This is a genomic window from Paradesulfitobacterium aromaticivorans (genome assembly GCF_054657415.1).
In genome coordinates this window covers 1-52,718 of record NZ_BAAHYT010000001.1, presented here as the reverse complement: position 1 = coordinate 52,718, position 52,718 = coordinate 1, and the positions used below count along the sequence as shown (strand labels likewise).

Sequence of the window (52,718 nt, the reverse complement as noted above, 5' to 3'; positions counted from 1 at the left end):
ATCGGCCTCATCCTGGCAATACCAAATTACGAACAGCGCAAACAGACGCTCAGCGAGTATTACGAGCGGCTGAGGCGCAAGCGGATAGCTTAGAGGGAAAGGAGGCGAGAAAGCATGAAAACAGGGCAACTTATACCGCGCAAATATCTAAGCCAGTACAGCACAGAGCAAGGGCGATTTACTTCCAGGTGGTGGATGTGGTTAGGAAGAGTGTTCTTCCACAGGATCCAAAAATCCTTATAATAGAACACCCTTCCAGCGAGACTAGCCTATTTTTCTAAAGTTTGTCCCATTGCATCTTGGGCATGGCGGTAGGGTATCAGTGTTGTCATCCAGTCTTATAATTTGGCCGCATTTAGTGCACTGATAACTTCCTTTACCTGGTTTTTCGCCAGTACTTGGCATAAGAGGCACCTCCCTTCGTCAAAAGATGATAGTCTGGACAACTACCATTTCGACGCGAAAGAGGAAAACCCTGTCAAAAAGTGAGGTGATATCGGTGGCAGAACAAACCCCTAAATCCCCGCTAGAATCCTGGCTCGAAAAGTGGGGTATCAACCTGGACTGGGAAGCAAAGGCAGCCCTTCGTGAAGCTGTGCATGCCATGGTTACGGCGGAACCGGAACGCAAGACCCTTGAGGTGTGCTCGAACTGCATGATCGAAGTTGAAATTCCGGCTTACCGCGCGTCACTCTGCCCGGAGTGCGGAGAGCGCATCCTGCCATGCAACGAGTGCCAGGCAGCATGCGACTGGATGGAGGAGAGTGGCTGCTCGAGATTCCCCAGGTAGGAGAGAAAGGAGAATAAAGATATGAACATCAAGAACCTCCTTCGCACCGCGCTCCGCGCGCTGATCGGCGACCAGCGCATCCAGGAGAGCGTCCGCCGGATCCGCGAGGAGCGGTATGGCCGGCACTGGAACGCGACGTATTTTGCCGCCGGGCGGACGATACGCCGGGAGCCGAAGCGGTGGCCGGTGTAGGTGGACAAGCATCTAAGGGAGGTAGAAGCCAGTATGACAAACTATGAGCTGATTAAGAGCATGTCTATTGAGGAGATGGCAGTTACTATTATGTGCCCCAATGAAATGGGCTTAGCAGATATCGAGTGCACAAAATCCGATACTGCTAATTGCTACGAATGCTGCCTTAATTGGCTGAAACAAGAAGAGGTTAAATGATGACAAACTATGCCGAAATCGCCGATTATTTTGAACGGTCGCTTGGCGATGCGAAGATACCTCCGCCTTTTGCCGGGGCTATCAAGGCCATGAAGATAAGGCCCGATCTATGCGCTAGGATACCAGGGTTTGACGATACGGTTTTCAGTATCATTGAAGATTTCTTAAATGCTGGTGGGGCGCCTGTAGATTTAGACTATTTTATACATGCGGTTGCTCTTTTAGAAAATCGGAGGTGATAAGCCAAAATGCATAAATGGTGCAACTACTACGGCTGCTGGTGCTCAGATGCTAAGGACATAACGGATGGTCTTGGTGACTGTGATTACAATTGCCAGGATTGTGATTATTGCGAAGAAATAAAGCCGGGAATGAGGTGAAAGCTTAATGCAAAGAGAAACACCGCCAGCAAACCTTAAAGCGCTTGAGATGTACTTAGCAGAACTCGAAAAGCTCCAAGGCAAAGCAATAGCCAAGCGGGCCAAGGAGATTGCCAAAATCGAAAAAAGAACAGCCGTCCTGAGTGACTACGAAACCGAGGACGAAATCCAGGAAGCTTACGGCTGGGAAGCTATCACAGCCAAGGAACGAGATCAATTGATGGATGACCTCAAGGCTGCAAAGGCCGCAGGACAAAGTGCATTAGATGAACCTACAATGCTAACTGAGTATTTACGGATGCTCCGGAATGACATCAGGCAAATGGTGACTGAGATTGCTGAGTTGAAGGAGGAAGAAACGAGTTGACCAGGTTCGAACGAATCAAGGCTATGTCAATCGCGGAAGTAGCAGAACAGATTATTAGCCGAGATATTACAGACAAATATTGCAAGAGCGACTGTAGCGTAGCTGACAACTTTGTATGCGAGGGAAATAAAGAGTTGCAATGCTGTATCAGATGGCTTAAGGAGGATGAACTCAATGCTCCGCAAACTCCTTGAATCCTGACTTAGCAAGCTCACGGACCGCGAATTCCGCGAGATCATGGAGCTCACGACTTTAGACATCATGGTCAATCGCGTGGGCTATAAGCAGAGGACAAGCCCCGGCGAAGCGGTCGAGATCGCGGTGAGATGTTGGATTGTGATGCAGAGAGTGGCGTAGGGAGGGGAGGTGAGTTGTAATGGTAAGCAAAGTCATTCGATATGCCAGCGATAAGCAAGCTGCAAAAGGTGGGCGTGAAACATACGTTTTTTATTTCCACCCGTTGAAGTTAAAAATAAACTTGCCGCGCTTCATTGGTAGAGTATTTTGGAGTAAAGCCTAACACTGATACGATGCAAAGGAGAATAAGGAGGCAACAACCATGCAACATCGCACATGCCCACACTGCGGGCAAACATTCCATTCCTCTGCTCAAGAATTGGACTGGACCTGCCCGAACTGCGGCTACACAATTCCCGTAAAACAAAACGGTCCGCTGACTCTGCAAAGCCAAACGGACCTAGAAAAAATTACTCTTGACAATAGTATAGCATACTCGACCGAAAATATACCATATCATAACCAGATCGTCCTAGACAGCTTCAGTGGGACGGTCCGGGATTTCCGGATTTACCTCAAAGCCATACGCCGGTTCCTATGGGCCGGAGTTATTGCCCCTTAAAGAGAGGAGACGAAAACAGATGAAAGCTACAGGCATAATTCGTCGCATTGACGATCTTGGAAGAATTGTTATCGCTAAAGAGCTTCGGCGCACCCTGGGGATTGAAGAAGGCGATCCACTTGAGGCCTTTACTCAGGACGATCAAATCATCCTCAAGAAATATCAGCCCGGTTGTGTGCTTTGTGGTAATGTCGAGCATCTTGTAGAGATCAGAGGGAAGCAGGTTTGCCGAGAGTGCATTGATTCATTGGCAGCCAGGAGGGATCGGTGACGATGACCAAAAGTGAACGCCAGAAGCGCCAACAATGCCGGGATAGCGGCTGCCGGTATTATGCCCAAGCATGCGAAGTTTTCCACGGCGCTGAGTGCAAGCAGCTGGGCGGGAACAAGATTCCGCGGATGAGGTACTACGAAAAAGGGCGGCCTGACTTTGTGCCCGAGAGGCCGTTGGGGAGTTTGATGAAGCCACATTTTCTGCAGGCGTGAAGGATGAGGATGCTGAGCGCGTTCCTCCTGGCTCTGGCCTTGTTGGCCTCAAGCCTGGTTCCAGTCCATGGACAAGCCTTTGCTCCGGAGTCTAAGGAGAAACCGATAGCGGCTCCAGTAGTACGGGATAGCCCGCACCAGATCAGCCGGGGCGCGCCGCAGATCGAGCGCCGGGTGATGGAATGCACTGGTTACACAGACGGCAAAGAGTCAACAGGCAAAACACCTGCAGATCCAGCTTATGGGCAAACAGCAAGTCAAACCAAAACCGAAGAGTGGTACACGGTGGCTGCCGGTCCTGAGCTTCCATTTGGAACTAAAGTTTATATTCCTTACTTCAAGGACAAGCCTAACCGCGGAATCTTTGTTGTTGAAGATAGGGGAGTCGGGAGCGGGCACATGGATATTTACCTTGGCGATCCGTCGGTGGATGAGACGGCGGTAATACGAGCGTTGGAGTTTGGCCGGAGGCAACTAGAGGTTTGGATTCTACAATAGGAGGTCGTATGCAAAAGCACTATCGCCAATATGAAGACCGGATATGTGTTAATTGTGGCAAGGCGTTCATTGCCCGAAAAGATCAAAAACAAAAATTCTGCTCACACGGATGTTATTCAATGTCTTTGATAAAGCCAGTTGAGGAAAGATTTATGTCCAATGTACAAAAGACAGATAGTTGCTGGATATGGACAGGCCACAAAGCAAACGGCGGATACGGTATTTTCCATGCTAATCACAAATCTTATATTGCTCACAGATTTTATTATGCGCTGCATCATGGTCCTATTCCCGAACACATCAAAGCCTGTCATAAATGTGATAACCCCGCATGCGTGAATCCGGATCATATCTTTCTTGGAACTCAATCGGAAAATCTTCGTGATGCCGTAATGAAGGGTAGGAGAAACATGTTAGGCGAAGATAATCCATTTTCAAAATTAACCGAGGACAATGTTTTGAGTTTAAGAAGATTATACGCAAATGGAATAACCAAAGCAGAATTGGCAAGAAGATTTCAATTAAGCAAAACTCATGTTGGTAGAATTATCAGCCGAGAAGTTTGGGCACATATTTGACATCTTGGAGAGAGCCGGGAGAATGCGCTGGAATTTGGGGTGCAGGAGATGGAGGTGTGGATTATACGGTGAAAAGGATATTCGTCTCTCACCCTTTTAGGGGTAATGAGACTGAGAACTTCCGCGAGGTTACGGTAATCTGCCGGCGCTTGATGAAAATAGGGATTATGCCTATAAGCCCACTGCATGCTTTCAGTTTTATGCACGAGCATGCGCCAGGGGAAAGAGAAACCGCGCTTAGATTTGGGAGAGAACTTATGGAGCAAAACGCTCATGAACACTGGTTATTCGGCGCGTGGGAGAGGTCAGATGGTTGCGGGGACGAACTAAGATGGGCTCATGAACTGATCATTCCTGTTCGGATTGTAGTTGACTGGGATGGGGATTATCCCATATTCAAAGGCCCAGCACCGGAGTGGCTCAAGAAGCCAGGAGGCCTATCATGAAGGCCCGCTTTATTGAACTCTGGCAGAACGTCAAGCGTGAAGGCGTCCAGGACTTGCTTAACTGGCTGGAGACTACCGATTTTTATACGGCACCCTGCAGCACAAAGTATCACTTATCCCGGGAAGACGGCTTATTGGAGCACTCGCTAAACGTCTTTGATTGTCTGGCAAAAAGGGAAGCAGTAAACATTGAATCCGCCACTATAACAGCCTTATCTCACGACTTCTGCAAGATAAACTTCTATACCCAAGAAATGCGAAATGTCAAAGAGAATGGTGTATGGGTCCAAAAACCTTTCTACACCATCAAAGACCAATTTCCCTATGGACATGGCGAAAAGTCGGCTCTGTTGCTTAATCGTTATGTAAAACTCAAAACCAGTGAATTCATGGCTATTCGGTGGCATATGGGGGGCTTTACTCCGGGTATTCAAGACTATTCCATGATTCAGGCCATGGGAGAGGCATTCAGAAAGTATCCGCTGGCAGTTTTACTCCACATGGCGGACCTGGAAGCAACTTATATCCTTGAGAATCAAGAAAGGATGGGGACATTTTGAGTATTAAAATCAACAAGCTTGAAATTGAAAACGTTAAGCGAGTCAAGGCCGTAAAAATCGAGCCTTCTGCTAATGGCTTAACGATAGTTGGCGGTAAAAACAACCAGGGGAAAACTTCTGTACTTGATTCTATTGCCTGGGCCTTAGGCGGAGAGAAGTATCGCCCTTCTGAGGCGCAACGTGCCGGCTCCGTGATTCCACCGACATTACACATTGTAATGTCAAACGGCCTGGTTGTTGAGCGTAAGGGCAAAAACAGTGATCTCAAAGTTATCGATCCAAATGGCCAGAAGGGCGGTCAGCAGCTCCTTAATGAATTCGTGGAGCAGTTAGCTCTTGATCTTCCCAAGTTTATGCAAGCCAGCCCCAAAGAAAAGGCTAATACTCTTCTGCAGATTATTGGCGTAGGTGACAAGCTTTACGAACTAGATCATAAAGAGCAGGAAGTTTATAACCGCCGTACAACAATTGGCCAAATTGCTGATCAAAAGAAGAAGTTTGCCAAAGAGCAACCGTATTATCCGGATGCGCCGAAAGAACCTGTTTCAGCATCAGAGCTGATTAGGCAACAGCAGGATATCCTTGCGAGGAATGGCGAGAACCAGCGGAAACGGCAGAACTTGCAGTACCTTCAGGGCGAGGCTGATCGTATAAAGAGACAGATAGATGATCTATTAGAAAAGCAGACGCTAATCCTGGCTGATTTAGAAATGGCTCAGAAGTCTGCCCTTGATCTGCACGACGAATCCACAGAAGAACTGGAAAACAATATCAAGAATATTGAAGAGATCAATATTAAGGTTCGAGCCAATCTCGATAAAGACAAAGCCGAGGATGATTCACTCGATTATGCAAACCAGTATGCCAAACTTACTGCTGACATCAATGAGATCAGAAAGCAAAAAACTGACTTATTGAATGGTGCTGATCTGCCTCTACCTGGCTTATCTGTTGTTGATGGTGAGTTAACCTATAACGGATTTAAGTGGGATAACATGTCAGGGTCTGATCAGCTCAAGGTATCCACTGCCATCGTTAGAAAACTGAATCCTAATTGCGGTTTTGTCCTACTTGACAAGCTTGAGCAGATGGACCTGGATACACTCCAAGAGTTCGGTCAGTGGCTGGAGGCCGAGGGGCTTCAGGCTATAGCAACGCGGGTAAGCACGGGGCCTGAATGTTCCATAGTGATTTCTGATGGATATGTAGTAGGTGAAGAGGAACCTGTTCAAAGTACTCCTACCTGGAAAGCTGGCGAGTTTTGATATCATGGGCAAATTTATTGATTTAACCTGGCAGCGCTTTGGCAAGCTTACGGTTATAGAGAGAGCAGGAACCCGAAACCGAGAGGCATTATGGCACTGTAAATGTGACTGTGGGAAAGACACCTTTTCACGTTCGGCCAGTCTTCGTAACGGGATGCTCCTTGGAACTGTCGATGGGTTGATGCAAAGACGCAGGCCAACAATAAAAGAAGCCATAAGGAGGAGGTAGTTTAATGGAAATCACAAGAGGAAAAATCGCCAGTGCTCAAAAGTGCGTAATTTTCGGCCCTGAAGGTATCGGAAAATCTACCTTTGCGGCTCAGTTTCCAAATCCAGTGTTTATTGACACCGAGGGCAGCACTAAGCACATGGATGTAGCAAGGACACCAAGACCCAGTAGCTGGGCGATGCTCCTGGAGCAAGTCAAATACTTCAAAGCCCATCCGCAGAAATGCGATTCCCTGATCATTGATACCGCAGACTGGGCAGAACAACTGTGTATCATTGAAATATGCGCCAAAGCCAATAAAGGAGGGATCGAGGACTTTGGCTACGGCAAAGGCTATGTGTACTTGGCCGAAGAGTTTGGCAAGCTTCTAAACTACCTCGAGGAGCTCATTGAGTTAGGTATCAATGTAGTATTAACTGCTCACGCCCAAATGAGAAAGTTTGAGCAACCTGATGAGATGGGAGCTTATGACCGGTGGGAGATGAAGCTACAGAAAAAAACAGCTCCACTGGTCAAGGAGTGGGCTGACATGGTCCTCTTCGCGAACTATGAAACCTATGTCGTCAAAACAGACGACAAAAAGAACAAGGCCCAGGGTGGCAAACGGGTCATAAATACGGCTCATCATCCTTGCTGGGACGCAAAGAACCGGCACGGACTGGATCTAAAATTACCGCTTGATTATAAAGCAATTGCCCATTGCATTCCTAGTGAACCAGGTCAACAAACTCAACAAACTCAACAAACTCACCAATCTGAAGTTGCTTTCCTGGGAGATGAACAACCAAAATCTCCGGACGTTAAGCGGGAACATCCAAAGCAGCAGGAGCCTAAATCAATTCCACCGACCGGAGGATCTAATGTCAGTCCTGCACCCGCACAAAAGCAAGAAATTACGGTTGAACTTAAGGGAGTACCAAAGCCACTAGCTGACCTCATGCTAGCCAACGATGTAACAGTCGAAGAGATCCAGCAGGCCGTATCAAGTCGGGGATACTATCCGAAAAATACACCGATTGAAAATTATGACCCGAACTTTATCACTGGAGTGCTTGTTGGAGCCTGGGTGCAAGTATTCCAGATGATTAAAGATTTCAGGGATGATGTGCCTTTCTAGGAGGTGTACGAGTTGAAAGTCAGTGAACGCATCGAGTTAATGTATCTGCAAAAGTATGCTCAGAAACCTAGAGTGAGAGTTGAACGCCCAGCCGAAATAGCAGAGATTTGTACATCGTGCAAAGGTCAATGTAAAGCAGCCGTTGGATTAAAAGTTTGTGGATGGCAAACAAAAGAAAAGGATAAACACCTAAATAATAAAAAATCAGGAGGAAAAAGAAATGAATGAAGGACGCGAATTAAATTGGGATGATCAAATTGAGAATGATAGTCCGGAATTTGTGACACTCCCAGAAGGTGATTATAATTTCGAGGTCATTGATTTCGAGAGAGCCCGACATGCTGGTAGTGATAAATTACCGCCATGCAACAAGGCGATAGTTCACATTAAGGTTCAAGGGCCTGAAGGAGTTACGGTTATTAAGCATAACCTATTCCTGCATTCAATAACCGAAGGTATGCTCTGCTCCTTCTTTACAGCAATTGGCCAGCGCAAAAAAGGTGAAAAGGTCAGCATGAACTGGGGGCAAGTGATCGGCTCCGGAGGAAGGGCCAAGATCGGGGTTCGCAAATGGAAAAATGATCAGGGAGAAGAAAAAGTTTTTAATGAAATCAAACGATTCTATGAACCTGAAGAAGGTCCCCAGAACAGTAATAAAGGTTTTGAGCCTGGGAGGTTCTAATGCAATTAAGACCGTACCAGCTTGAAGCGAAAGCAGCCATACAGCAGGAATGGATTAACGGAAAACTTAAAACCCTTCTAGTGCTGCCAACCGGGACTGGGAAAACGATCGTGTTTTCTAAGCTAATTGAGGATTGTGTTCGTGACGGTGAGCGAGTCTTAGTGCTTGCTCACCGGGGCGAGCTCCTTGATCAAGCAGCAGACAAGCTATCAAAATCTACCGGTTTGGGATGTGCTACGGAAAAGGCAGAAGAGACTTGTCTAGGGAGTTGGTACCGGGTAGTTGTTGGATCCGTGCAATCGCTAATGAGAGAGAAAAGGCTTAATCAGTTTTCGGACAACTACTTTGACACAATTATCGTCGATGAAGCCCACCACTGCATAAGTGACGGTTATCAGCGAGTCCTTAGCCATTTTGATCAGGCAAAGGTGCTGGGTGTCACGGCTACTCCAGACCGTGGAGACATGCGGAACCTTGGACAATACTTTGAGAGCCTAGCTTATGAGTATACTTTGCCCAAGGCCATAAAAGAGGGTTTCTTGAGTCCAATCAAAGCACTGACAATACCACTGAAACTTGATCTAACAGGAGTTGGATCCCAGGCTGGGGATTTTAAGTCGAGCGATCTTGGCACAGCCCTAGATCCGTACCTGTACCAAATAGCCGATGAAATGACCAAATACTGTATGGACAGAAAAACGGTTGTCTTCCTTCCCCTCATCAAAACCAGCCAGAAATTCCGGGATATCTTAAACATCAAAGGTTTTTCTGCAGCCGAAGTGAACGGCAGCAGCGATGACCGGGCCCAGGTGTTAGCTGACTTCGAAGGCGGAAAATATAACGTCTTATGCAATTCGATGCTGCTTACTGAGGGCTGGGACTGTCCGGCCGTAGATTGTATCGTTGTCCTTCGGCCGACAAAAATCAGGAGCCTTTACAGCCAAATGGTGGGACGTGGGACCCGACTCCACCCTGGCAAAGATCATTTACTCTTACTTGATTTCCTGTGGCATACCGAACGCCACGAACTTTGTCATCCAGCTCATTTAATCTGCGAGTCTCCGGAAGTTGCCGAGATCATGACCAAGAACATTGAGGAAGCTGGTTGTCCGGTAGATATCCAAGAGGCTGAGGTCAAGGCCACAGAAGACGCAGTGGCAGCTCGTGAAGAAGCCTTGGCCAAACAACTGCAGGAAATGAGAAATCGTAAGCGTAAGCTCGTGGATCCTCTACAGTTTGAGATGAGTATCCAGGCTGAAGATTTGGCGAGTTATGTCCCGGCGTTTGGCTGGGAAATGGGACCGCCCTCAGACAAGCAGGTTAAGACTCTTGAGAAATTAGGGATATTACCTGACCAGATCGAATCGGCCGGCAAGGCTGCAAAGCTACTAGATAGGCTTGACAAACGGCGATATGAAGGGCTAACTACTCCAAAGCAAATCCGCCTCTTGGAAGGTAAGGGATTTCAGCATGTAGGTTCTTGGCAATTCGAAGCAGCTAAGCATCTTATTGACCGGATAGCGGCGAATGGGTGGCGGGTGCCGCACGATATTATGCCAAATGAATACAAGCCTGAAGCCCAAACAACAAATAGCGCATTTGAATGGGGTGCGTAATATGAGTAAATTTGACTACATGAATTTTAGTGATGGTAGCAGAAGTACTGAGTTTGTTACAAACGCAAAGATTTTTACAAAAGAACAGACTATTGAATTATGCGTTTCAGAAAATGACTGGAGATTTGAACCGGAATATTGTGACGGGAATCTCCTGAGAAAACCTAACATTGAAGACGTTGTTCAACGTTATGTTAGATGGTATGTCAAAGTCCCTGAATGGTGTGGTTATGATGATAACAATGGCGGCGGGTGTTATACCTTTTGCAAGGAAGGCGAACGTGGAAGCTTCCCAGTTTGGGTGATTGAATTTGAGGAGTTACGCTCATGAATGATAAGCAGTATGACTTGCTTGAAATATTAAATTATATCGACCCCTCAATCCTCGATTACCAGAACTGGCTAAACGTAGGTATGGCCCTAAAAGAGGCAGGTCATACTGCTGCCGATTGGGATGCTTGGAGCCGTCGTGATGTAGGCCGTTACCATGCCGGTGAGTGCTTCAAGAAATGGGATAGTTTTCGCGGTGCATCTAAGCCGGTTACTGCCGGAACTGTTGTGCAGTTGGCCAAGGACCAGGGATGGAAGCCAGAGCGATCCGATGACAGTTACGAGCTCGAATGGAATGCTATCATCGGTAAAAAAGATGAGCTCGTGGTCGTTAATAAGAACTGGGTAGAAGGCCGAGAAGTCATTGAACCCGATCAATGGAATTCAGCATCTCAGCTGGTTAAATATCTCGAGATTCTATTTGAAGCATCGGAAAACGTTGGATACGTCACAGAGAGCTGGGAAAAAGACGGCAAGTATCTACCGACAAAAGGCTGCTGGGACCGGACGGCTGGAGAGTTAATTCAGCAGCTCAATAAATGTAATGGGGATATTGGCTCAGTCATTGGAGACTGTAAGCCGAATGCGGGTGCATGGATCCGGTTCAATCCACTCGATGGCCAGGGCGTAAAGAATGAGAACGTTTCGGATTTTCGTTATGCTCTCGTCGAGTCTGACAACATGGATATTGACCATCAAAACTCGATCATCCGTGAGTTGGAATTGCCGGTGGCGTGCCTAGTCCATTCCGGAGGGAAAAGCCTTCATGCCATCGTCAGGGTGGAGGCCGATACTTACGAGGAGTACAGAAAACGGGTCGATTATCTTTACACCGTATGTCAAAAAAACGGTCTAAAAATAGACAGCCAAAACCGCAATCCATCGCGCTTAAGCCGGATGCCCGGGATCATGCGTAATGGGCACAAGCAGTTCTTGGTGGATACCAACATTGGTAAGGAATCATGGAAAGCATGGCAGGAATGGATCGAGGGGATCAATGACGATCTCCCAGAACCCGAAAGCCTCACCAACGTGTGGGATAACCTTCCTGAGCTTGCAGATCCCCTAATTGATGGATTACTAAGACAGGGTCACAAAATGCTTATAGCTGGACCATCGAAGGCGGGTAAGTCATATGCGCTCATAGAGCTGTGTTGTGCCATAGCAGAGGGGCGGAAGTGGTTATTAAATTGGGATTGCGCTCAGGGTAGAGTGATGTATGTCAACCTAGAGTTAGACCGCGCAAGTTGCCTCCATCGCTTCAAAGATGTTTATACCGCATTAGGATGGGAGCCCAGGAATCTAGGAAATATTGATATCTGGAACTTGCGTGGAAAGTCTGTCCCCATGGATAAGCTGGCCCCGAAACTCATTCGTAGAGCAACTAAGAAGAACTATACCGCAATTGTCATTGACCCAATCTATAAGGTTATCACAGGCGACGAGAACTCAGCAGACCAGATGGCCCACTTTACGAACCAATTTGACATCATATGTCATGAACTGAATGCGGCCGTGATTTATTGCCACCATCACAGTAAAGGTAGTCAGGGAAGTAAGCGAAGCATGGACCGAGCATCAGGCTCCGGAGTGTTTGCACGCGATCCAGACGCTTTACTCGACCTTATAGAACTGGAATTAACAGAAGATCTACTAAAGCAAGAAGAAAATAAGTCTGTTGCACACGTCTGTAAGGATTGGCTAAACAGACATTTTGATGACTGGGAAGATAAAGTGTCTCAAGATGATTTATGCAGCGAAAAAGCTATGCTGGAAGCTTGCAAGAAGCTTTTAGACTCCGATGCGTATCATTCTATGCAGAAGGATGTCAGCGTGGCTAGGAAGGCTGTACAGCAGCGGTCAGCGTGGAGGATTGACGGGACTTTAAGGGAGTTCCCGAAGTTCAGCCCGGTGAATTTATGGTTTTCTTACCCTATACATTATGTGGATGATATTGGAAGTCTTAGGGATGTCGACGCAGAAGGGTCTGTTCCGTCATGGAAAAGGGCAATTGGGAAACGCAAACCAAAGGAAGTTAAGGAAAAGGAACGCAAGGTCTCAGTCGAAGTTGCTTATGAAAATTGTAATTTTGGAGACAAGGTAACAGTCGAAGAAGTAGCAAGATACATGAGCGTCAGTGAAAAAACTGCAAGAAGAAGGCTAAGTGAACATGGGGAATTTACCATTTTTGAAGGGATTGTCACTAGGACTGGGACAGGGACAAAAACGGAAAAATAACTTTCTGTCCCTGTGGGACATGAGGGACAAAAACGTATTTTGTCCGTGTCCCTAACAATTTTCGATAGGGACAAAATGAGGGACAAAAACGTAAATCACGTATTTGTCCGTAAAAATGTCCCTAGGGACAAAATGAGGGACAAAAACGTAAATTAGCGTTTTTGTCCTTAGGGACAAAGTGAGGGACAAAAACGTATATAAATATACATTTCTGTCTGTCCCTCACGCGCGGGTCACGGATGGGGGAAAGTAGTCGTGCGTTAAGCTGGCGCACGACGACTCCTTCCCCTATCCATCCCGTGACAAGAGCAGCTAATGAGAAATCTAAAAAGGAGTGGATAGAAATGGAATCTCAAAATAATCTGGTTGTTGTTGAAGAGTTTGGCGGTAAACACAAAATAAATGAGGACTACCGGCCAATCGCAAAGGCCTTGGTCGAAAAGTTCTGGGAGCTCCAATATGTGCCGGTTGCCAATATCCTCTTCATCGAGAACATGGAAGACAAACGCAAGAAAAACAATGCCACCGTGTATGCGCAAATAAGCAAGATGCCTGGCAAGTGGGAAGAGATCATCTTCCAGATAACCAAACGACACTTTGAGTACGTGCTGGAGATTTTTAAGGAGAACACATCGCTAATGAGTCGGCAGCAGATCGTGGCGCTAATCTATCACGAGCTCAAACACATCCAGTTGGTTAAAAGCGAACATGGGCCTAAGATTGACATCGTAAGTCACGATGTCGAAGACTGGTTCAATATGGTCGAGAAGCTTGGGGTAAATTGGGCCAGCATGAAAGGTCAGATACCTAATCTCCTGGACGAAAACATTAACTGGGAGAGCATCGAGGGTCCGGCTAATCTGTTTCCTGCTGAAACGTCGCTGAAGCTGGTGAAATAATGCGGATTGCATTTTTCGTCCCGATGATACCGCCGACTAAAACACACCAGGAGAAGAGAGCCAAATGCGTCAATGGCAAGCCCCAGTTCTACGAGCCAACAGAACTTAAGGCTGTTCGTTCAAAACTCCAGGCTTATTTGGCGCCTTATAGGCCAGGGGGAAAGTACACTGGTCCAGTCAGGCTGATGGTGAAGTGGTGTTTTCCGCTGACGGACAAGCATCAGGATGGCGAGTATAAAGCCACTAAGCCAGATACCGATAACCTGCAAAAGATGCTCAAGGATGTTATGACAGACCTAGGATATTGGACCGATGATGCGCTGGTGGCCAGCGAGATTGTCGAGAAGTTCTGGGCGAAGATACCGGGGATCTACGTGGCGATAGAAAGCCTTTGAGAGCTGGTGACAATATGCAAGAAAAGAAACGACATCCCGGGGATCCACGAACAGACCTGGTTGGCGATCATCGACTTTGGAGAGACCTGCTTTGGAATTGCTGGCATTTGAACATGGAGCTGTATGGGCTGATGCACGGAATCCGGTGCGGAGGGGCTGAGCTTACACTGACACAAAACAGTTACCGGCTGATGCCTGGTGAGTGGAACGATGCCGAATGGGAAGACATCAAGCGAAAATATCTTAGTCCGGTACGGGAAAAAGTTGCAAATATGCTTAGGCTAACTCGGTTTGGTAAGGTGACAGAGGGAGATATGTCACCCGGGATATTCGAAGATAAACCTGAGCCGATCCCGGTTGAACAAGAAAGGTTATTTGGATAATATGAGCAAATGCAAATTTTGTGGGAAAAAACTGTTAGGGGTAATTCTTTTCATGCAGAATGCCTTGTCAAAGATGTGCTTATCAGTTATCCGGAGACATCTTTAGCAGGTATGATTCAAAGGATGTATCCAGAAGAAGTTGTACGATTTGAAAAGAAAAATAGAGGTGAAAAGTGATGCAAGCGATTGATATAGCAGCTGCAATGCTAAAAGAATTGGAACGAGCAAATAAAAATTACCCGGGATTTAATTCAGCCCATGAAGGCTACGCTGTGATCCTTGAGGAACTGGATGAACTTTGGGCTGAAGTGAAGAAAAAGCACCCGGATAAAGACAGATTACGAGATGAGGCTATTCAAGTGGGCGCCATGGCGATGAAGTTTGTCGCGTCGATGGAGCATGGCTGGAGATTAGGGCCACTGAAAGAAGAAATTTCTCAAGCGGAGTTTGAAATTAAATGTTCTCAATGCCAGTACAACGTCATGACTGCTCAAGAAATCCAAGAACACGGCAGTGATCCTTGCGAAACGTGCAGTCTTGACCATCGTAACTGGAAACCGAAGGAGGCGAAGAGCTAAATGCCATGCAAAGGCCAAGCTTGTCAGTGCAATGCTTGCCCAGAAAAGGGCAAATTCCTATACGTTTACACAGATGATTGTCGCTGGGAGCGAATCAAAGGAGGTATGCAGCGTGCCACCAAAAGCTAAAGAAAAACCTGCCCCATACGCCAATACAACAGTTCACTTTGCCAAAACCCAGGGCGATATTATAGAACTATTCGATAAATACGGGATTCAGGATGTGCGATTCACCAGCATGGGTAGCCAGGGGCAATTGATTCTTGAGTTCACTAACTACGTTGAGGTGAATAGGCAATCGGTACCGGCCAGCGTCCGGATTGTCATCCCCAACATCACTGAAAAGAACAGAAACCAGTTGCACCGAGCTTTGTTTTATTACCTAAAATCAAAGATGGAAGCACTCAGTTTTGAGTTTGTGGAGTTCGTGAAAGAGTTCTTTCCGTACCTGGTTACCCGGGATGAGTTTGGCCGGCCGACAACGATTTATGATTACCTAGGCCCACAGTATAAGTTAGCGCTGGCCAGCGGGCAGAATCATGTACTGAATTTGTTGCCGGAGGGGATGGAGCAATGAAAAAGCACTTTGCCTTAAAACTCGGATTATTAATTATCCTGATAGTCTTGATTTTCAATTTAGCTGAGTCGGCTTATTTTGGGTGGAATATGACGGCGCAAAGCTTTGCGGAAGCATTCTGGGATAATGTTGCTGCTATTGGGATTGGAATAGGCCTAGCAATAATTTTGGGTTGGGCAATTGGGATTACTGCTAAAATTCGGGTTAATGAACCCGGATGGAAGGAGGACGAGTAGATGTCATACCATCGAGTGTCTTACGGTCAAGTCGCCGTTCGTCAAGCCATAGATGCAAAGGATATGCCGGATGCAGGTCCGGTGAGAACCTACCGTATTGAGGAAGAGGAGTTTGAGACCAAGATAGCCCGAAACCTGCAGACTATTATCCGGATCGGGAAGCCGCAAATGGTGGTTGAGAAAGAAGCGAGGCAGGATGCGATTAGGGAAATCATAAAAGCGTGTCTAAGGGAGCTGGACAAGTATGAAACAACTCAAGTTTGAAGCCGAATTATATAGCGCCTGTGCCCCACGGCATCTAGGAAACGGCATGTACACATGTGATGCGTGGAGGGAGCGAACCGGACGGGTTGTGAAAAGTGCCAGAATCCTGAACGCATTAGGCTGGATGCTGGTGCGCGGAAAAGACAGAAGGCTGAAACCGGCGGGGCCATCAGGCGGGAAAACAGAATCCATTAGTAACGGAGATTAGAGGTGATACCTTGGACGCAGTAACGACCACAAAGAACTTCCTTGATATTCTGAACACCATTGAGAAGGACTGGGGCTCATGGGTTGACGAGCTGAAGCGATGCGAGGAAGAGACGCAGGATCTGCTGCACGAAATAGAGCTTACGAAGTTCGACGCCAGCCGGGGCTATCGGCTGTGCAGAGACCTGCAAGAGGTTAGACAGCGCCGGCGGCAACTAAAGGATGAGATGGATGTTGCACGGGTTTTGAAAGAGTTTTTGGATATTAACAAGCAGCTGAAAATCAATTTGTTCAAAGTGCTGACCAGCATGGAAAGGGTTGAAGAGGGCCAGGGCCGGAGGATGTACACCCCAAGGGTTAGGACGGATTTGACTTTGAATGAGAGAGGTGAAGCAGGTTGAAATTAAATAATGAAATTCTGAAAATAATCGAAACAGCGGTAAATAAAGCAGCCCAAGAGAGTGCAAAAGCAGTGGCACACGAGTCACCTGAGGAACGTAACTACTTCAGGAAAACCGAGATCCTGCTTTACAATTATCCAGCTCTCAAGCTCAAAGTAGAACAGGACGAAGAATTTCTATATGACCCAGATTCTTATACAACTCCTGTGAATAATCGGTCAAAAGACATTGTCAGTTTTTCAACCCGGAATACAGGCAGTCATGGCTTAGATATTGACCGATATACGCAGAGTGTGAAGTCAAGTATGATGCGCACAAGGCAAGAGGTGCTGCGGATTGAAAGAGCGCTTGAGACCATAATGGATGACGGATACTATGAAATTATCCCGATGAAATACTGGGACAGTATGACGATTGAGGATATCGCTGATAGTTTCGGGTGCGATGAAAAAACCATCAGAAGGAACAAGAACCGCTTAGTTAATAAGCTTAAGATTATGCTATTTGGTGCTGAGGCTTTAGGTTAAATGTCCGAAACCATGTCCGGTTGATGCCCGAAAGTGTGCCCTGTTGTATCCCTTTTCTATGTGCTATAATTTCTACAATGCGAAAATTATATCAAGCAAGGTGTCCCAAATGGGGCACCTAATCTATTTTGGCGGAGGCGCACGATATGAATACTCCTCAATGGGTCATTAACAAAGAGGCTTGCAGAGAACTGATCGAGAATAAGTTCAGCGATGAGCAGCAAGCACTTCTGCAAAAGATGACCGAAGAGTTTGAGCAGGAAATCGAGGGAGCGAGTTTATGCGATTAGCAATCTTAGTGGTGCTTATTCTTTTAGTCCTGGGTGCAATGATCCCGGGGCTTTATATTTCTGCTTGGAGAGGGGGCCGGCTAACATGGCGAAGGTGGGAGATATTATCTGGAGGAAGCAGCCGGAGATATATCGACAGCTTATGCTTACGTATACCCAGCGCCGCCGAGAGCCAAGGAGGATGATGTCGGCTTTCGGGAGATTGAGAGCCTCATGCGTGCAGATAGTTATACTCGTGGTCGCGGTGGTGCTGTTAGGCAAGTGAGGCGGGGATGAGGCCACGGTGCAAACATTTTATTGAGATAGAGTTCGGGTGCAAGGAAAATTGTGCTAATTGTAAGCGGTGGACCAGCGAGAGATGCGGGATTGAAGGGTTGTGGAAAGATGCCGAGTAAGCCATTGCGACACTGTTCTAAGCCTGGGTGTCCAAACCTAACAGCAGAGCGTTTCTGTCCTGAGCATGCCAAACAGGAGCGCCAACGTTATGATAGGCAACGTGGCTCAGCTCATGAGCGCGGGTATACTTACCGCTGGTATAAGTATTCGAAGTGGTTCCTAAGCCAGCCTGAAAATGTGTTCTGTAAGTTACAACTGCCGGGATGCACTAACTTGTCTGAGTGTGTGGATCATATTCAAGCGCATAACGGTCCGAATGACCCACTATTCTGGGACTCTAACAACCACCAAGCTGCTTGTATTCACTGCAATTCAGTTAAAGGACACAGGAAGATAGTGGGAAAAGAAAAACCGTTTAGATCAATGGGGTAGGGGGGGGGTAGTGGGTACGACCTAGGAAGTAAATTGCAGGACGAAATAGAAATCCAGTACCCTGATTACTCCTTGTATGGCATTGACTACGCTATGGGATTCACAAGTCGGGGGTGCATCCGCAATTGCGGATTCTGTATCGTGCCACAAAAAGAGGGTCGTTGGCACGCAGTGGCAGATATTGACCAATTCTGGCGCGGCCAAAAACATCTCATGCTGCTGGACGGCAATCTTACGGGGGATCACGAGCATTTCATGCACACCTGTAAGAGGTTGGTTGATAACAAAATCAGGACCTTCTTCAGCCAGGGGTTAGATATTAGGCTCATGGATGATGAAAAGGCCGCAATTCTGGCCCAGGTAAAAGATTGGGACTCAAAAAGAATCCACTTCGCACGGGATAGCCTGGCTGACGAGCAAGATATCCGGCGCGGGATCGAGATTGTCACTAAACATGTTAAACCGCACAGAATCATGTTTTATATCATCATTGGCTGGGATACCACAATGGAGGAGGATCTTTACCGAGTTGAAATGCTCAGAAGTTTTGGGATTGAGCCGTTTGCTATGCCATACGACAAAGCCGATCCATATCAATCAGACTTTACGCGATGGGTAAACGTCAAAAAGGCTTTCAAAAATGTTCCATGGGGCAAATACGAGCGTAGAAGTTAAGGGAGGAGAAACTATGAAATTCTCATGCGACAAAACACTTTTACTCGACGGCATCAACACAGTGCAAAAGGCCGTCGCTACGAAAACACCTACACCTATTTTGCAGGGTATCCTATTGCGAGCCGAATCCGGATACCTACTCTTTGCGGCCACGGACTTGGAAATTGGCATACAAACCAAGCGAACAATCATCGACCAAGAGGAAGAGGGAGGCGCTGTTATCCCAGCCAAAGTTTTTTCGGAGATCGTCAGGAAGCTTCCGGACGGATTGATCCAATGTGAGACGCGGGATAACAAGCTGCTCATAAAATATCGAGGCTCACAGGTTGAGCTTACGATCATGAACCCCGATGAGTTTCCGCTGCTTCCGGACACAGAGACTGATATTGCCACACTGCCGACAGAAATTCTAAAGAACGGCATCAAACGAACAATCACGGCAGTATCCATAGAATTTGCACGGCCGGTATTCACTGGGTTATTATTTTCACTCGCAAACGGGACCTTGGACATGGTAGGAACCGACACTCATAGACTTGCGATATTCTCCCGCCAGACTGAAACCCAAAGCGATTTTACGGCCATTATCCCATCTAAGACTGCATTGGAAATTCTTCGGCTAGTTCCGGAGGGGAACATCAACATCAAGGGCTCAGAAAATCTTGTGAGTTTTGAATGGGGAGAGACGCGAATCATCACCCGGACTATCGAAGGGACTTTCCCGGATTTTAAGAAGGTTATACCAAAAGGATGGACAAGCCGGGTATATCTCAATGTGTCAGAATTCAAGGGAGTAATTGAGAGAGCCAATATCCTTGCAGAAGGTGAAAGTAAAATAATTAAACTATCCGGGGATTCCGGAGAGTTCGATGTTGCTTCGCTAGGAAGTCAATCAGGGCGACTGAATGAGCGCATCGATGCAGAGGTCGAAGGAGAAAAAATAGAGGTATCAGCCAATTCAAAATTCTTTCTGAATGGCTTATCAGCGCTGGAAGGTGAGAATGTGTACGTTGAATTTAACGGATCCAATAATCCAATGGTGCTTAAGGAAGAAGGCTATACTCACATTATTTTGCCGGTGAGAACAGCATGAGGTATGAGGAGTTTTTAGAGAGTAAGCGGATTAAACCGACAAGTGCGGGATTTGATGTACTGATTGAAAGCATTAGTCGGCAACTCTTTCCTTTCCAAAGGGACATTGTTAAGTGGGCCTTAAAACGTGGGAGAGCGGCACTCTTTGAGGACTGCGGTCTCGGCAAAACACCTCAACAGTTGGAATGGGCAAAGCATGTATACGCTCATACCGGGAAAGACGTTTTAATTATGGCGCCGCTGGCAGTCAGCAAACAAACTAAACGGGAAGGGGGCATAAGGTTGGAAGAAAAGAAAAAACGGCCTGCCTGGTACTATGAAACAGTAAAACGCCTTTATCAATATCCCTTAGATAAAAAACGGCTAGCAGTTCTTAATGCAAGACTAGAAACAGAGATGCCAAGTGCCACGGCTCAATACTCCTTAGCTCCCGCATATACCGGTCCAGGAGATCAAACCGGGAACATCGTTTCTAAACGCTGGGAAACATCAGAGGAAATAAACGAACTCCGGATAAAAATACGAGAAATAGAAATAGCAAGTAATGGGTTTGGGGTTGATGAGAAAAGAATCATCGACCTTCGTTATTTTCAGAGGCACAATAAAGACTGGTGGGTAGCAAGACAAGTTGATATCCCGCTAAGAACCTATTACCGAATCAGGGATGAACTCGTGGCCGAAATAGCCGTTTCACTTGGGATAATTAAGCGTGACCAAATAAGCTTCGAGGAAATGGGTTGGTTGGTCTAGGAGTTTGGCACTTTTTTGGCATCTTTTTGGCACTTTATTTGGGTTTGGACGTGGTAAGATAGTAGTGTGCAAGGTGGCGGAATAGGTAGACGCTATGGTGACGGGTAGAACCACACGCATTATCCTGTTGACGGCTAGGCCATTAAGTGACCACGGATTGACAGGCCAGAGAAATCTGCGAACGGCGTTAGATGGCAATTGGTTTATGTAAGGCGCAAATCCTTACCCTTGCAAAGTTAATCTGAAGGGCCAAGTAACTTTATCATACAGTGCCCACAACTTAATATTTTCCCGTCAAGAGAGGCTAGCTAGAGGCCTCTCTTTTCGCTAATTAAGGCGAAAGCCTTGACTTATATTTGACGTTTGAGTTTCTCCTCATCTCTTTTACCCTCACTTAGAGGCCTGGATAAAACCGGGCCTCAATTCTTTTAAGGGTGTGATTCCGGATGTTGACGATAGGTGAATATGTAGAATATACGCAGCCGGAAGTGTTTATGCGGTTATCGAAATTTGTTAAGCCGGTGAAGAAAGAACGGAAAGTCTGGATTACGGTAAAGGAAGCAGAGGAATTAATGCGCCACGACACTTACAGGAGAATTGGTGGAGCAATAAGACAAGTAGGGAAAAGGATATGAACGAAAAGGCAATCGAAGCAATCAAACAGTTGCTTAGAATAATTAAACAGGCGGTTAAGGAAGGATACGATATACCGTATGAACAAGTGGAAGTGCTACGGAGTATAAACTCCCTTGTAGGTATTGCAAATGCGGCAGATACGACTAAGTTTTAGATTGTTTCCTAAATCGATAGCAAAGTAGGCAAAAGGTAAGTGCTCTGTACACGGGTGCAAATCCCGTCAGGTCCACTATTAACTCCTGGAGGTGGTGACAATGTAATGCCAAGGCAACGAAGTGACAAGCGAGATAAAGCCTTCGAAATCTGGCGGCAAAGCGGTGGCAAAACAAAACTTAAAGACATCGCAGCTACGCTGGAAGTTCAAGATACACAAATTCGGAAGTGGAAAAATCAGGACAAATGGGATGAACGAATAAATAGTAACGTTACTAAACCAAACAGTAACGTTACTAAAAAACGTGGGGCACCGAAGGGTAGTAAAAACGCAAAAGGGAACAAGGGAAACCGTGAAGCCGCTGCACCTGAGAGGAACAAAAACGCCGAACGGCACGGCTTCTTTTCGCGTATTATGCCTGACGATCCAGAGACCATGGCCATTGTAAAATCCATCGAAATAAAGAGTCCATTAGATATCCTTTGGGAAAACATCGTCATCCAGTACACGGCGATTGCCCGCGCTCAGAAGTTAATGTTTGTGAGAGACCAAAATGACACAACGGAACACTTGAAACGCGAGAAAGAATCGAGCGGTCCCCAAAGCGATAGTTGGGAGAAGGAGTATGAACTCCAATTTGCTTGGGATAAACACGCGAACTTTCTCCAAGCCCAGGCCAGAGCGATGCAGTCGCTGGAGAAATTGATTGCCCGTTATGATGAGATGTTACCTGGAGCCTTAAAATACGAAGAGCAACGACAGAGGGTTGAAAAAATAAAAGCAGAGATCGGCAAAATCAAACAGCCGGAAAATCCAGAAACTGATGATGGATTTATTGATGCCCTAAAATCTGATGCGTCTAATACGTGGTCAGGTGAGCACGATGACAGAGATAATTAAAAGAGTCGTTAAAGCTGCCCTGTATTTCGTTTCTTTTTCTCTCAAACAAAAAAAGATTCTCCAATGGTGGTGCGATGGAAGCCCATATAAAAACTACAACGGTATCATCGCAGATGGGGCGATTAGAGCAGGAAAGACGGTGCCAATGGCATTGTCTTTTATATTTTGGGCCATGGACACCTTCGATGAACAGAACTTTGCCATGTGTGGAAAATCCATAGGTTCATTTCATCGTAACGTGTGGAAATGGCTAAAACCGACGTTGACCATCCGGGGCTATAGGGTCCAAGAAGTTCGAACCGTTAACTTTATCACGATAACCTTCCGGGGGAAAACGAACTACTTTTATATTTTCGGGGGCAAGGATGAAAGCAGTCAGGATCTGATCCAAGGTATCACATTGGCTGGAATCCTCTTTGATGAAGTTGCATTAATGCCGGAGTCATTTGTCAACCAAGGTACAGGTCGTTGTAGTGTTAAGGGCGCTAAATGGTGGTTTAACTGTAACCCAGATGCCCCGTTGCATTGGTTCAAAATTCAATGGTTAGATAAGGCCAGAGAAAAGAAAATCCTCCATCTACATTTCATCATGGACGATAATCCCAGCCTGGATGAAGAAACCAAAGAAAAATATAAATTGATGTACTTTGGTGTTTTCTTCAAAAGGTTTATCCTCGGACTTTGGCTCATTGCTGAAGGCGCCATCTATGATATGTGGAGCGACGAGGAGAATCTTTTTAACGATGACGAAATGCCACTGGGACTAAAATACCTTGCCAGAAGATCAATAGCAATTGACTATGGCACCACAAATCCCATGGTCTTCCTGGATATTTGGGATGACGGAAAAACGGTCTGGCAGGTTGACGAGTATTATTATGACAGTAAGGAAAAAGGGGCGCAGAAAACAGATTCTCAGTATGCCGATGATCTTATTGAATTTATCGGTAATGACATACCGGATGAAATCATCCTTGACCCTTCAGCAGCCAGTTTTAAGGCCGAATTACGGCAGAGAGGACTACGTGTAAAAGATGCCGATAACGAGGTAAACGATGGCATTAGGGTAACGTCCTCGATGATTGGCCTAAGGTTATATCGGGTGCATGAGAAATGTATCCACACTCGCGAGGAGATCACATCTTATGCATGGGATGAAAAAGCCAGACTGCGCGGCGAAGAAAAGCCTGTCAAAGTTAAAGACCACACTTGTGATGGTGTACGGTATTTCTGCAAGACGAAAATCAAAGCACGGAGGTTAGTAAGTTGAGTAAAAGAAATAAAGACAAACAAGCGGTAAAACCTCAGCCTAAACCTCCAGCTATGCAAACAAGAGACGGCATAATGACTCGTGATGCATTTCAAAATACCCTGGCTCGTACGGGTTGGGGTATGCCCAATATGCTTGAGGGAACACAGTACCCGTTAACCAGGCTCACAAAAGACTATCAGCTCATGAACAGCCTTTACCGCAGTCACTGGGTAGTACGCCGGATCATCGACGTTATTCCTGAAGATATGTGCAAGAACTGGTATCAAGTACAAAGTCAGATCCAACCGGAGTATATTGACCGACTTACTAAGATGGAGCGTCAAACCAACGTAAAAGCAAAGATACTTGAGGGCCTAAAATGGGGCCGCCTTTACGGTGGAGCTGCGGCAATCATCATGATCGAGGGACACGAGGGAATACTCGAACAACCCCTTGATTATGACACCATTATGCCGGGTGCATTTAAGGGGCTTTTAGTCGTTGATAGATGGTCCGGGATATATCCTGAACTTGAACTTGTGACTGACCCTTCGGACTCAGAATTTGGATTACCCAATATGTATCAAGTGACAAGCGAAGCAATCCGGGGAACAATTCGGATACACCATAGCAGACTCCTCCGCTTTACTGGTCGAGAGTTGCCATTCTGGGAACGACAAGCCGAAGTGTATTGGGGAGCATCAGAGATAGAACATACCTTCGATGAATTGAAGAAACGTGATAACACAAGCTGGAATATTGCCAATCTTGTATTTAGGGCTAATCTTAACGTTCTCTCCATGGAGGGTATGGATCAGATTCTGGCTGTAGGAAATGAGAAAGCACAGCAGGATCTATACAACACGGTACAGGCTCAGAATTGGTTATTAAACAACTTCAGTATGTATGTTTTAGGGGAAAAGGATAAATTTGAAAGCAAACAATATTCCTTCTCCGGCCTTTCAGATATCTATGAAAACTTCATGATGGATGTCGCAGGAGCAGCAGAAATGCCGGTGACTAAACTGTTTGGCCGGAGTCCTGCAGGAATGAATGCCACAGGCGAAAGCGACATGCAAAACTATTACGATTCCATTGAAACAAAGCAAGAGTCGTATCTTAAACCAGTATTAAATAAGCTTTTGCCGATTATGTGTGTCAGTGAATTCGGGGTTATACCGGATGACCTGGACTTTGAATTTAATCCAGTGCGCAGGCCAAATAACGGTGAGAAATCTGACTTAGCGGGTAAAACAGCGACGGCAATTATTGATGTATTTAACGCTGGGCTCATTAGTCAAAGGGTGGCACTCAAGGAGCTACGCCAAACATCTGATATGACTGGACTCTTTAGCAATATTACGGATCAGGACATAGAACAGGCGAACGATGCAATTAATCCCCCTGGAGAAGATTTGACTGGGCTGCTTGGAGGATTTGACATACCTCTCACGCAAATACCGAATAACACATCTCGTGTTGCTTCTAAAGAAAGTCCAAATAGCGCACAATCTACCGCCTCTCGACAAATCACGCCTGAGCCGAATGGGGGGGGTAAAGAACGGGGCTTAAAACCAGGACTGCAAACGGGAACTTCAGTAGCTGGCAAGGCAGATAATACTAGTGAAATGAGCGACGAGGAGTACCTTAAGCGTTATGGACATAGCAGGTAGATGGGGTGTAGTTTATGGCATTAGGGAAAGACCAATGGAGCCCCAAGAGAATAACCGAAACCCAATATCAGAAGGCATTAAGTGAGATAGCTGATAATATCCAAGAATCAATTACAGATATGAGTGATCCCTTTGATATCACTGCCAAAATAAAGAACCTCATTAAAAATATGGGGTTCCATCGCTATGCCGAGTCTACTGCTACAAGAATAGTTACACGTATCTTAACTGATTCAAGCCAAACCTGGAGGATGGCAGCCAGGGAGAGCACTCTAGGGAGGTCAATTTATGAGGCACTAAGGAAAGAACTGCAAGGTCCAGTCGGCGGCATGGTGGTGCATCAAGTCCAGAGAAATGCCGAAATAATCAAGTCACTACCTTTAGATTTAGCTCGACAGGTAACTGATTATATCCAGGAAGAGACATTCAAGGGACGTAGGGCATCGGAAATTGCAAAAGATATTCAACTGAAACTTCCCGATATCAGCAGAATTAAAGCTAATCTGATAGCCCGAACTGAAACGAGCAAAACCTCAACCGCACTTACAAGAGCCCGCGCCGAGAATATCGGGTTAGACTGGTATATCTGGCGCACATCCAAGGACTCCCGGGTGCGCGATAGCCATGAACTGATGGAAGGTATTTTGGTCAAGTGGACAGACCCTCCTTCGCCAGAAAGATTAGACGGTCAGAAGAATCCACCGGCACCGTACAATCCGGGCGAAATTTATAATTGCAGGTGTTATCCGGAACCGGTAATAAGCCTTGATTATGTGAAATGGCCTCATAAGGTGTTCAGAAACGGTGCAATTACCATGATGACAAGAAACCAGTTTGAACAGTTGGTGGCATAGGAATTAAGTTAGAAAAGGGGTGATGCACTACTAGTATAAGATACTTAGAATCAATAATAATCAAGTAAAATAAGGGGGTTTGTAAAATGATTGATTCAAACGAACAAATTATAGTTAATGGTGCAGCGGTAGGAACCTCTAATCCAATGCCGGTTAATACCGAATTACCAACAGCGGCTGCTTTGGCGGATGGAGTCGCTAACCCGACCACACCTATTGTTGGCGCAGCAGAATTACTTTTTAACGGAACAACCTTTGATCGCAAACGCACTCCAATAGTATTCAAGACTGTTGCGGCTGTTGCTGTTACCGCCAATACTCCTGTGGATTTATGGACACCAACTGCAGGGAAAAAGTTCCGCTTGATGGGATGGGCGCTCAGTTTATCAGTAGCAGGTAGCGTTATTCTTAAAGATGGAGCAAACGAAGCTATTCGCACGCCATTAATGGCTGCCGGAGTCGGCCTGGCAAGCCAAAACATAGGGAATGGAATTCTTTCTGCTGCAGCTGATAACGTACTGAAAATAGACGTAACGGCTACAGGTGCAGTTAGTGGATATGTTTTTGGATGCGAAGAGTAAGGTGATTAAAGGATGAAGGCTTTTTACGGCTCTCGGTTCAGTCCGAACATGACACGGACCCCCGAGGGCTTTTTAATTTGTCATAATGTACCGATAACCCGGACTGGCTGGTATGACTATCTAGGGCAAGAGCTCAAGCTTAACGACATGATTGACAAAATAGTCAAAGTCTATAAGAGCCCAGAGGAGATATTCTCCCCAGCTACTATGGCCTCCTTTGAGGGCAAATCTGTTACGGATAACCATCCTAGCTCAGAGGTCAGACCGGACAATTACTCCTCTTTTGAAAAAGGTCAAGTAACAAATGTTGGGCCCGGAACTGGAGAGGAATCAGATTGCCTGATTGCAGATTTGATCATAAAAGATCCAAATCTCATATCGGAAATAGAAGCTGGTAAGCGTGAAGTTTCTTGTGGTTATGATGTCGATTATGAACCAATCGGAGACGGCAAATACCAACAAGTGAACATTCGAGGCAACCATGTAGCGGTTGTAAGTGCGGGCCGAGCTGGTGACCGCGTTGCAATAAAAGATGAAAAACCTAAACCAATCGAAAGGAGCAAAAAAATGAAGGTAGACCGCAATACCCTATGGGGCAAAATGCTTTCTGCTTTTGCCAAAGACGCAGAACCCGAAGAACTGGCTGAAGCCTCAAAAATGGGGCCTGGATCGGAGGACAAAACGAAGGATTCCTTAGTGACTCCTACCGCGGAACCGCCGAAAGCCGTAGACAACCCCCCTCAGACCGCCGAGAATCCGGCCATTGCCGCACTTGCCAAGCAAATCGAGGGATTGACTGCAGTTGTACAACAACTTGTCCAGAGCGATAAGCAAGTACATCAAGAAGTGCCTAAAGATGCCCTGGATTCCCTTGCTGCTGAATTGGAAGCCCCTGGCGAACAAGCCAGTGAAGAAAATTCTGTCACGATTCCCGCTGAAACAATGGGAGATGGGGCACCTGTCGCGAATCCTGAAGAAAGGCCAAGGAATCCAATTCCCGGAGCTGACCGGAACGCAATCTTAACAGCCATTAAGGCTGTCAGACCGATTATCGCCAGTATCCCTGACGCTGGAGAACGCAAGAAAGCCTCTGATGCCCTAGCTAAGACCTTCCGGGATCAGATCGCTGCGCCAGCGCAACCAAATGCCGGATATGCTGGGATTCTGGCTGCTCAACAAGCGGCCGTCGCCAAAGCGAAGGACGCTCAACCCAAACCCGAAGACCTTACGCAACTTGGCAAAGACATTGCCAAAAAACACAACCCGCACTACAAGGAGGCGAAGTAAACATGCCTGGACAAGCAATCGGAATTGCAATGAACCTGGGGTATCCCGGTAGTTTTGCTCGTAATGGTGATTGCATCATCATGAACCGGTTAGTCAAAGCCACCGATGCCGCAGGGCCGGCCTTTGGTGATCCTGCGGTCTTAAACACTGACAATACCTACAGTAAATTTGGCGCTGCGAATGTGTCCGCTGATTTAGCAGGTATTGCTGTCCGCGAAGTTAAACAAACCGCGGACTATTACAGTTCTGCAGGAGTTTATAATCCTGGAGAGCCATGCGATGTAATCGAGCGTGGGAATGTTGCGGTATTGTGTAATGTTGGAACACCAACAGCGGGCGGCAAAGTATATGTCCGGATTACCGCAAATGTCGCAATCCCAGCTGGAGTTGTTGGAGGTCTTGAGGCTGCTGCTGATGGTGTCAACACACTTGAGCTAACAAACTGCAAATGGGCAACCGGCAAGATTGATTCTAACAATGTAGCTGAGTTGTCTATCCTAACTCGGAATAAACCATAAGGAGGCGTAAAGAATTGAGCGCAGTACAAACCTACCCGATCAAAGACATCAAAACGATTGATTCAATGGTTGCAAGCGGTGGAAGCTTCGCAATGATGACCATGGACGCGGCTACAGCTGGAGGCATGGCCTTTTTAGTTGGTGAACTCGAGAAGCGTGATCCTAAGGTCCGCGAACCATTAGCCTCTGTCACCTGGGCGCGTGATATCGTTGCTAAAACCGGTGGCGGATGGGTTGAGTTCACCTCTACCATGAATGTCAGTTATGCCACTGCTGGTTCCAATGAAAGCGGCATCATCGGCGGGGAATCGACTGCTATTCCAGTAATGCAAGCGGATATCGGTAAGGATATCTACAAGGTGTTTACGTGGGGCAATATCCTGAAGATTCCTTTCGTTGACCAAGCTAAGTTGCAGAACATTGGTCGGTCATTGGATGATATCTTGGACAAAGGTATTCGTCTTAACTACAACAAGACCATTGACAAAAACGTGTACACTGGACTAGCTGGGAACACCGGCATTGTCAATGATCCCGGCGTAACTGCTGCCAGCGTAGCAAATGGTGCGGCTGGCACTCCTGCGTGGAGCACCAAGACTCCGGATGAAATCTTAAACGACATCAACCAAGCCATGGTAGCTGGCTGGGCGGCTTCCGAATACGATCTCACGGGTATGCCGAATCATATCCTGATTCCGCCTTCTCAATATGCTTACTTGGTAGCTACGAAAATCAGTTCAGCGGGCAACATCTCTATTCTGCAGTTCCTTTTGGAAAATAACATCGGTAAGAATCAGGGTGTTGATCTCGCGATTATGCCTTCCCGGTGGTGTATCGGAGCTGGTGCGGGCGGGACAGACCGGATGGTAGCTTATGCCAATGATGAGGACAAAGTTTACTTTGACCTCACAGTTCCGCTTTCCCGTGTCATGACTCAACCCGTAGTTACGGAAATGTCCTATCTTACGGCTTATGCTGCTCAAATGGGCGTGGTTAAATTCCTTTACTTCCAACCCGTGAGATATTACGACGGCATTTAATGCCTGACGTTTAAGGAGGAAAAAGTTTCATGCGAGTATTTGCAAAGAAAGCGTTTGAATTTACCAGACGCGAATCAAAAGATGGTCAACAAGTCGTGGCTGAAAAGGTCACGACTTCTCCTTTGAAATTCTGCGATCTGCCCGACTGGGTACAAAAAGATCCGATGTTTGCCTGGGCGAGGCAAGATGGAGATATCGAACTCATCCAGACGGCGGCAGATCAGAAAAACGCTGAGTTGACTGCCAACGTAAGGGGAAAGGGTAATAAGGTTGGGTCAAAATCATTGACCAAAGGAGAACCCTCAAATCCCGGCGATACTGTCGAAGACGCAACTCAAAAGCCTGTTGAATAGGCGGTGGTCCTATGGTTGATATCGATGTCAATAGCATAGTGTCAAACGCTTCGAATCTGCGCGCAGGAGAGAATCCCTCATATGCACTGGGGGATTTTCTTTCTGTTTATCCGCAATTTGGACCTGACACAAACGGTAATTATGTTGTGCCCACGACCATCCTTCAGATGTTTATCAATTTAGCCAATGCCAGCCTTCAGGAGTCACGTTATCATGACGCTTGGGCTTTGTGCATGGGCTATTTCGTTGCTCATTTTGCGACTCTCTGGCTCCAAGGAACAGTGAATGCCGGAAGCTCTGCCGCGCAAGTTTTGGCTGCTGGGAAAGCGCAGGGACTTGATACCTCAGAATCTGTTGGGGATGTATCGGTCAGCACGGATTATTCGGCCATAGCTAACGATCTGAACGGATGGGCGGCATGGAAATTGACTATCTATGGGACCCAACTAGCTACTATTGGTAAATTAGTGTCAAGAGGTGGCATGATGGTGTGGTAGAGGGCTACGCAAGGGTTAGCGTTTCAAGTGACAAAACTAAAGAGATGTTCGAAAACCTCAAAGCATTGACCCAAGTGGATGTTCTAGTAGGCATTCCCGAAGAAAAAAGTAGCCGCGAAGACGAGGGAATTAATAATGCAGAGTTAGCTTTTATTCATACCCAAGGGATACGTAGCAAGTCGATGAGAAATGAGATGGACGAAAGCAAACCATATAACGAAGCTCTTCAAATGTATCTTGAGGAACACGGTTCCCCTCTCTGGCATTCTCCCCCAAGGCCAATGATTGAACCAGCTATCGAAGACCCGGACAACCAAAAGATTCTGTCCGAACAGCTTAGACAGGCCGCAGACGATGCGCTTTCGGGGGACTTTGATGCAATGAACACGGATTTAGAAAAGGCGGGAATGCTCGGTCAAAATCTTGTCCGGGATTGGTTTACGAATCCGAAAAACGGATGGGAGCCCAATTCTCCGTTAACGGTGGAACAAAAGGGAAGCGATAACCCCATGATTGACACCGGAGAGCTACGCAAAAGTATTTCCTATGTCGTACGAAAGAAGTGATTAAATGCTGGATGTATCAAGAGTTCTATCTAACCCAAAACTTAATCAATCTTTCGTCGTCTATAGGAGAATGGGATCATGGGATCATGGTCGCTTTGTAGAAACTGAAAACCCGTTGCCCTTTGATGGGGTTATCATGCCAGCTAACGCGAACGAAATTATGCAACTCCCTGAAGGGGACCGAGTGACAGGGGTTATGGTTTTCTATACCTTTCAGGAAATCTTCGCCACTCGAGCTTCCACAGAACCGGGCACATCAGACCAAATCGAATGGAATGGCAAAAGGTACAGGGTTTTTAATATTATCCCCTATAAAGATTACGGTTACTTTAAATCTTTCGGTATAATGATGGAGGGCAAATGATGGATACTATTCTAACCCTTCAGCAAATAGAAAACGCTCTCTATGCATTCACGTGTCAACTGTTAGGACTTAATCCTGATGATCCGGGAAGTTTTGATAAGGTCCGTATGTCTTGGCCGACTGGAGGGGCTCCAGCCTGGGGGATTGATGAAGATGTGGTTTTTCTTCGCATCAAATCGTCAAATGATCCTTACGTTCAGCAGCGAGACACAACCTATTCACAAAATACGGTAGATCTTGCCGATGAGATTATATCGTATACACGCGCTCATCAAATCTACTGGATTATCTACGGTCCAAATAGCTATGAGAACGCTGAAGCTATCAGAAATGGGCTATATAAGGCAAACTTGAGCGCAAGTAATTTATATCTTCAATTGGGTATTTCAGCTCCGACCCGCATTCCTGAATTATTTAGTGGCCGTTGGTGGTCCAGAACCGATCTTGTAGCAGAGTCTTTCGAAAAGGTTACAAGGCAAGGAACCGTACCATATATCAAGAGCACAAATATTCAAATCAAAACGGAAGGAGGAATAACAGAAGATGCCAACCCTACCACTTAGTGATATTGTCAATGTATTAGTGCAAGTTTCCCCGGTGGCTGCGGTGAGGTCGGGATTTAATCTCGGGTTAATCATCGGGACGAGTGCGGTTATTTCGGCAATAGACAGGGTGAAGGTATATACAGGCACTGATGATATGATTGAAGCCGGATTTGCCGCAGGTGATGCGGAATATAAGGCGGCACAATTGTATTTCAGTCAGAAACCTGCGCCGACTCAAGTTGCAATAGGCCGATGGGATACAACAGTTGTACCCGCAGAAACGGCTTTACAGGCAATTCAGGCTTGCCGGGCAGCAAATACCGATTGGTATGCCTGCATGGTTTGTGGAGCGGTAAAAGCTGATATCTTGGCGATTGCACCGTACATCGAAACGGCTAAACCAAGCTCAGCCTTTGGCTATACTACTGCTGATGCTGATGTCTTAGCGGGCACGGCGGGCAATGTCATGGAGACGCTTAAAACGGCCAAATACCGACGCACCTTTGGACAATATTCAACCTATTCTGATGCCATTGCGGCCATTCTCGGTTATGCCATGGGGGCAAATACTGGGCTTGCCAATAGCGCCTATACTCTGGCGTATAAGCAGGAAGTCGGGGTCACACCGGAGGCTCTTACGGCTGCACAGGCGACAACTATCAAAGGCTTGAACGGAAACATCTACATCAACCGAGGCAATACTTACAACCTCTTTGAGCAAGGAGTTATGGCTGATGGGACTCATTTCGATGAGGTTATCGGTCTGGACATGCTGGCAAATGATATTCAGCTCTCTGTGATGGATCTCCTTACAAGTGTAACCAAAGTGCCTCAAACCGAAGGTGGCGTAGCGCTTTTGGTATCGGCAATTACAGACCCATGCGACAAAGCCAGGACAAGGGAATTCATCGCTCCAGGAGTGTGGAATGCACCGCCAATCCTCGGCCTTAATACCGGCGATATGCTTTCCCAGGGGTATTTAATTCTCTCTGAGACAATTGACAGCCAAGGTGAAATAGATCGGGCGAATCGAATTGCACCGCCTATCTATGTACCGATTAAACTCGCTGGGGCTATTGAATCTGTTGTGATTCAAGTCCAGGTAAATAGGTAAGGAGGATTAGGATGTACTCGACTTACAGTTTTGAAGATGTATCAGTGATCATTTCTAATCCCAACTTCGGTCAATTCATCGCCAACGGTGCGGGGGTTGGAAGCATTTCGGTGAACATGACTACAGACCGTACAGCGCACGAACTAGCAGCTGATGGCAGTGTGATGGTATCGAAGATTAAAGGCAGAAATGGTTCACTGGCGCTCAGCATTCAACAGACCTCTTCTCTACAGAAGTGGCTTTTGCGACTTTACAATTATCTGGAAAGCGCGGCCGCAAGCGCTTGGGCGTCCACGACGATTGTCGTAAGGTCACCAATGATGCAGGATCTTCACATTGCGATGGGAGTGTCGTTCCAAAAGCTCCCTGATAGGCCTTATCAGGCACAAGGGCAAAACGTCAACTGGACGCTCATGGCTGCCGACATTCAGCAATATGTTGCGTAATTTAGGGAGGCTTTATGGATAAGAGAGAACTAAGCAAACTCTTTGAGTTTAAGGAACGCAAATTCCGTATCGGGAAATTTGATGCCATGACCGGATCTTATATAGCCTATAAGTTGATGGCCGAGGTATTGCCGATGGGCATAGGGGCTAAACTTGGGTTTTCTGCCCCAACCGGTAGCCCCACTATGAGCAAACAAGACTTTATGGATTTGCAGAAGGATTGTTTGGGCGTTTGTGCGGAACTATTGCCCGCTGGGCCCACACCAGTGCTGAATGAAAATGGGAGTTGGGGCGTGATGGACATCGAAAACAATGCGCCTCTTGTTATGGCACTGACGATACAGGCATTAATGTGGAATGTATCTGATTTTTTTACCGAAGACCTCTTAGCTTCTCTGAGCGAGGTATTGAATTTATCCCTGCCCACTGCGAAAATATAAACGAATTCTTGTACGCCCCAGTGATAGCGGGGATGTGGCAGCAATGTCAGCTTTGGGACGGGACCTATACGTTCCGGGATTTGTTAGATGCTCATGAGATTCTAAGAGTAAAATCCGAAAATGAACTGAGAGCCTATGAAGCAGGGAGGAAGCAAAGTGATTAATGTTATCCGTCAATACCTTGTTAGCTTAGGATTTCACGTCGATACTCCCTCCCTGAACACGGCTCAACATGCCATGAACACGGTTGAAAAATCCATTGCTAGCTTTTCCGATACCGCTCTAAAAAGGTTCGCTGTTGCAGGTACTGCGGTGACGGCTTTTTTTCTGGCCGCTGAAGTGGGAACTGCGAAGTTTATCATGAACCTCGGTCAAGCAGATTTGCAGACTCAAATCTTTGCCCGGCGCATGTGGATGTCGGTTGACAGCGCGCGGGCTTATCAGAACGCTATTGAAGCACTCGGAGTGAGCCTGCAGGATTTATATCTAAGTCCTGAGCTGATGCAAAGGTATATTGAGCTACGTAAAGAAGCTTTCGAACTGCAGATGCCAAGCAAAGAATATGAACAAGAAATGAAGGCCATACGAGATATTACTTTCGAGTTTCAACGGCTTAAACTCGAAGGTACCTATGCTCTCCAATGGATTGGATATTATCTTAATAAATATCTTGAACCCGTATTGGGTAAGTCGGGAACCAATCTAAAAAATATAAATGATCTTATACAGCAAAAGATGCCTCAATGGACTGAGAAAGTAGCTCAATTCGTGAGTTGGTTTGCACGAATGGGTGTAGCCGCCTGGGATATCCGGGGGGCGCTGGGGGCAATTGTGGCTGTGTTTGCCGGGTTTAAGTTGATTAATATGGGGCCACTGGGGTTGATGATAGCGGGGTTGACCGCACTGCTATTGCTACTGGATGACTTCAACACATATAAGAATGGCGGTCAATCAGCACTACCTCAACTTTGGGAATGGGTTGATAAAACCGAGGGAAAGGTCAAGGAGTTCTTCGATTCTTTTAAGGACTCTGGTGAGCTGGATAAATTCATTCAGGCTCTTGCAGGTTTAGTAACTTCCTTTAAGGACGTATCAAAGGCTACAACGGAAGCCTTAGATGAATTAGCTAAATTGGCTGGATATGAAGATTTTGGAGATATGCTTACCAAGAATACATTGACTTTTATTAAACGGATGGTCTATATGCTGGAAGGTGTGGTCTATCTCTTGAAGGCAACAGTGGACCTTATCAAAGGGTTGATAACTGGCGACTTTTCGCAATGGTTCCAGGACTTGAAGGATGAATTCGGAGCATTCAATAAAGGTATTTTTGGTGATGATGCGTTACCTGGAGGTGCACAACGTACCGCATTCAGAGCCCCGAATTATCTTTATCCCCAAAGAAGTATTGCAACTACCAATAATGTAACCATGAAACCTACCTACAATATTTACGGCGCTGCGCAACGTACCGCATTCAGAGCCCCGAATTATCTTTATCCCCAAAGAAGTATTGCAACTACCAATAATGTAACCATGAAACCTACCTACAATATTTACGGCGCTGCGCAACCAGATTCGGTGGTGAGAACCGTTCATCGCAGCAATGTCGATTTGATGACCAGGACGTTCCAGGGGGTAGTAAGATGATTACTTTACCATCCAACGATCCCAATCTGCAACAACTTATCTACGCTAAAACAAATATAGGTGGTTTCTTTTTTGATGCCTTTTTGCAAGTGGATTATTCGAGATCACTAACAATAACAGAGCATCCGGTCGAAACCGGTGCCTCGATTTCTGACCACGCATACATCAACCCAGTACAACTAATTATGCAGATAGGAATGTCCGATGCGGTTAAAGGAGTGGTTAGCGGGCAATTTTCCCAAGGGGTATCAAGGTCACTCACTGCGTTTCAGGTCCTGGCGGAACTGCAGCAACAGAGAATCCCGCTTAACGTCATGACGAGGATGGGATCTTTCGGAAATATGCTTGTGGAGACCATTTCTGTGCCAGATGACTATACCACACTTTACGGTCTTAAGGCCACGGTGTCCCTTAGGGAAGTTTTTGTGGCAACCGTAAAAACGGTAAAAATAAGTGCCAGACCACAAGTCACAGATAGTACCAATAGGGGAACCGTTGAGCCCGTTAAACCTGATGAGAGCTTTTTGTATCAGGCCGAAAAAATACTTAAAGGGGTTTGGCGGTAGGAAATATTCCTCTCAAATGCGAATATGTGTTATTATATTAGCGGAGGGAGGGGAAAATTATGAGATTTCTTAAAAATAAGTGGGTTTGGGCACTTGGAATTTTTATCATTTTCTCCGTATCTTGGAATGCATATATTTCATTTGCTAAGTCCAGTACTGATATGCAATCTGCCGAAAAACAATCTCCAGAAAGGATCGTGTCAAATCAACAACAGACACAGAGTAATGCCAGTCAAGGAAGCGCCGCCATTGAACCTGTAAAATTGAACGACAACCAAGATTCGCAAGATAGTGGTACCTATGAAAAGGCGATGCAAAAAATAAGGGCGGTTGCCAAAAACCCTATTATCCAAGCTGAAGAAGATAAGATATATAGTTCTCAGACAGATGTAGTCGTCGGAAAAAGTCAACTACTTGTATTGAAAGGGTACACCACTTCTATTGGTAAAGTATTTTATCTTGGAAAGTATTATTTAATTGTTGATTTTGGTATTTATAATCTTTCAGAACAAGATTATGTTAGCCTTTGGGATAATTTTTCGTTAAGGGATGCAAGTGGCTATTCCTACTTGCCGTCATATAAGTACCCGTACCTAAATGGTGATGTTGAAGGAATAATCAAACCAGGAGAAAGTAGAAGGGGACAGATAGCTTTTGAAATTACTACTAATGATCAAGTATTCTCATTGGACTTTTCTACTAACGTCAAATCCCCCAATACAGTTCATTTTCTAATAGATTTAACTCAATATATGAAACAGTTTCAATCTAACCCAAGTACACAAGGGTAATGTTTTTAGTTACCAACCTGAACCTCCTTACCCAAGGAGGTTATTTGTTTTACCGGGCGAACGTCTCCTCCTGCGTTCGGCCCGGTTTTAATTTTAGGGAGGAATCTTCAAGTGGGAGGTAAGCCGTCATGGGATATGTAGTCATACCTCTAACAAATGAACCCAACCAGAACTTTATAACAACAATCCCGGTAGACGGTAAAAATATAACTCTGAAGCTGAGGATTCGCTTCAACTCAGCGGGGAACTATTGGATGATGTCTATAACTGATCCGAAGACAGGCAGTCTCATCCTAGACGGGATTCCATTACTCTCTGGCGAATATCCAGCCGCCGACCTGCTGGGCCAATACAAATACCTGGGGCTTGGAAGTGCGGCCATAGTCAATGCCGGTAATAGTTCTATGGATAGTCCAGATTCCACAAACCTAGGGACGGACTTCTTGCTGGTCTGGGGGGACACCGTATGAGCGATTGGAAATCACTCGCGATACAAGAGGCCAACAGACAAAATTGTCCCGTGGATATCGTGTTTGCCACGGTCGAAGCAGAGACGGGTGGTAGAAACACAACTGGGGACAATGGCCATGCCCTCGGCTATGGGCAAGTGTGGTCTAAATGGCACATGGATGCTTTTGAATATGCGGCTCAACTTTTAGGTTTGCCCACACCTCCATCTGACTTGACTTCACTAACGAATTACACCCTTGCAAACGATCAATTTAGTATGGCCGTGGCGGTACGAGTTATTAAACAATATTGGGACAGCGCACAAGGCGTATGGGCAAACTTTACTTACTCATATGTTGGTCCTGGAATTTCTGTTTCTGATTTTAAAAGGCGAGAGAATATCTGGATTAAATACCACAATTCGAGCTTTGATTATACAGACCAAGCGGCCTTTATGGGAGCGGGCAACGGTTTAGTCATCCCGGCCACAAATTACGGTATTGTCCCTGGAAGTGCACAATCTGGGGAAATCTTATATGGCCGAAGATATCGGGTCATAGTTAGCAGCCTAGATGGAGAAAAAGCTGTTGACGTGTCGCAGCTGAGATGTACTTTTAACTGCGTGAAGATCATCCAGATGCAACCGCAATTTTCCGAGATCGTCATCTATAATCTTTCAGCCCAAACTGAAAACGCAATTATCAAAGAAGGGGACAGGGTAGTCGTAGAGGCTGGCTATGAAGGAAAGCAATACGGGCTCATCTTTGATGGGAATGTGGTACAAGTCATCCGGAATAAAGAAGGCGGGACAACCTATACACTGACTTTAGTTGCTGCGGATTCGGACGTGTTTTTGAATTATAGCTTATCGGCTTTCTCGATGATCCGAGGGCAGAATTCGAGAGCGGTCGTTGACAATCTCACGAACAAGGCGACAATCTCAACTCAGCTCGGAAATATCTCAGCAACATTATCGGATTCTGCACTCACCCGGGGAAAGGTTTTCTTTGGACTCACCCGGGATTATTTACGCCAAATCGCTCAATCCGAGAATGCAACCTACTACATGGAAGATGGAAAAGTAAATATTATTAGGGCCGAGGACATTCCGGAAGGCGAAATCATTGAGCTTTCTCCCGAATCCGGGTTAATCGGCGTACCGGAGCAGTCGGACTTCGGAGTAAAAATCAAGTGCCTTTTGAACCCGCGTATAAAGATAAATTCCTTGGTACACGTGGACAACAGCTTGATTCGGAATCAACAGTTCGATCAGGGACAACCTATTTCACTAGATCACGACGGGATTTATCGAGCTATCAAGGTAACGCATATAGGGGATTCACGTGGGAACGATTGGTACACGGAGATTGAAACTGTAACTCAATCTGGTATACTCCCGGCCATGGTAGCAAACGGAGGACAAGTTCCTTGGTGAGGTGATTATGTGAGAACCATTGGCGAAAGAAGTAATAGTGAGTATGAACTCTACCAACGCATGGGGGAAAAATGGGGAACCGATATTAGAGTGGCTATGCCGGGAATCATTCAGAGCTTTGATCCAGCGGAGCAGACGGTGATGGTTCAGCCGGCAATCAAAGAGAGAGTGGTTGATCAATCTGGAAACATCCAAATGGTTAGCCTTCCTCTGCTTCTTGACGTGCCTATCGTCATACCGAGAGCCGGGGGTATCGTACTAACGATGGCCATACAGCAAGGAGATGAATGCCTTGTAATCTTCGCTGACTCGTGCATCGATGCGTGGTGGGTTTATGGAGACGTGCAGACACAAGCAGAGAAGCGCCGGCATGATTTAAGCGATGCCTTCGCCATCTTGGGGACATGGAGCCAGCCGAAGCGAATAACGAATTACAGCACAACTTCAGCACAACTCAGAACCGAAGATGGAGCCCAGTGCATTGACATTTCGTCAAGCGGAATCGACCTCAGAGGAAATATAACAAAGAATGGGGTGCCGCTATGAAATACCGGGCTTTAGATTCAAATGGTGATTACTCATTTGGCAAGGGGATACAAGATTTTCTTTTTGATGCCGATGCAGTAGCACAAGCGATAAAAACAAATCTGCTTCTGTTCAAAGCGGAGTGGTGGGAAAATCAATCAGAAGGATTGCCTTTATTCCAAAACATCCTCGGCCAATCCGGAACACCCGAACACCTTAATGCTGCCGATTTACTCATTAAGGAAAGAATACTTGCCACGGAAGGAGTTGCTGAGGTAACCGACTTCAAAAGCGCTTACGAGAACAGAAAATACACAATAACCAGTTGTACTGTAAAAACAACGACCGGCCAGAATGTTATTGTATCGGGGGTGAATTTGTAGATGGCCTATTTTGCACCCTATATTGATGCGACAGGACTTCATTTGCCGACATATCAAGACATCCTCGATAATTTAATCCAGCAGGCTAAAAACATCTTTGGACAAGATATTTATTTGGGTGTCGATTCACAAGACTACCAATGGATCTCTGTGGTGGCCGCAAAAATCAATGACACTCTTCAAACTATTCAATTTGCATATGATAGCCATAGTCCGGTTACGGCGATAGGGGCTGGATTGGATACGCTTGTAAAACTCAATGGAATTGCAAGAATCGCCTCGACATATTCAACTGCAGTAGTCACTCTAACGGGGACTCCAAATACTGTAATAAACAATGGTGTTGCTCAAGATAAAAGCAATTATAAATGGAATCTGCCATCAAGTATCACAATAGGAACAGGGGGCACGGTTGATGCCACCGTTACCTGCCAGGCTGCAGGCGCTATATACGCGAATCCAGGAGATATAAATGTTATTACAACTCCGACTTATGGCTGGGCCTCAGTGACGAACGCTAACGCAGCAACCCCAGGAGTAGCAACTGAAAAAGATTCCCAACTTAAATCACGGCAGGCCATTAGTACAGCGTTGCCGAGCCGGACGGTCCTGGAAGGTACAAAAGGAGCCATAGCTGCAGTTAGTAATGTGACCAGGTTCCAGGTCTATGAAAATGACACTAATGTTGCTGATGTAAACGGGCTCCCACCTCACAGTATTACCGCGCTTGTCGAAGGAGGAGCAGATGCCGACATAGCTCAAGCGATATTCAACAAAAAAGGACCTGGAGGCTATACGAATGGTACAACTTCGGTCAATGTAACAGATCAATATGGGCAGGTGAACGCTATTAGATTTTATCGACCTACCTATGTAGACATAGATGTAGTAGTCAATGTCAAGCAACTATCCGGATATACAACAGCAACGACCTTAGCAATTCAAGCGGCAATAGCCGCCTTTTTAAATGGGATGAGCATGGGCGTCAACGATATCCCGGTAAACAATTTCTTTGGACCAGCATTATCGGCGCAAAATCTATCTAGCTCGGTTTTCAGTGTGACTTCGATCACTGCAGCAAGACATGGAGGGGTTCAGGGAACTGCAGACATCACAACAGCGTTTAACGAGGCTGTCCGGGGCAATACGGCGTATGTCACAGTGAATATAACTTAGGAGGTAGTTATGCCGGATGTTCAAAGATATCTCAATTTAATTACTTCTGAGCACCAGAATAAACAAAAGTTCATGGACTGGTTAACAGCTCCTCTAAGCATCTTAGATGATGGAGTGACTTTGGCGGCTAATCTCAGTTTATATTTTGATCTCGATACTGCAGTGGGAGTACAATTGGATACCCTTGGTGAAATCGTTGGAGTAAAAAGGACGGTAAATTTTCAACCTACTGACGGTTCTAGCCCTGTCCTGGACGACACTACCTATAGACTCATCCTGCAAGCGAAGATCCTGCAAAACCTGTGGGATGGGACAATTCCACAGATATATGATCTCTGGAATACCCTTTTCACTGATGCCTATCTTATCCTTCAAGATAACCAGGACATGACGATGAATGCTCTAATTATCGGGTTAACTTCGCAAATACAAAAAGACTTAACATCGAACGGGTATATTGTACCAAAACCCCAAGGCGTGAATATCAGTTTCGCTTATTCCTCTAATCCATTCTTTGCCTATGGAATCGAAGCCACAGACTTGAAGGGCTATGGTGAAGGATATTGGGCTCAATACTTCTAAAAGGAGGGATTTAATTGCCTGGAAGTACTAACTTTTTAGTTTTTAATCCCACGGATGTGGCTAACACCCAAGATGATGCGACTTATACTGCCGAAACCCAGAGAACTGGCGGCCTTCAAAACGGTATAGCTAAAACGGCCATGCATAATAAGCTTTTTAGACAAGTGACCGTGATGGTGGCGGCCATAGCGCAATACATGGCTAACCAAGGTCAGACTGTAAGTGATGCTGATGCTTCGGCCTTAACTACGGTAATTCAAAATTCATTCGCTCAAAGAGGGGCAACTGCCCTAGACACAGGAATAGATGCCAATACTTATGTGTGGCAAAATGGAGTCTACACCTGCACTGCTAACGTCGCAAATATGCCGATAGCAGGACATACCTGGATCGTAAAGGCTGCTGTAGCCGATGCGAATAATGTTTATCTCTATGCTATAGATCTGACTTCAGCCGGTAGCTATTATGTCCGGGAAAAGATAGCTGGGGTTTGGCAAGCTTGGGTATCCCAAGCCTTTGCGCTACAAAGTGACCTTGCTACGCACGAGGCGGAAAATGCGACACAGGCACATGGCGGCTTAATTTTAGGCACACTCAATACCGACCTCAATAAGATCAAAGCTCTCTCGCTCAAAACCGACACTCGCACAACCACTCTCACCTACACAAGCGGAGCCTTAACATCCGTAGTGGATGCAGACGGAGCAACAACCGTCAAAACAACTACACTTAACTACACAAGCGGTGTCTTAACATCTGTTTCGGAAGTAGCAGGTGGAACAACAGTCACAACCACGCTTAATTACACATCTGGCGTTCTTACCTCAGTGACAAAGGCGGTGTCATAATGGATGCGATTGGGTATGCATTAGCAAAAGCACAAAATGTTAGGTCTTTTGATGAATGGTTGGCGGCGAAAGCACTCATGCCAACAGCACGATATAATTTAGCCGCAGGAGTAGCCAATGGGATTCTGTACGCTGTTGGTGGAGTTACAACTGCCACTGTAGCCACAAATGAAGCTTACGACCCAGTAGCTAATACTTGGTCAACGAAAGCTTTAATGCCAACAGCTAGGTATGGTTTAGCCGCAGGAGTAATTAATGGAATCCTCTACTCGGTTGGGGGTTATTCAGCTAGTGTATTAGCCACAAATGAAGCTTACGACCCAGTAGCTAATACTTGGTCAACGAAAGCTTTAATGCCAACAGCTAGGTATGGTTTAGCCGCAGGAGTAGCCAATGGGATTCTGTATGCGGTAGGAGGATATACAACAGCAGCTGTAGCCACCAATGAAGCCTATGATCCTGTGGCGAATACTTGGTCAACGAAAGCTTTAATGCCAACAGCTAGGTATTGTTTAGCCGCAGGAGTAATCAATGCCATACTCTATGCGGTAGGAGGATATACAACAGCAGCTGTAGCCACCAATGAAGCCTATGATCCTGTGGCGAATACTTGGTCAACGAAAGCTTTAATGCCAACAGCTAGGTATTGTTTAGCCGCAGGAGTAATCAATGCCATACTCTATGCGGTAGGAGGATATACAACAGCAGCTGTAGCCACCAATGAAGCCTATGATCCTGTGGCGAATACTTGGTCAACAAAAGCCTTAATGCCAACAGCACGGCGACTATTAGCCTCAGGAGTAGTCAATGAGACTCTGTATGCAGTTGGGGGTGATAACGGTGGTACTAATATACTAGCCATAAACGAAGCCTATCTATCCACGCCAACAATAAACGGTCTTTCAAATCTACTTGGTTGGTTAGCCACACAATAAGGAGGAAATTTTATGTTAAACAATTTAACTATTCTCAAGGAAGCTCGCGAATTAGGTTCGCTCAAAACTCTAGCTGATGTCGACCTTCTGCTCGCTGGTTATGATTATCCCACACTTAGAACGGCTGAGAAGCCTAACTATAGTATCTCACTATACGATAAGGTATCTCCAATCAATGGTATCCCTGCGAGCACAATCATGACGAACGACCACCCAATCGGTGAAGTATATCTTATTTATATTGGCGGCAGACTTGTCTACTTGCAAAAGCACGACCCTGAACAAATCGGTTTTGTACCGATGGATGCAACTAGGGCAATGGAAGCGGCTAACACTATTGTAAGTAATCATATCGAAAGCGTGATTGACGCTAGGGTACATCAAGAGGTTATGGCTAAACTGTTAGCTTAGGGGGAAATATGATGCATAAACCAGAGGATCTATTCGATGAAGCGGTAAAATTGGGGAGCAAAAAGACACTTGCACATGCAAAAAATGAGTTAAATAAGCACGATAGACGGACGCTGGAAGATACAGAAAAAGCTCAAAAAGGTAAAAACGGTAAGCCTAAGCATCGGGTAGAAATATGGGATAAAGTTAGTCCTGTAAACGGTATCCCTGCTGATGTTTTAGCAAAAGATGTGCCTGAAGGTGGAGAAGTTTATATTCTCTATTTAGATGGTAAGGCAGTACAAATACAGAAGCAAGATCCCGAATTAGCCGGAAATGTTGCTATGGATAAGGCAACTGCACTCGCTAAAGGCGGCAAGATGATTGATGAGCATGTGGGGAGAATCGTGGATGAGGAAGTTAGAGAAAAAGTGTTGAGGGCATTGTTGAGTTGATGAACTATAGACCCATTTTGCGCAGTAAGACTTTTGGGGGTATCCAAATGATCCAGATAAAAGTCTATAAAAACGGGTATGAAATTACGGGGCATGCTAAACCGAAGATATGCAGTGAAGTATCGTTTTGGCATTGGTTAACCAGTGGCATGATTGTGGGACTCGATAAAAGCGCTAGAAGGTATGATACTTTTAACGATAATCCTCAAAACCTAAATGAAGGTTTAAGCTGGGCAATTTATGATCCGGAGGTTAATAATCTGGAATGGCTAATTGAGGATCTTGTTATTAGCGCAGAGACATGGGGAAAAGGACTTTGGGGAAATCAAGTGAGCATTAAGCGCGTGGATGGAGTATTTTTGCCAAAGTGACCCAAAATGCGCAGTAAAAAATCGATTCTAAATACCCCCTCTCTTCAAGAGGAATACCCAAAATCAAGAGAAATAGAAAGGAATCGTGAAGCTATTACAGATTAGAAACGATATTCGCTTAGAATAGAACATTTGTTTGGAAATTGACTATTATTAGGAGACATAGTATGGTAGGATATAAGTAGGCAGGGTAGGAGTAATTAACCTACCTAGAGCGCTCCTGGAGGCGCTGCCTGCTTATATTTATCTCCAGGGAAAACACACTTTCCAGGAGGTGTCATACTATGTTGGCAACCCTTAGCGCCACGGCTGAGCTCATGCTCAACGAGGTAATGGGTGCTATTTTAGCATCCACGTACAATCAGGACATCAAGGAGAAACTGGCCAGTATCTTTTCCATATACGACATTAAGCCGGCCGCTCTACCAAACGGCCACCCGGACTTACGAGAGAAGATTCAACTCTTTTTGGCCGGGAAGCGTCTCGAAGGCCTCAGCGAGCTCACGCTCAAAGGGTATGCCTTAGACCTCAGGATCTTCGCAGAACACGTCCAGAAGGCCGCAGCCGACATCACGACAGCAGATATTCGTATGTATCTGGGAGAGTTTGATAATCTAAAAACAAGTTCACTCTCAGGCAAACTATCTGTGCTTAAAAGCTTCTTCGGATGGCTTACATCAGAGGGAATCCTACTCAATGACCAGTCACGGAAAATCAAGTCTCCGAAGAAAGAGAAGCGCTTGCCGAAAGCGCTGAACATCGAAGAAGTCGAGATGATCCGCGAAGCCTGTGTCACTCCCAGAGAGCGGGCTATGATCGAAGTTTACTATGCGACCGGCTGCCGACTCTCAGAAGTGCAGCAGATGGATCGCGATGATATCAACTACCAGGCCATGTCCGCGAAGGTGATTGGAAAAGGCAACAAGGAAAGGATCGTTTACTTTAGCCACAAGGCGATTTACCACTTGAAAAAATACCTCATGCGGAGGACAGATGATGAACCGGCACTTTTTATTACTGAGCGCAAACCATACCGGCGGCTCTCAAATCGGGGAATCCAGCGTGAGGTTAAGATCATAGCAGATCGGTCCGGAGTAAAGAAAAACGTCCATCCGCATGTGCTTAGGCATACCTTTGCTACGTTGCTCTTGAATAATGGAGCTGACCTGGTAAGTGTCCAGGGGCTCCTGGGACACGAGGATCCTGCTACAACACAAATCTACGCTCAAGTAACTGACGAAAAGCGCAAGAGCGCTCACAAACAATTTTTAGTTCAATAACGCCTTCAGGGCGTTATTTTTATGCTACGAAAGAGGTGAGCTCGAACGGTACAAGATAAGACCTACTCCGACGTTCGCCCCAGGGAGGGAGGACCGTACTCTCTCTTTTGTTATACTTGCCGCCGGTGGATACCAAACACCGCGAATCATGAGATGCGGAAAGAGGGGGTATTTGCCCATGGGCATTTCTGTGTGAAGGAGCCCGACGGGCAGGTGCGGGTGGTATTCGAAAAGGGGATACCAGAATAATAATTTTATGTCTGAAAGGAGCGGTGGGAGTTGGAAGACAATGAAATAATTAAAATTTTACTTGAAGTCAAGTCTGACGTTTCAAGGATAAACGGCAAGCTTGACTCCTATAACGGGTTAAGGGAAAAAGTTGATACTATCGATACTAAAGCAACCGAAACCGATGCCCGGGCAAAATCAAACACCCACCGCATTAATAAGCTTGAAGAAAGCAACACGTGGCTCTGGCGGACAGTTGCAAGCACCTTTATTGCCGCCGGTATTGCCGCGCGGGCAATTTTTAAGTGAAAGGAGTCTTCTAAGTGAGTTATCCAGTTCAAGAACAACTCATACGGTACAACCGCCCTGGCACGTCTCTCTATCCCCAGGGCTTTGTGATTCACAGTACCGCAACTCCTGGAGCTACAGCGCAGAATGAGCATGATTACTTCAACTCCGGGGACAGAGGAGCATCTGCCCATTATTTCGTGGACTGGGAGACAATTATCCGGTGTATCCCGGAAAACGAGCAAGCCTGGCACGCGGGCAAGACGGCCAACAGCCGGTTTCTTTCAGTGGAAATGTGCGAACCCAAGGGCACAGACCAGGCTAAGTTTGAGCAGGTCTGGCAGCGGACCGTTTGGCTCGTGGCTGACGCCTGTGTGCGGTACGGCTGGAATACCAAGGACAACGTATTTTCGCACCGCGGCATATCGGCCATGTACGGTGAAACAGATCACACTGACCCGATCGGGTACCTGGCCCGATATGGGCGCACGTGGGAGCAACTGCTTGCGGCGATTGATGCGGAGATAACCCGTATTAGGGGAGGGGGTGAAGACGTGTTAGATCATGCGGTGGTTTATTTTACGGACCGTGATTTTTCAAGCGCAAGGATCGTTTCGGATAAGCTTGGCGGATGTGCGATGTTCTGCCGAAATGGCCAGTCTGCAGTTCATCCGGAAGCGAAGTCGGCAAAGCATCTGGTGATTATCGGCGGGCCTGAAGTCAAGGACCACCCGAATGTCACAAATTGCTGCGGAGCTGGGGCACCTGAGACGGCGATCCTGGCGGCACAGTATGCTCAAACATTATAAGGAGGGAAAAGTTTATGCCTAGTGATTTATTTACGACCTCGTATTTGGGCTCCTTTGCCGGCCTGGTGGCCGCAACCTACTTGCTGGTGCAATTCTTCAAGGAACCGATTCGCCAGCACCTGAGTGACTGGTGGGTGCGCCTGCTTTCCGTATTTATCGCAGCAGCCATTCAGTTGTTCGTGCTGTATGTCGGCGGCAATTTCACGGTAGAGGCCATCGGCTTGGCCGTGCTTAATGCGTTTCTTATAGCAATAACTGCAGCAGGGATGCATGATTTGAGTCAGCCCAGCACGCAACAACTTACCGCCACTCTTAATACATTTGAGCCAATTATAAGTAAGCCACAAGTTTATGAGGTGAACCCGCCAGTTATTGTGCCCGGGGCGAGTTCTCAGGCGGCTGGAGACCGGGGAGAAGAACCGCCCGGGGAAAATAGTATAAGTATGTAACTTAGTAGAGCCCTCTCTCGCTTAGGCGGGGGAGGGTTTTTTGCTTAATAAAAGAATTATTTTGTTCAATTGTGTGAGCAGGTAAAGTGAATTAAATATAGAATATATAAGCAAATATTTTATGTGAGGTGAAGTAACATGGCCTTTAAGCGGTTGAAGAAGTACTGGTGGGTTTTATTGTTACTTCTGTATTGTGTTATTTTGGTGTACAGACTAGCCGTCGTTGTCCCTGTTAATGGTTATGATGTGGCAACGGTAACAGTTTTCATAGCGATTCTTCAGACACTAATTCAAAATCTTGAACCATTAAAAAGGTTGTTACTTTTTATGTATTTTTGGTTTACTAACATTCAATTTTCTTGGAATTATACTGCTGATTTTTTAGTCCCATCGGCTTCTCTGAGAATTATTAATGAAAGATTTTTGAGAAATTTAATTACAACGGCAATCAGTCAAAATAAGAATCTTAAAAATAATAAGCAAGATATTCAGTATTTTTCTCGCAAAAATGGTATGGAAAGTATTATTACCTTTGATCCTATAGGGGTAAATCTTGAATTTATTAAATCTCAAGGAGATAGCATAGAAGATTTTGAAAATAACACTGCGATGCATTTAACAGTTAAGGGTAAAACGCTTGTTAGATATCGAAAAACTAAAGATGTGCTGGATGAGTTTATAACAAGCGTTTTCTCTGGTTTAGAGGAATCGCTTCAAGATATCCGACATAAAAAATTCGCACTTGAAATAAAATCGGGAGAGCAAGATCACGATTATTTTAAGAGACTCTTTATAAAAGGAATAGAGGGTCAAGAAGTTGATAAATTTAATCTGCAAAAAAAACCAGGCCGATGCTCTGTGCACGCTAGCGAAAAAAGAATATACGTATATTCTTCTAACAGGCAGGATTTAGTTATAAGCGTGAAGAACCTTCTTTTCAAATTGTCAATTTAAGGAGAAGGGGGTAATGTTTTGCCAATTTCAGCAAAACTATTTCACATTGAGCGCTATCCTGTTAATTTACCAATCGAGACTATGCCTACAACAGCTAACTCACAGACCAATATTACCTTAAGAACAAAAGTTGAATTGCTGGGGCATAGTGAGTACGGAACCTTAACCAAACTACAAATCACACACGATTTAGGGCACGATTTTGAAGGAGTTGGGTATTCAAAAGAACAAGGAAGGATTGATGACCTAATACACATTGCGAGTGAAAATGCATTTCCAGCTTTTGTGGACGATGGGCGACAATGGCTAATTAGTGCCTATTCTTCTAAACAAGTTTTTAATGCAGCATTCAAACGCTTACGGGCATGGATGCCAATAGACGCCAATGAGAGTCAGTTGCGAGCAAAGCCAGTAGGTATAGACCTCCTAAGAATGAAAGATTCATATGACCAACAAGCAGAGGGTCCGCAAATAAAAGGTGGTTGGTTTAGTCGCATACAGCTGTTAAATGTAGACGTCGCTTATATAGGAGGTAGTGACGTGGCTACCAGTGAGGATTGGGATCGTTATGAAACTAATGGTCTTATATCAGCAATGCGAGTAGATTATCCTAATGACGACCCTGACCAAGAGCCTTTTAGACTTCTTCTGACTAAAGATGGATCAGTGTTTAGCTACAAGGTTTTCCCGGAGGGGGAGTTCCTAAAACTTATCTTACCGATATTTGATTTTGCTAAGCAGTTTATAACTGAAGATTAGCAATGCTCTCATGCCCCGGTTACCGCGCCGGGGTTTTTATTTTTCAAAGATCAGATATATGTAAAGGCCGACTTTGCAAAGCCAGCTCGATGCGGGTTCCCGCGACCTCCCCGGCATAACGCCGGATCATCGGTTTCGACCAGTTCCCAGCCGGTCCGTAGGCGCTGGTGCGCTCATCAGGCGGGGCTATTTATTTGCCTTGCGAAGATGATATCTTGCACGCCAGTTAGCGTTTATATACGCTCTGCGACACTCATCACTGCAACAGATCCTTTTACTACGGGTATCAAATTGCGTTTTACATATGGGACACTGTCTTAATCCTTTGCGACGCTTGAGATTTCGAGCTGGATTAATGGCATCCTTGTTAACATGATAGTAACTTAATCCCTGACTCCTATCGATTGCCTTTACTGCCCCTACAGCGCATCTAGGGCAGTATCGCTGTTGTCCGGCATTCACGGTATAATCCTGGCCACAGATGACACACTGATCTATGCTGCCAAGAGGACGGTGAGCACCAGTACGTTTACGGCGTTTATAATCCTTATCATGCTTAGCACGCCTTTCTTCCCGGCATGCCGGACAGTACCAGGCGCGTGGACCGCCGGAGAAGGTTTTGCCACACTGTTTACAAGTCTTTGCCGTCAGCATCGTCATCACTCCCGGAGTTACCGAAGACACGCTGCATACCTTGACGCGTCACTAACCAACTCCCTCTGGCCTTACGGGCTTCATTTCCCGCAAATCGTCCTCCGGCCAGTTGGCGCTTAAGCGTGGGCTCTGTGACATTGCCCCATTCTTCCGCCGCCTCCGGGACGGTTATTACATCGTCTATTGTTATAATATCAGCTGGCCCAAATACTTGCCCTTGTGGGCTAACTAAGACGGGTTGATCGTAGCTGCTTTGGGCGTGGTCGGGAGTAAGCCGCCAGCCCCGCCATGGTCCTGTGCCTTGCCATATGTCACTCATAATTCGCGCCTCCTAATAGGAGCCGGGATTGCTCCCGGCCCTTCTCTTTCGCTTAGATCCGGGATATAAGGGACTCATCAAAGACAACTGCTCCATTACCGGTAATCACTGCATCGATCCCGCGCTCGGACAAAATGCGTTCCCAGAGCCAGACAACTAGGGTATCATCATAAGCCTCAGCACTATCGACTATGTCCTCGGGGTCAAAGCTGTCGGCGACTTCCTCGCCTGTCATGTCATAGTACGCGCTGCCCTCAAACACTTGGTTGCCAAAGTCTCCGGTAAATCCTTGCTCTCTGTCTAGCTCCCATGCCTCTATGATTGCATCCCTAATGTCTGCGATATTGACGCCGTTATTCTCGTCAAACGCCCATCCATATTCGCCGTAATTTTCGACGCGCTCCTGGTCGTTGCAAAACATTGCGTGCCCCCAGTCTGACATCGGATTGTCTCGTTTCGTGTATCTGTAGTACATTTTCATTCTCCTTTCGGCTCCGGCGGGGAACTGATATCTCTTGAGATAATAATAAGCGAATTCGCTCATAATGTCAAGCGAATTCGCTTAAGTTTTATAGAAAAAACTTTTGTGGTGGCTGGGATCATAGCCTTTTTTGTTTCGGGCAAAAATTCATATAGACTTGCACAGCAAAATTTTGTCCGATCATAATAATAAAGTGAGATTGGAAATAAAAGGGATACTATAAAACTAGAAGGAGAGACTGCAAAATGCATCACATTGTTCGGCATGGAGATAGCCTGCATAAAATAGCTAGACGTCACGGAAGACGTGTCCACCATCTTTTACGCATAAATCCTCATCTTCGCCGCCGGCCTCATCTTATCTATCCTGGCGAAAGAATTAGAGTTTGGTAGATTTGTATATCCGGATATGCAGGTTAAAAACAACCCCGGGATCACTCCCGGGGCTTTTCGTATTGGGCTTTGGCACTAGCCTGCACTAGGTCGCGGATCTCTTCAATGGATTGCTGCGTCTTTTCGGTAGCTTCGCGAACTCCATTACGGACGGCCACTTTGACGATAAAGTAAAAGAGCAAAAGGCCCAGGCCATAAAGCAGCAGGGCGGCCATTGCAGCGCCGCTCATAAATGTATCACCTCTCCTATTTCCTGGAGACCACTTCCCCCTGGGCGTTGTACAGCGCCGCTGGGTCTCCGTCATTGTTCCATATATACGACTTGGTCCAGACTAGTATTCCTGGTCCTGCCTGGGCTTTGTTACCGCTAACCACCTTGAGAGTTCCTCCAGCTGGTATTGAAGTCCCGGCTGGGAAGTTATAGGTCTGATTGCCTTCTACGCTGACTAATTTCCACCCGGTTAGATCCACTGCAGATCCGCTGCTATTGGAGATCGTGACAACCTCGGCGCTCAGGTCCACGCTCGCAATGCTGACAGATCCGGACGAAGAAACCGGGGCAGATGGGGCAGGAGTTGGAGCCGGTGTAGGACTCGGACTAGGGGACGGAGGAGCTTGCGGTTTGATCGGAGATGCGTTTTTATCAATCGTAATCGTACTACCATCACTCGTAGCGACAATGGTCCCGGCCTGGTCAGTACGATATACCGTAACCCCTGCAGATGCTAACTTATCCAGTGTTGCCTGGGCTGGGTGGCCGTATTTGTTCCCAGCGCCGACTGAGATAACGGCGTATTTCGGAGATACGGCCTTAAGAAACGAGTCACCGGTGGAGGTATTACTTCCATGGTGCCCAACTTTAAGGAGTGTTGCTTTTAAGCTGTTGCCACTTCTCAGCATCTCATTTTCTGAGTCAAAAGCAGCGTCACCGGTCAAAAGAAATGATGTGCTGCCGTAGGTTATCTTGAGTACCGCACTGTAGTTATTTGTATCACTGTAGCTAGAACTGTTAGGTGCCAAGAATACTTCGGATATTCCGGGTACATCGAGAACTACACCGGCTTTCGTCTGGATCCGCTTTGCGCCGCTTGCATTAATGGCCGCAATCATGTCCTCGAATGTTTTTGTGTTAGAGGTCGCGTTTGGCATGTAAACTTGTTTAACCGGGAAACTCTTAATCACCGTATCCATCCCGCCGATATGATCCTCATGCGGATGGGTGGCCACGACGGCGGCAAGTTCTTTGACGCCCTGAGCCTTGAGGTAATTGACCACCTCAGTACCATCAGCATTGTTGCCGGCGTCGACCAAAACTGCGGTGCCGGAAGGCGATTGGATGAGGATGCTGTCCGCCTGGCCAACGTCGATAAAATGCACCTTGAGATTGCCGCTTAGCGGGGTGGATTGAGCTGCCGATGTATTGGAGCTATTACTGGTATTTGAATCAGTGGCACC

General features: G+C 46.2%; 80 protein-coding genes. 75 read left to right on the top strand and 5 right to left on the bottom strand.

Annotation, left to right across the window (positions count from 1 at the left end; translation table 11 throughout):
• Positions 1-264: 264 nt before the first annotated feature.
• A complete protein-coding gene (locus tag ACYQ2N_RS00395; RefSeq protein WP_459996780.1) occupies positions 265-405 on the bottom strand; it encodes a zinc ribbon-containing protein in 141 nt (46 codons plus the stop codon).
• 94 nt (positions 406-499) lie between these two features.
• Here ACYQ2N_RS00395 and ACYQ2N_RS00390 point away from each other — a divergent pair, with 94 nt between their 5' ends.
• The 75 genes from ACYQ2N_RS00390 (at position 500) to ACYQ2N_RS00025 (ending at position 49,417) form a co-directional block, all read left to right on the top strand.
• Positions 500-790 carry an Rpo12/RPC10 RNA polymerase subunit family protein gene (locus ACYQ2N_RS00390; protein WP_459996779.1) on the top strand — a complete coding sequence of 97 codons (291 nt, stop codon included), beginning with the start codon at positions 500-502 and terminating at the stop codon, positions 788-790.
• A 21-nt stretch (positions 791-811) separates the two neighbouring features.
• On the top strand, positions 812-982 hold the full coding sequence (locus ACYQ2N_RS00385) for a hypothetical protein (RefSeq protein WP_459996777.1): 171 nt from the start codon (positions 812-814) through the stop codon (positions 980-982).
• Between the two features lie 33 nt (positions 983-1,015).
• A complete protein-coding gene (locus ACYQ2N_RS00380) occupies positions 1,016-1,180 on the top strand; it encodes a hypothetical protein (protein WP_459996774.1) in 165 nt (54 codons plus the stop codon).
• The gene (locus ACYQ2N_RS00375) at positions 1,180-1,419 is read left to right on the top strand and encodes a hypothetical protein (RefSeq protein ID WP_459996772.1); all 240 of its coding nucleotides are present in this window, start codon (positions 1,180-1,182) and stop codon (positions 1,417-1,419) included. Before ACYQ2N_RS00380 ends, ACYQ2N_RS00375 begins: the two co-directional genes overlap by 1 nt.
• A gap of 148 nt (positions 1,420-1,567) precedes the next feature.
• Positions 1,568-1,927: a hypothetical protein gene (locus ACYQ2N_RS00370; protein ID WP_459996770.1), complete on the top strand. Its 360-nt coding sequence runs from the start codon at positions 1,568-1,570 to the stop codon at positions 1,925-1,927.
• Complete coding sequence (locus ACYQ2N_RS00365) at positions 1,924-2,121, top strand: hypothetical protein (RefSeq protein WP_459996768.1); 198 nt, start codon at positions 1,924-1,926, stop codon at positions 2,119-2,121. The genes ACYQ2N_RS00370 and ACYQ2N_RS00365 overlap by 4 nt, the downstream gene beginning before the upstream one ends.
• A gap of 182 nt (positions 2,122-2,303) precedes the next feature.
• Positions 2,304-2,447 (top strand): hypothetical protein, encoded by a 144-nt coding sequence (locus tag ACYQ2N_RS00360; protein ID WP_459996766.1) that lies wholly within the window; start codon positions 2,304-2,306, stop codon positions 2,445-2,447.
• Positions 2,448-2,486: 39 nt separating this feature from the next.
• A complete protein-coding gene (locus ACYQ2N_RS00355; protein WP_459996764.1) occupies positions 2,487-2,786 on the top strand; it encodes a CpXC domain-containing protein in 300 nt (99 codons plus the stop codon).
• 19 nt (positions 2,787-2,805) lie between these two features.
• The gene (locus ACYQ2N_RS00350) at positions 2,806-3,057 is read left to right on the top strand and encodes an AbrB/MazE/SpoVT family DNA-binding domain-containing protein (RefSeq protein ID WP_459996762.1); all 252 of its coding nucleotides are present in this window, start codon (positions 2,806-2,808) and stop codon (positions 3,055-3,057) included.
• Between the two features lie 2 nt (positions 3,058-3,059).
• Positions 3,060-3,272 (top strand): hypothetical protein, encoded by a 213-nt coding sequence (locus ACYQ2N_RS00345; protein ID WP_459996761.1) that lies wholly within the window; start codon positions 3,060-3,062, stop codon positions 3,270-3,272.
• 9 nt (positions 3,273-3,281) lie between these two features.
• Entirely contained in the window at positions 3,282-3,770 is a 489-nt protein-coding gene (locus tag ACYQ2N_RS00340; protein WP_459996759.1) for a 3D domain-containing protein, read from the top strand.
• An 8-nt stretch (positions 3,771-3,778) separates the two neighbouring features.
• Positions 3,779-4,348 (top strand): HNH endonuclease, encoded by a 570-nt coding sequence (locus ACYQ2N_RS00335; RefSeq protein ID WP_459996757.1) that lies wholly within the window; start codon positions 3,779-3,781, stop codon positions 4,346-4,348.
• Positions 4,349-4,404: 56 nt separating this feature from the next.
• Positions 4,405-4,794 (top strand): DUF7768 domain-containing protein, encoded by a 390-nt coding sequence (locus tag ACYQ2N_RS00330; protein ID WP_459996755.1) that lies wholly within the window; start codon positions 4,405-4,407, stop codon positions 4,792-4,794.
• On the top strand, positions 4,791-5,354 hold the full coding sequence (locus tag ACYQ2N_RS00325; RefSeq protein ID WP_459996753.1) for a hydrolase: 564 nt from the start codon (positions 4,791-4,793) through the stop codon (positions 5,352-5,354). The genes ACYQ2N_RS00330 and ACYQ2N_RS00325 overlap by 4 nt, the downstream gene beginning before the upstream one ends.
• Positions 5,351-6,619, top strand: coding sequence for an AAA family ATPase (locus ACYQ2N_RS00320; protein WP_459996751.1), 1,269 nt, complete (start codon positions 5,351-5,353; stop codon positions 6,617-6,619). The genes ACYQ2N_RS00325 and ACYQ2N_RS00320 overlap by 4 nt, the downstream gene beginning before the upstream one ends.
• A 233-nt stretch (positions 6,620-6,852) precedes the next feature.
• Positions 6,853-7,965 (top strand): ATP-binding protein, encoded by a 1,113-nt coding sequence (locus ACYQ2N_RS00315; protein ID WP_459996749.1) that lies wholly within the window; start codon positions 6,853-6,855, stop codon positions 7,963-7,965.
• 12 nt (positions 7,966-7,977) lie between these two features.
• A complete protein-coding gene (locus ACYQ2N_RS00310) occupies positions 7,978-8,193 on the top strand; it encodes a hypothetical protein (protein WP_459996747.1) in 216 nt (71 codons plus the stop codon).
• On the top strand, positions 8,186-8,647 hold the full coding sequence (locus ACYQ2N_RS00305) for a DUF669 domain-containing protein (protein WP_459996745.1): 462 nt from the start codon (positions 8,186-8,188) through the stop codon (positions 8,645-8,647). Before ACYQ2N_RS00310 ends, ACYQ2N_RS00305 begins: the two co-directional genes overlap by 8 nt.
• The gene (locus ACYQ2N_RS00300; RefSeq protein WP_459996743.1) at positions 8,647-10,263 is read left to right on the top strand and encodes a DEAD/DEAH box helicase; all 1,617 of its coding nucleotides are present in this window, start codon (positions 8,647-8,649) and stop codon (positions 10,261-10,263) included. The genes ACYQ2N_RS00305 and ACYQ2N_RS00300 overlap by 1 nt, the downstream gene beginning before the upstream one ends.
• Before the next feature lies 1 nt (position 10,264).
• Entirely contained in the window at positions 10,265-10,594 is a 330-nt protein-coding gene (locus tag ACYQ2N_RS00295) for a hypothetical protein (RefSeq protein ID WP_459996741.1), read from the top strand.
• Positions 10,591-12,831 carry an AAA family ATPase gene (locus tag ACYQ2N_RS00290; protein WP_459996739.1) on the top strand — a complete coding sequence of 747 codons (2,241 nt, stop codon included), beginning with the start codon at positions 10,591-10,593 and terminating at the stop codon, positions 12,829-12,831. Before ACYQ2N_RS00295 ends, ACYQ2N_RS00290 begins: the two co-directional genes overlap by 4 nt.
• A gap of 344 nt (positions 12,832-13,175) precedes the next feature.
• The gene (locus ACYQ2N_RS00285; RefSeq protein WP_459996737.1) at positions 13,176-13,730 is read left to right on the top strand and encodes a putative metallopeptidase; all 555 of its coding nucleotides are present in this window, start codon (positions 13,176-13,178) and stop codon (positions 13,728-13,730) included.
• The gene (locus ACYQ2N_RS00280) at positions 13,730-14,125 is read left to right on the top strand and encodes a RusA family crossover junction endodeoxyribonuclease (RefSeq protein WP_459996735.1); all 396 of its coding nucleotides are present in this window, start codon (positions 13,730-13,732) and stop codon (positions 14,123-14,125) included. Before ACYQ2N_RS00285 ends, ACYQ2N_RS00280 begins: the two co-directional genes overlap by 1 nt.
• Positions 14,126-14,139: 14 nt before the next feature.
• Entirely contained in the window at positions 14,140-14,508 is a 369-nt protein-coding gene (locus ACYQ2N_RS00275) for a hypothetical protein (protein ID WP_459996734.1), read from the top strand.
• Between the two features lie 176 nt (positions 14,509-14,684).
• On the top strand, positions 14,685-15,086 hold the full coding sequence (locus tag ACYQ2N_RS00270) for a hypothetical protein (protein ID WP_459996733.1): 402 nt from the start codon (positions 14,685-14,687) through the stop codon (positions 15,084-15,086).
• Positions 15,087-15,198: 112 nt separating this feature from the next.
• Positions 15,199-15,663, top strand: coding sequence for a hypothetical protein (locus ACYQ2N_RS00265; RefSeq protein ID WP_459996732.1), 465 nt, complete (start codon positions 15,199-15,201; stop codon positions 15,661-15,663).
• Entirely contained in the window at positions 15,660-15,899 is a 240-nt protein-coding gene (locus tag ACYQ2N_RS00260) for a hypothetical protein (RefSeq protein ID WP_459996731.1), read from the top strand. Before ACYQ2N_RS00265 ends, ACYQ2N_RS00260 begins: the two co-directional genes overlap by 4 nt.
• Complete coding sequence (locus ACYQ2N_RS00255; protein WP_459996729.1) at positions 15,900-16,163, top strand: hypothetical protein; 264 nt, start codon at positions 15,900-15,902, stop codon at positions 16,161-16,163.
• Positions 16,144-16,371 carry a hypothetical protein gene (locus ACYQ2N_RS00250; RefSeq protein ID WP_459996728.1) on the top strand — a complete coding sequence of 76 codons (228 nt, stop codon included), beginning with the start codon at positions 16,144-16,146 and terminating at the stop codon, positions 16,369-16,371. Before ACYQ2N_RS00255 ends, ACYQ2N_RS00250 begins: the two co-directional genes overlap by 20 nt.
• Positions 16,372-16,381: 10 nt before the next feature.
• Positions 16,382-16,771 (top strand): hypothetical protein, encoded by a 390-nt coding sequence (locus ACYQ2N_RS00245; protein WP_459996725.1) that lies wholly within the window; start codon positions 16,382-16,384, stop codon positions 16,769-16,771.
• Entirely contained in the window at positions 16,768-17,298 is a 531-nt protein-coding gene (locus ACYQ2N_RS00240; protein ID WP_459996722.1) for a sigma-70 RNA polymerase sigma factor region 4 domain-containing protein, read from the top strand. The genes ACYQ2N_RS00245 and ACYQ2N_RS00240 overlap by 4 nt, the downstream gene beginning before the upstream one ends.
• 146 nt (positions 17,299-17,444) lie before the next feature.
• The gene (locus tag ACYQ2N_RS00235) at positions 17,445-17,588 is read left to right on the top strand and encodes a hypothetical protein (RefSeq protein ID WP_459996720.1); all 144 of its coding nucleotides are present in this window, start codon (positions 17,445-17,447) and stop codon (positions 17,586-17,588) included.
• Positions 17,589-17,972: 384 nt separating this feature from the next.
• Positions 17,973-18,356: an HNH endonuclease gene (locus ACYQ2N_RS23110; protein WP_488199450.1), complete on the top strand. Its 384-nt coding sequence runs from the start codon at positions 17,973-17,975 to the stop codon at positions 18,354-18,356.
• Positions 18,357-18,389: 33 nt separating this feature from the next.
• Positions 18,390-19,031, top strand: a complete 642-nt coding sequence (locus ACYQ2N_RS00230) for a radical SAM protein (RefSeq protein WP_459996718.1) — start codon at positions 18,390-18,392, stop codon at positions 19,029-19,031.
• Between the two features lie 13 nt (positions 19,032-19,044).
• Positions 19,045-20,124, top strand: a complete 1,080-nt coding sequence (dnaN, locus tag ACYQ2N_RS00225) for a DNA polymerase III subunit beta (protein WP_459996716.1) — start codon at positions 19,045-19,047, stop codon at positions 20,122-20,124.
• On the top strand, positions 20,121-20,873 hold the full coding sequence (locus tag ACYQ2N_RS00220; protein WP_459996715.1) for a DEAD/DEAH box helicase family protein: 753 nt from the start codon (positions 20,121-20,123) through the stop codon (positions 20,871-20,873). The genes dnaN and ACYQ2N_RS00220 overlap by 4 nt, the downstream gene beginning before the upstream one ends.
• A 446-nt stretch (positions 20,874-21,319) precedes the next feature.
• Positions 21,320-21,508: a hypothetical protein gene (locus tag ACYQ2N_RS00215; protein ID WP_459996713.1), complete on the top strand. Its 189-nt coding sequence runs from the start codon at positions 21,320-21,322 to the stop codon at positions 21,506-21,508.
• Complete coding sequence (locus ACYQ2N_RS00210; RefSeq protein ID WP_459996711.1) at positions 21,505-21,663, top strand: hypothetical protein; 159 nt, start codon at positions 21,505-21,507, stop codon at positions 21,661-21,663. Before ACYQ2N_RS00215 ends, ACYQ2N_RS00210 begins: the two co-directional genes overlap by 4 nt.
• A 105-nt stretch (positions 21,664-21,768) precedes the next feature.
• Positions 21,769-22,563, top strand: coding sequence for a phage terminase small subunit (gene terS / locus ACYQ2N_RS00205; protein ID WP_459996708.1), 795 nt, complete (start codon positions 21,769-21,771; stop codon positions 22,561-22,563).
• Positions 22,547-23,833: a PBSX family phage terminase large subunit gene (locus tag ACYQ2N_RS00200; RefSeq protein ID WP_459996706.1), complete on the top strand. Its 1,287-nt coding sequence runs from the start codon at positions 22,547-22,549 to the stop codon at positions 23,831-23,833. The genes terS and ACYQ2N_RS00200 overlap by 17 nt, the downstream gene beginning before the upstream one ends.
• A complete protein-coding gene (locus ACYQ2N_RS00195; RefSeq protein WP_459996704.1) occupies positions 23,830-25,488 on the top strand; it encodes a phage portal protein in 1,659 nt (552 codons plus the stop codon). Before ACYQ2N_RS00200 ends, ACYQ2N_RS00195 begins: the two co-directional genes overlap by 4 nt.
• A 14-nt stretch (positions 25,489-25,502) precedes the next feature.
• The gene (locus tag ACYQ2N_RS00190; protein WP_459996702.1) at positions 25,503-26,342 is read left to right on the top strand and encodes a phage head morphogenesis protein; all 840 of its coding nucleotides are present in this window, start codon (positions 25,503-25,505) and stop codon (positions 26,340-26,342) included.
• Between the two features lie 86 nt (positions 26,343-26,428).
• A complete protein-coding gene (locus tag ACYQ2N_RS00185; protein ID WP_459996700.1) occupies positions 26,429-26,923 on the top strand; it encodes a hypothetical protein in 495 nt (164 codons plus the stop codon).
• 12 nt (positions 26,924-26,935) lie between these two features.
• Positions 26,936-28,210: a DUF2213 domain-containing protein gene (locus ACYQ2N_RS00180; RefSeq protein ID WP_459996698.1), complete on the top strand. Its 1,275-nt coding sequence runs from the start codon at positions 26,936-26,938 to the stop codon at positions 28,208-28,210.
• A 2-nt stretch (positions 28,211-28,212) separates the two neighbouring features.
• Positions 28,213-28,728 carry a structural cement protein Gp24 gene (locus ACYQ2N_RS00175; protein ID WP_459996696.1) on the top strand — a complete coding sequence of 172 codons (516 nt, stop codon included), beginning with the start codon at positions 28,213-28,215 and terminating at the stop codon, positions 28,726-28,728.
• Positions 28,729-28,742: 14 nt separating this feature from the next.
• Complete coding sequence (locus ACYQ2N_RS00170; protein ID WP_459996694.1) at positions 28,743-29,768, top strand: DUF2184 domain-containing protein; 1,026 nt, start codon at positions 28,743-28,745, stop codon at positions 29,766-29,768.
• A gap of 29 nt (positions 29,769-29,797) precedes the next feature.
• Complete coding sequence (locus tag ACYQ2N_RS00165; RefSeq protein ID WP_459996692.1) at positions 29,798-30,121, top strand: hypothetical protein; 324 nt, start codon at positions 29,798-29,800, stop codon at positions 30,119-30,121.
• An 11-nt stretch (positions 30,122-30,132) separates the two neighbouring features.
• Complete coding sequence (locus tag ACYQ2N_RS00160; RefSeq protein ID WP_459996690.1) at positions 30,133-30,618, top strand: DUF4054 domain-containing protein; 486 nt, start codon at positions 30,133-30,135, stop codon at positions 30,616-30,618.
• Positions 30,612-31,184: a phage virion morphogenesis protein gene (locus tag ACYQ2N_RS00155; RefSeq protein WP_459996689.1), complete on the top strand. Its 573-nt coding sequence runs from the start codon at positions 30,612-30,614 to the stop codon at positions 31,182-31,184. Before ACYQ2N_RS00160 ends, ACYQ2N_RS00155 begins: the two co-directional genes overlap by 7 nt.
• A gap of 4 nt (positions 31,185-31,188) precedes the next feature.
• A complete protein-coding gene (locus tag ACYQ2N_RS00150; RefSeq protein WP_459996687.1) occupies positions 31,189-31,548 on the top strand; it encodes a hypothetical protein in 360 nt (119 codons plus the stop codon).
• A complete protein-coding gene (locus ACYQ2N_RS00145) occupies positions 31,548-32,111 on the top strand; it encodes a phage neck terminator protein (protein ID WP_459996685.1) in 564 nt (187 codons plus the stop codon). The genes ACYQ2N_RS00150 and ACYQ2N_RS00145 overlap by 1 nt, the downstream gene beginning before the upstream one ends.
• Positions 32,092-33,207: a DUF3383 family protein gene (locus tag ACYQ2N_RS00140; protein WP_459996683.1), complete on the top strand. Its 1,116-nt coding sequence runs from the start codon at positions 32,092-32,094 to the stop codon at positions 33,205-33,207. Before ACYQ2N_RS00145 ends, ACYQ2N_RS00140 begins: the two co-directional genes overlap by 20 nt.
• Before the next feature lie 11 nt (positions 33,208-33,218).
• Positions 33,219-33,653: a tail tube family protein gene (locus tag ACYQ2N_RS00135; RefSeq protein WP_459996681.1), complete on the top strand. Its 435-nt coding sequence runs from the start codon at positions 33,219-33,221 to the stop codon at positions 33,651-33,653.
• A gap of 14 nt (positions 33,654-33,667) precedes the next feature.
• Positions 33,668-34,093, top strand: a complete 426-nt coding sequence (locus ACYQ2N_RS00130; RefSeq protein WP_459996679.1) for a phage tail assembly chaperone — start codon at positions 33,668-33,670, stop codon at positions 34,091-34,093.
• Between the two features lie 32 nt (positions 34,094-34,125).
• A complete protein-coding gene (locus tag ACYQ2N_RS00125) occupies positions 34,126-34,257 on the top strand; it encodes a DUF6889 family protein (protein ID WP_459996677.1) in 132 nt (43 codons plus the stop codon).
• Positions 34,250-35,743, top strand: coding sequence for a hypothetical protein (locus ACYQ2N_RS00120; protein ID WP_459996675.1), 1,494 nt, complete (start codon positions 34,250-34,252; stop codon positions 35,741-35,743). Before ACYQ2N_RS00125 ends, ACYQ2N_RS00120 begins: the two co-directional genes overlap by 8 nt.
• Entirely contained in the window at positions 35,740-36,309 is a 570-nt protein-coding gene (locus ACYQ2N_RS00115; RefSeq protein WP_459996673.1) for a phage baseplate protein, read from the top strand. Before ACYQ2N_RS00120 ends, ACYQ2N_RS00115 begins: the two co-directional genes overlap by 4 nt.
• Before the next feature lie 59 nt (positions 36,310-36,368).
• Complete coding sequence (locus ACYQ2N_RS00110; RefSeq protein ID WP_459996671.1) at positions 36,369-37,100, top strand: DUF4352 domain-containing protein; 732 nt, start codon at positions 36,369-36,371, stop codon at positions 37,098-37,100.
• A 128-nt stretch (positions 37,101-37,228) separates the two neighbouring features.
• The gene (locus tag ACYQ2N_RS00105; RefSeq protein ID WP_459996669.1) at positions 37,229-37,570 is read left to right on the top strand and encodes a phage baseplate plug family protein; all 342 of its coding nucleotides are present in this window, start codon (positions 37,229-37,231) and stop codon (positions 37,568-37,570) included.
• Positions 37,567-38,985, top strand: coding sequence for a phage protein (locus ACYQ2N_RS00100; RefSeq protein ID WP_459996667.1), 1,419 nt, complete (start codon positions 37,567-37,569; stop codon positions 38,983-38,985). Before ACYQ2N_RS00105 ends, ACYQ2N_RS00100 begins: the two co-directional genes overlap by 4 nt.
• 9 nt (positions 38,986-38,994) lie before the next feature.
• Entirely contained in the window at positions 38,995-39,531 is a 537-nt protein-coding gene (locus ACYQ2N_RS00095) for a Gp138 family membrane-puncturing spike protein (protein ID WP_459996665.1), read from the top strand.
• The gene (locus ACYQ2N_RS00090) at positions 39,528-39,893 is read left to right on the top strand and encodes a contractile injection system sheath initiator (protein WP_459996663.1); all 366 of its coding nucleotides are present in this window, start codon (positions 39,528-39,530) and stop codon (positions 39,891-39,893) included. Before ACYQ2N_RS00095 ends, ACYQ2N_RS00090 begins: the two co-directional genes overlap by 4 nt.
• The gene (locus tag ACYQ2N_RS00085; protein WP_459996660.1) at positions 39,894-41,069 is read left to right on the top strand and encodes a baseplate J/gp47 family protein; all 1,176 of its coding nucleotides are present in this window, start codon (positions 39,894-39,896) and stop codon (positions 41,067-41,069) included. It abuts the gene before it with no gap.
• Positions 41,070-41,078: 9 nt separating this feature from the next.
• Positions 41,079-41,651, top strand: coding sequence for a baseplate wedge 1 family protein (locus ACYQ2N_RS00080; protein WP_459996659.1), 573 nt, complete (start codon positions 41,079-41,081; stop codon positions 41,649-41,651).
• Between the two features lie 14 nt (positions 41,652-41,665).
• The gene (locus tag ACYQ2N_RS00075) at positions 41,666-42,499 is read left to right on the top strand and encodes a hypothetical protein (RefSeq protein ID WP_459996657.1); all 834 of its coding nucleotides are present in this window, start codon (positions 41,666-41,668) and stop codon (positions 42,497-42,499) included.
• A gap of 77 nt (positions 42,500-42,576) precedes the next feature.
• On the top strand, positions 42,577-43,434 hold the full coding sequence (locus tag ACYQ2N_RS00070; protein ID WP_459996655.1) for a Kelch repeat-containing protein: 858 nt from the start codon (positions 42,577-42,579) through the stop codon (positions 43,432-43,434).
• A gap of 12 nt (positions 43,435-43,446) precedes the next feature.
• Positions 43,447-43,845, top strand: coding sequence for a hypothetical protein (locus ACYQ2N_RS00065; RefSeq protein ID WP_459996653.1), 399 nt, complete (start codon positions 43,447-43,449; stop codon positions 43,843-43,845).
• Positions 43,846-43,856: 11 nt separating this feature from the next.
• On the top strand, positions 43,857-44,279 hold the full coding sequence (locus tag ACYQ2N_RS00060) for a hypothetical protein (protein ID WP_459996651.1): 423 nt from the start codon (positions 43,857-43,859) through the stop codon (positions 44,277-44,279).
• Between the two features lie 47 nt (positions 44,280-44,326).
• Entirely contained in the window at positions 44,327-44,650 is a 324-nt protein-coding gene (locus tag ACYQ2N_RS00055) for a ribosomal-processing cysteine protease Prp (protein WP_459996649.1), read from the top strand.
• Between the two features lie 284 nt (positions 44,651-44,934).
• Positions 44,935-45,930 (top strand): site-specific tyrosine recombinase/integron integrase, encoded by a 996-nt coding sequence (gene xerA / locus ACYQ2N_RS00050; RefSeq protein ID WP_459996647.1) that lies wholly within the window; start codon positions 44,935-44,937, stop codon positions 45,928-45,930.
• A 279-nt stretch (positions 45,931-46,209) separates the two neighbouring features.
• Positions 46,210-46,467: a hemolysin XhlA family protein gene (locus tag ACYQ2N_RS00045; protein ID WP_459996645.1), complete on the top strand. Its 258-nt coding sequence runs from the start codon at positions 46,210-46,212 to the stop codon at positions 46,465-46,467.
• A gap of 14 nt (positions 46,468-46,481) precedes the next feature.
• Entirely contained in the window at positions 46,482-47,255 is a 774-nt protein-coding gene (locus ACYQ2N_RS00040; protein WP_459996643.1) for a peptidoglycan recognition protein family protein, read from the top strand.
• A gap of 14 nt (positions 47,256-47,269) precedes the next feature.
• The gene (locus tag ACYQ2N_RS00035; RefSeq protein WP_459996641.1) at positions 47,270-47,704 is read left to right on the top strand and encodes a hypothetical protein; all 435 of its coding nucleotides are present in this window, start codon (positions 47,270-47,272) and stop codon (positions 47,702-47,704) included.
• A gap of 138 nt (positions 47,705-47,842) precedes the next feature.
• Positions 47,843-48,658: a hypothetical protein gene (locus ACYQ2N_RS00030; protein WP_459996639.1), complete on the top strand. Its 816-nt coding sequence runs from the start codon at positions 47,843-47,845 to the stop codon at positions 48,656-48,658.
• 18 nt (positions 48,659-48,676) lie between these two features.
• A complete protein-coding gene (locus ACYQ2N_RS00025; RefSeq protein WP_459996637.1) occupies positions 48,677-49,417 on the top strand; it encodes a hypothetical protein in 741 nt (246 codons plus the stop codon).
• A 631-nt stretch (positions 49,418-50,048) separates the two neighbouring features.
• On the opposite strand, the gene ACYQ2N_RS00020 is transcribed toward ACYQ2N_RS00025, so the two are convergent.
• The 4 genes from ACYQ2N_RS00020 to ACYQ2N_RS00005 form a co-directional block, all read right to left on the bottom strand.
• Positions 50,049-50,390 (bottom strand): helix-turn-helix domain-containing protein, encoded by a 342-nt coding sequence (locus ACYQ2N_RS00020; protein ID WP_459996635.1) that lies wholly within the window; start codon positions 50,388-50,390, stop codon positions 50,049-50,051.
• A 52-nt stretch (positions 50,391-50,442) separates the two neighbouring features.
• A complete protein-coding gene (locus ACYQ2N_RS00015; RefSeq protein WP_459996633.1) occupies positions 50,443-50,865 on the bottom strand; it encodes a hypothetical protein in 423 nt (140 codons plus the stop codon).
• Positions 50,866-51,304: 439 nt separating this feature from the next.
• Positions 51,305-51,493, bottom strand: a complete 189-nt coding sequence (locus tag ACYQ2N_RS00010) for a DUF6019 family protein (protein ID WP_459996631.1) — start codon at positions 51,491-51,493, stop codon at positions 51,305-51,307.
• Between the two features lie 16 nt (positions 51,494-51,509).
• The coding region (locus ACYQ2N_RS00005) for an MBL fold metallo-hydrolase (RefSeq protein WP_459996629.1) at positions 51,510-52,718 on the bottom strand (1,209 nt) is incomplete at its 5' end.

Bases quoted from the DNA above. Each gene is read 5' to 3' on its own strand.
- ACYQ2N_RS00395 (WP_459996780.1), bottom strand. From the start codon at position 405: ATGCCAAGTACTGGCGAAAAACCAGGTAAAGGAAGTTATCAGTGCACT.
- ACYQ2N_RS00385 (WP_459996777.1), top strand. From the start codon at position 812: ATGAACATCAAGAACCTCCTTCGCACCGCGCTCCGCGCGCTGATCGGC.
- ACYQ2N_RS00380 (WP_459996774.1), top strand. From the start codon at position 1,016: ATGACAAACTATGAGCTGATTAAGAGCATGTCTATTGAGGAGATGGCA.
- ACYQ2N_RS00375 (WP_459996772.1), top strand. From the start codon at position 1,180: ATGACAAACTATGCCGAAATCGCCGATTATTTTGAACGGTCGCTTGGC.
- ACYQ2N_RS00370 (WP_459996770.1), top strand. From the start codon at position 1,568: ATGCAAAGAGAAACACCGCCAGCAAACCTTAAAGCGCTTGAGATGTAC.
- ACYQ2N_RS00360 (WP_459996766.1), top strand. From the start codon at position 2,304: ATGGTAAGCAAAGTCATTCGATATGCCAGCGATAAGCAAGCTGCAAAA.
- ACYQ2N_RS00355 (WP_459996764.1), top strand. From the start codon at position 2,487: ATGCAACATCGCACATGCCCACACTGCGGGCAAACATTCCATTCCTCT.
- ACYQ2N_RS00350 (WP_459996762.1), top strand. From the start codon at position 2,806: ATGAAAGCTACAGGCATAATTCGTCGCATTGACGATCTTGGAAGAATT.
- ACYQ2N_RS00345 (WP_459996761.1), top strand. From the start codon at position 3,060: ATGACCAAAAGTGAACGCCAGAAGCGCCAACAATGCCGGGATAGCGGC.
- ACYQ2N_RS00340 (WP_459996759.1), top strand. From the start codon at position 3,282: ATGCTGAGCGCGTTCCTCCTGGCTCTGGCCTTGTTGGCCTCAAGCCTG.
- ACYQ2N_RS00335 (WP_459996757.1), top strand. From the start codon at position 3,779: ATGCAAAAGCACTATCGCCAATATGAAGACCGGATATGTGTTAATTGT.
- ACYQ2N_RS00325 (WP_459996753.1), top strand. From the start codon at position 4,791: ATGAAGGCCCGCTTTATTGAACTCTGGCAGAACGTCAAGCGTGAAGGC.
- ACYQ2N_RS00315 (WP_459996749.1), top strand. From the start codon at position 6,853: ATGGAAATCACAAGAGGAAAAATCGCCAGTGCTCAAAAGTGCGTAATT.
- ACYQ2N_RS00305 (WP_459996745.1), top strand. From the start codon at position 8,186: ATGAATGAAGGACGCGAATTAAATTGGGATGATCAAATTGAGAATGAT.
- ACYQ2N_RS00300 (WP_459996743.1), top strand. From the start codon at position 8,647: ATGCAATTAAGACCGTACCAGCTTGAAGCGAAAGCAGCCATACAGCAG.
- ACYQ2N_RS00295 (WP_459996741.1), top strand. From the start codon at position 10,265: ATGAGTAAATTTGACTACATGAATTTTAGTGATGGTAGCAGAAGTACT.
- ACYQ2N_RS00290 (WP_459996739.1), top strand. From the start codon at position 10,591: ATGAATGATAAGCAGTATGACTTGCTTGAAATATTAAATTATATCGAC.
- ACYQ2N_RS00285 (WP_459996737.1), top strand. From the start codon at position 13,176: ATGGAATCTCAAAATAATCTGGTTGTTGTTGAAGAGTTTGGCGGTAAA.
- ACYQ2N_RS00280 (WP_459996735.1), top strand. From the start codon at position 13,730: ATGCGGATTGCATTTTTCGTCCCGATGATACCGCCGACTAAAACACAC.
- ACYQ2N_RS00275 (WP_459996734.1), top strand. From the start codon at position 14,140: ATGCAAGAAAAGAAACGACATCCCGGGGATCCACGAACAGACCTGGTT.
- ACYQ2N_RS00270 (WP_459996733.1), top strand. From the start codon at position 14,685: ATGCAAGCGATTGATATAGCAGCTGCAATGCTAAAAGAATTGGAACGA.
- ACYQ2N_RS00260 (WP_459996731.1), top strand. From the start codon at position 15,660: ATGAAAAAGCACTTTGCCTTAAAACTCGGATTATTAATTATCCTGATA.
- ACYQ2N_RS00255 (WP_459996729.1), top strand. From the start codon at position 15,900: ATGTCATACCATCGAGTGTCTTACGGTCAAGTCGCCGTTCGTCAAGCC.
- ACYQ2N_RS00250 (WP_459996728.1), top strand. From the start codon at position 16,144: ATGAAACAACTCAAGTTTGAAGCCGAATTATATAGCGCCTGTGCCCCA.
- ACYQ2N_RS00235 (WP_459996720.1), top strand. From the start codon at position 17,445: ATGAATACTCCTCAATGGGTCATTAACAAAGAGGCTTGCAGAGAACTG.
- ACYQ2N_RS23110 (WP_488199450.1), top strand. From the start codon at position 17,973: ATGCCGAGTAAGCCATTGCGACACTGTTCTAAGCCTGGGTGTCCAAAC.
- dnaN (WP_459996716.1), top strand. From the start codon at position 19,045: ATGAAATTCTCATGCGACAAAACACTTTTACTCGACGGCATCAACACA.
- ACYQ2N_RS00220 (WP_459996715.1), top strand. From the start codon at position 20,121: ATGAGGTATGAGGAGTTTTTAGAGAGTAAGCGGATTAAACCGACAAGT.
- ACYQ2N_RS00215 (WP_459996713.1), top strand. From the start codon at position 21,320: ATGTTGACGATAGGTGAATATGTAGAATATACGCAGCCGGAAGTGTTT.
- ACYQ2N_RS00210 (WP_459996711.1), top strand. From the start codon at position 21,505: ATGAACGAAAAGGCAATCGAAGCAATCAAACAGTTGCTTAGAATAATT.
- terS (WP_459996708.1), top strand. From the start codon at position 21,769: ATGCCAAGGCAACGAAGTGACAAGCGAGATAAAGCCTTCGAAATCTGG.
- ACYQ2N_RS00200 (WP_459996706.1), top strand. From the start codon at position 22,547: ATGACAGAGATAATTAAAAGAGTCGTTAAAGCTGCCCTGTATTTCGTT.
- ACYQ2N_RS00190 (WP_459996702.1), top strand. From the start codon at position 25,503: ATGGCATTAGGGAAAGACCAATGGAGCCCCAAGAGAATAACCGAAACC.
- ACYQ2N_RS00185 (WP_459996700.1), top strand. From the start codon at position 26,429: ATGATTGATTCAAACGAACAAATTATAGTTAATGGTGCAGCGGTAGGA.
- ACYQ2N_RS00180 (WP_459996698.1), top strand. From the start codon at position 26,936: ATGAAGGCTTTTTACGGCTCTCGGTTCAGTCCGAACATGACACGGACC.
- ACYQ2N_RS00175 (WP_459996696.1), top strand. From the start codon at position 28,213: ATGCCTGGACAAGCAATCGGAATTGCAATGAACCTGGGGTATCCCGGT.
- ACYQ2N_RS00165 (WP_459996692.1), top strand. From the start codon at position 29,798: ATGCGAGTATTTGCAAAGAAAGCGTTTGAATTTACCAGACGCGAATCA.
- ACYQ2N_RS00160 (WP_459996690.1), top strand. From the start codon at position 30,133: ATGGTTGATATCGATGTCAATAGCATAGTGTCAAACGCTTCGAATCTG.
- ACYQ2N_RS00150 (WP_459996687.1), top strand. From the start codon at position 31,189: ATGCTGGATGTATCAAGAGTTCTATCTAACCCAAAACTTAATCAATCT.
- ACYQ2N_RS00145 (WP_459996685.1), top strand. From the start codon at position 31,548: ATGGATACTATTCTAACCCTTCAGCAAATAGAAAACGCTCTCTATGCA.
- ACYQ2N_RS00140 (WP_459996683.1), top strand. From the start codon at position 32,092: ATGCCAACCCTACCACTTAGTGATATTGTCAATGTATTAGTGCAAGTT.
- ACYQ2N_RS00135 (WP_459996681.1), top strand. From the start codon at position 33,219: ATGTACTCGACTTACAGTTTTGAAGATGTATCAGTGATCATTTCTAAT.
- ACYQ2N_RS00130 (WP_459996679.1), top strand. From the start codon at position 33,668: ATGGATAAGAGAGAACTAAGCAAACTCTTTGAGTTTAAGGAACGCAAA.
- ACYQ2N_RS00125 (WP_459996677.1), top strand. From the start codon at position 34,126: ATGTGGCAGCAATGTCAGCTTTGGGACGGGACCTATACGTTCCGGGAT.
- ACYQ2N_RS00115 (WP_459996673.1), top strand. From the start codon at position 35,740: ATGATTACTTTACCATCCAACGATCCCAATCTGCAACAACTTATCTAC.
- ACYQ2N_RS00110 (WP_459996671.1), top strand. From the start codon at position 36,369: ATGAGATTTCTTAAAAATAAGTGGGTTTGGGCACTTGGAATTTTTATC.
- ACYQ2N_RS00105 (WP_459996669.1), top strand. From the start codon at position 37,229: ATGGGATATGTAGTCATACCTCTAACAAATGAACCCAACCAGAACTTT.
- ACYQ2N_RS00100 (WP_459996667.1), top strand. From the start codon at position 37,567: ATGAGCGATTGGAAATCACTCGCGATACAAGAGGCCAACAGACAAAAT.
- ACYQ2N_RS00090 (WP_459996663.1), top strand. From the start codon at position 39,528: ATGAAATACCGGGCTTTAGATTCAAATGGTGATTACTCATTTGGCAAG.
- ACYQ2N_RS00085 (WP_459996660.1), top strand. From the start codon at position 39,894: ATGGCCTATTTTGCACCCTATATTGATGCGACAGGACTTCATTTGCCG.
- ACYQ2N_RS00080 (WP_459996659.1), top strand. From the start codon at position 41,079: ATGCCGGATGTTCAAAGATATCTCAATTTAATTACTTCTGAGCACCAG.
- ACYQ2N_RS00070 (WP_459996655.1), top strand. From the start codon at position 42,577: ATGCCAACAGCACGATATAATTTAGCCGCAGGAGTAGCCAATGGGATT.
- ACYQ2N_RS00065 (WP_459996653.1), top strand. From the start codon at position 43,447: ATGTTAAACAATTTAACTATTCTCAAGGAAGCTCGCGAATTAGGTTCG.
- ACYQ2N_RS00060 (WP_459996651.1), top strand. From the start codon at position 43,857: ATGCATAAACCAGAGGATCTATTCGATGAAGCGGTAAAATTGGGGAGC.
- ACYQ2N_RS00055 (WP_459996649.1), top strand. From the start codon at position 44,327: ATGATCCAGATAAAAGTCTATAAAAACGGGTATGAAATTACGGGGCAT.
- xerA (WP_459996647.1), top strand. From the start codon at position 44,935: ATGTTGGCAACCCTTAGCGCCACGGCTGAGCTCATGCTCAACGAGGTA.
- ACYQ2N_RS00035 (WP_459996641.1), top strand. From the start codon at position 47,270: ATGCCTAGTGATTTATTTACGACCTCGTATTTGGGCTCCTTTGCCGGC.
- ACYQ2N_RS00030 (WP_459996639.1), top strand. From the start codon at position 47,843: ATGGCCTTTAAGCGGTTGAAGAAGTACTGGTGGGTTTTATTGTTACTT.
- ACYQ2N_RS00020 (WP_459996635.1), bottom strand. From the start codon at position 50,390: ATGAGTGACATATGGCAAGGCACAGGACCATGGCGGGGCTGGCGGCTT.
- ACYQ2N_RS00015 (WP_459996633.1), bottom strand. From the start codon at position 50,865: ATGTACTACAGATACACGAAACGAGACAATCCGATGTCAGACTGGGGG.
- ACYQ2N_RS00010 (WP_459996631.1), bottom strand. From the start codon at position 51,493: ATGAGCGGCGCTGCAATGGCCGCCCTGCTGCTTTATGGCCTGGGCCTT.